The organism is Hydrogenophaga sp. OTU3427, assembly GCF_038440225.1.
Classification (GTDB): Bacteria; Pseudomonadota; Gammaproteobacteria; order Burkholderiales; family Burkholderiaceae_C; genus Hydrogenophaga.
Genome location: NZ_JASATI010000020.1, coordinates 1 through 55,838, shown reverse-complemented (window position 1 = coordinate 55,838; position 55,838 = coordinate 1). Strand labels below are relative to the sequence as shown.

General features: G+C 67.6%; 51 protein-coding genes and 2 pseudogenes (1 of these 53 running past the window's edge). 34 read left to right on the top strand and 19 right to left on the bottom strand.

Annotation, left to right across the window (positions count from 1 at the left end):
* Positions 1–1,302: the 3' portion of a four-carbon acid sugar kinase family protein gene (locus tag AAHB17_RS13260; RefSeq protein WP_342131073.1), read on the top strand. Its footprint begins 3 nt before the window's first position; 1,302 of the gene's 1,305 nt are visible here — the last part of the coding sequence; its start codon lies beyond the left edge, outside the window; the stop codon is at positions 1,300–1,302.
* 228 nt (positions 1,303–1,530) lie between these two features.
* On the opposite strand, the gene AAHB17_RS13255 is transcribed toward AAHB17_RS13260, so the two are convergent.
* Entirely contained in the window at positions 1,531–2,436 is a 906-nt protein-coding gene (locus AAHB17_RS13255) for a LysR substrate-binding domain-containing protein (protein ID WP_342131072.1), read from the bottom strand.
* A 126-nt stretch (positions 2,437–2,562) separates the two neighbouring features.
* Here AAHB17_RS13255 and AAHB17_RS13250 point away from each other — a divergent pair, with 126 nt between their 5' ends.
* From AAHB17_RS13250 to AAHB17_RS13230, 5 genes are all read left to right on the top strand, one after another.
* A complete protein-coding gene (locus AAHB17_RS13250; RefSeq protein WP_342131071.1) occupies positions 2,563–3,504 on the top strand; it encodes a hydroxymethylglutaryl-CoA lyase in 942 nt (313 codons plus the stop codon).
* 20 nt (positions 3,505–3,524) lie between these two features.
* Positions 3,525–4,670: a CaiB/BaiF CoA transferase family protein gene (locus AAHB17_RS13245; RefSeq protein ID WP_342131070.1), complete on the top strand. Its 1,146-nt coding sequence runs from the start codon at positions 3,525–3,527 to the stop codon at positions 4,668–4,670.
* Positions 4,671–4,705: 35 nt separating this feature from the next.
* Complete coding sequence (locus AAHB17_RS13240) at positions 4,706–5,683, top strand: Bug family tripartite tricarboxylate transporter substrate binding protein (RefSeq protein ID WP_342131069.1); 978 nt, start codon at positions 4,706–4,708, stop codon at positions 5,681–5,683.
* 50 nt (positions 5,684–5,733) lie between these two features.
* Positions 5,734–6,276, top strand: coding sequence for a gamma carbonic anhydrase family protein (locus AAHB17_RS13235; RefSeq protein WP_342131068.1), 543 nt, complete (start codon positions 5,734–5,736; stop codon positions 6,274–6,276).
* 120 nt (positions 6,277–6,396) lie between these two features.
* Entirely contained in the window at positions 6,397–7,716 is a 1,320-nt protein-coding gene (locus AAHB17_RS13230; protein WP_342131067.1) for a tetratricopeptide repeat protein, read from the top strand.
* A gap of 131 nt (positions 7,717–7,847) precedes the next feature.
* Here the strand turns inward: AAHB17_RS13230 and AAHB17_RS13225 are convergent, their stop codons facing one another.
* Positions 7,848–8,756, bottom strand: coding sequence for a phosphate/phosphite/phosphonate ABC transporter substrate-binding protein (locus AAHB17_RS13225; protein ID WP_342131066.1), 909 nt, complete (start codon positions 8,754–8,756; stop codon positions 7,848–7,850).
* The gene (locus tag AAHB17_RS13220) at positions 8,753–11,110 is read right to left on the bottom strand and encodes a putative bifunctional diguanylate cyclase/phosphodiesterase (RefSeq protein ID WP_342131065.1); all 2,358 of its coding nucleotides are present in this window, start codon (positions 11,108–11,110) and stop codon (positions 8,753–8,755) included. The genes AAHB17_RS13225 and AAHB17_RS13220 overlap by 4 nt, the downstream gene beginning before the upstream one ends.
* A gap of 160 nt (positions 11,111–11,270) precedes the next feature.
* Here AAHB17_RS13220 and AAHB17_RS13215 point away from each other — a divergent pair, with 160 nt between their 5' ends.
* Together AAHB17_RS13215 and AAHB17_RS13210 are read left to right on the top strand one after the other, a co-directional pair.
* Positions 11,271–11,462 carry a hypothetical protein gene (locus AAHB17_RS13215; RefSeq protein ID WP_342131064.1) on the top strand — a complete coding sequence of 64 codons (192 nt, stop codon included), beginning with the start codon at positions 11,271–11,273 and terminating at the stop codon, positions 11,460–11,462.
* Entirely contained in the window at positions 11,459–11,935 is a 477-nt protein-coding gene (locus tag AAHB17_RS13210; RefSeq protein WP_342131063.1) for a hypothetical protein, read from the top strand. Before AAHB17_RS13215 ends, AAHB17_RS13210 begins: the two co-directional genes overlap by 4 nt.
* Before the next feature lie 27 nt (positions 11,936–11,962).
* On the opposite strand, the gene AAHB17_RS13205 is transcribed toward AAHB17_RS13210, so the two are convergent.
* The 3 genes from AAHB17_RS13205 to AAHB17_RS13195 form a co-directional block, all read right to left on the bottom strand.
* Positions 11,963–13,402 (bottom strand): NAD-dependent succinate-semialdehyde dehydrogenase, encoded by a 1,440-nt coding sequence (locus tag AAHB17_RS13205; RefSeq protein WP_342131062.1) that lies wholly within the window; start codon positions 13,400–13,402, stop codon positions 11,963–11,965.
* Positions 13,403–13,533: 131 nt separating this feature from the next.
* Positions 13,534–15,066 (bottom strand): amidase, encoded by a 1,533-nt coding sequence (locus AAHB17_RS13200; protein WP_342131061.1) that lies wholly within the window; start codon positions 15,064–15,066, stop codon positions 13,534–13,536.
* 151 nt (positions 15,067–15,217) lie between these two features.
* Positions 15,218–16,222 (bottom strand): Bug family tripartite tricarboxylate transporter substrate binding protein, encoded by a 1,005-nt coding sequence (locus tag AAHB17_RS13195; RefSeq protein ID WP_342131060.1) that lies wholly within the window; start codon positions 16,220–16,222, stop codon positions 15,218–15,220.
* Between the two features lie 192 nt (positions 16,223–16,414).
* Between AAHB17_RS13195 and AAHB17_RS13190 the strand changes: the two genes are divergently transcribed.
* From AAHB17_RS13190 to AAHB17_RS13180, 3 genes are all read left to right on the top strand, one after another.
* Complete coding sequence (locus AAHB17_RS13190; protein ID WP_342131113.1) at positions 16,415–17,326, top strand: LysR family transcriptional regulator; 912 nt, start codon at positions 16,415–16,417, stop codon at positions 17,324–17,326.
* Positions 17,327–17,426: 100 nt separating this feature from the next.
* On the top strand, positions 17,427–17,780 hold the full coding sequence (locus tag AAHB17_RS13185; RefSeq protein WP_342131059.1) for a RidA family protein: 354 nt from the start codon (positions 17,427–17,429) through the stop codon (positions 17,778–17,780).
* Complete coding sequence (locus AAHB17_RS13180) at positions 17,777–19,015, top strand: FAD-dependent oxidoreductase (RefSeq protein WP_342131058.1); 1,239 nt, start codon at positions 17,777–17,779, stop codon at positions 19,013–19,015. Before AAHB17_RS13185 ends, AAHB17_RS13180 begins: the two co-directional genes overlap by 4 nt.
* A 5-nt stretch (positions 19,016–19,020) precedes the next feature.
* On the opposite strand, the gene AAHB17_RS13175 is transcribed toward AAHB17_RS13180, so the two are convergent.
* From AAHB17_RS13175 to AAHB17_RS13160, 4 genes are read right to left on the bottom strand one after another with little or no spacing between them, the layout of a single operon-like run.
* Complete coding sequence (locus AAHB17_RS13175; protein ID WP_342131057.1) at positions 19,021–19,986, bottom strand: Bug family tripartite tricarboxylate transporter substrate binding protein; 966 nt, start codon at positions 19,984–19,986, stop codon at positions 19,021–19,023.
* 33 nt (positions 19,987–20,019) lie between these two features.
* Positions 20,020–20,883 carry a fumarylacetoacetate hydrolase family protein gene (locus AAHB17_RS13170; RefSeq protein ID WP_342131056.1) on the bottom strand — a complete coding sequence of 288 codons (864 nt, stop codon included), beginning with the start codon at positions 20,881–20,883 and terminating at the stop codon, positions 20,020–20,022.
* Between the two features lie 35 nt (positions 20,884–20,918).
* Entirely contained in the window at positions 20,919–21,887 is a 969-nt protein-coding gene (locus AAHB17_RS13165; RefSeq protein WP_342131055.1) for a VOC family protein, read from the bottom strand.
* A gap of 29 nt (positions 21,888–21,916) precedes the next feature.
* Entirely contained in the window at positions 21,917–23,569 is a 1,653-nt protein-coding gene (locus AAHB17_RS13160; RefSeq protein ID WP_342131054.1) for an FAD-dependent monooxygenase, read from the bottom strand.
* A gap of 167 nt (positions 23,570–23,736) precedes the next feature.
* Between AAHB17_RS13160 and AAHB17_RS13155 the strand changes: the two genes are divergently transcribed.
* From AAHB17_RS13155 to AAHB17_RS13140, 4 genes are all read left to right on the top strand, one after another.
* Complete coding sequence (locus tag AAHB17_RS13155) at positions 23,737–24,642, top strand: LysR family transcriptional regulator (RefSeq protein ID WP_342131052.1); 906 nt, start codon at positions 23,737–23,739, stop codon at positions 24,640–24,642.
* A gap of 131 nt (positions 24,643–24,773) precedes the next feature.
* On the top strand, positions 24,774–25,304 hold the full coding sequence (locus AAHB17_RS13150) for a prolyl-tRNA synthetase associated domain-containing protein (RefSeq protein WP_342131051.1): 531 nt from the start codon (positions 24,774–24,776) through the stop codon (positions 25,302–25,304).
* Between the two features lie 142 nt (positions 25,305–25,446).
* Positions 25,447–26,448, top strand: a complete 1,002-nt coding sequence (locus AAHB17_RS13145; RefSeq protein WP_342131050.1) for a tripartite tricarboxylate transporter substrate binding protein — start codon at positions 25,447–25,449, stop codon at positions 26,446–26,448.
* Positions 26,449–26,525: 77 nt separating this feature from the next.
* Positions 26,526–27,935, top strand: coding sequence for an aspartate ammonia-lyase (locus tag AAHB17_RS13140; protein WP_342131049.1), 1,410 nt, complete (start codon positions 26,526–26,528; stop codon positions 27,933–27,935).
* Between the two features lie 19 nt (positions 27,936–27,954).
* On the opposite strand, the gene AAHB17_RS13135 is transcribed toward AAHB17_RS13140, so the two are convergent.
* Positions 27,955–28,932: a LysR family transcriptional regulator gene (locus AAHB17_RS13135; protein WP_342131048.1), complete on the bottom strand. Its 978-nt coding sequence runs from the start codon at positions 28,930–28,932 to the stop codon at positions 27,955–27,957.
* Between the two features lie 64 nt (positions 28,933–28,996).
* On the bottom strand, positions 28,997–29,908 hold the full coding sequence (locus AAHB17_RS13130; RefSeq protein ID WP_342131047.1) for a LysR substrate-binding domain-containing protein: 912 nt from the start codon (positions 29,906–29,908) through the stop codon (positions 28,997–28,999).
* Between the two features lie 116 nt (positions 29,909–30,024).
* Here AAHB17_RS13130 and AAHB17_RS13125 point away from each other — a divergent pair, with 116 nt between their 5' ends.
* Genes AAHB17_RS13125 through AAHB17_RS13110 form a run of 4 tightly spaced genes read left to right on the top strand, consistent with a single transcriptional unit; the run spans position 30,025 to position 34,052 of the window.
* Positions 30,025–31,086: an aromatic ring-hydroxylating dioxygenase subunit alpha gene (locus AAHB17_RS13125; protein ID WP_342131046.1), complete on the top strand. Its 1,062-nt coding sequence runs from the start codon at positions 30,025–30,027 to the stop codon at positions 31,084–31,086.
* A gap of 19 nt (positions 31,087–31,105) precedes the next feature.
* Positions 31,106–32,074, top strand: coding sequence for an amidohydrolase family protein (locus tag AAHB17_RS13120; protein ID WP_342131045.1), 969 nt, complete (start codon positions 31,106–31,108; stop codon positions 32,072–32,074).
* Positions 32,075–32,097: 23 nt separating this feature from the next.
* Positions 32,098–33,072 (top strand): Bug family tripartite tricarboxylate transporter substrate binding protein, encoded by a 975-nt coding sequence (locus AAHB17_RS13115; RefSeq protein WP_342131044.1) that lies wholly within the window; start codon positions 32,098–32,100, stop codon positions 33,070–33,072.
* Positions 33,073–33,086: 14 nt separating this feature from the next.
* Positions 33,087–34,052: a PDR/VanB family oxidoreductase gene (locus AAHB17_RS13110; protein WP_342131112.1), complete on the top strand. Its 966-nt coding sequence runs from the start codon at positions 33,087–33,089 to the stop codon at positions 34,050–34,052.
* Here AAHB17_RS13110 and mdeB read toward each other — a convergent pair.
* Positions 34,026–36,590 carry an alpha-ketoglutarate dehydrogenase gene (gene mdeB, locus AAHB17_RS13105; protein ID WP_342131043.1) on the bottom strand — a complete coding sequence of 855 codons (2,565 nt, stop codon included), beginning with the start codon at positions 36,588–36,590 and terminating at the stop codon, positions 34,026–34,028. The two genes, AAHB17_RS13110 and mdeB, sit on opposite strands and share 27 nt — an antisense overlap.
* Positions 36,591–36,793: 203 nt before the next feature.
* Here mdeB and AAHB17_RS13100 point away from each other — a divergent pair, with 203 nt between their 5' ends.
* The 4 genes from AAHB17_RS13100 to leuB all read left to right on the top strand — a co-directional run bounded on the left by AAHB17_RS13100 (position 36,794) and on the right by leuB (position 41,868).
* The gene (locus AAHB17_RS13100; protein ID WP_342131111.1) at positions 36,794–37,675 is read left to right on the top strand and encodes a LysR family transcriptional regulator; all 882 of its coding nucleotides are present in this window, start codon (positions 36,794–36,796) and stop codon (positions 37,673–37,675) included.
* Between the two features lie 108 nt (positions 37,676–37,783).
* Positions 37,784–39,751, top strand: a complete 1,968-nt coding sequence (locus AAHB17_RS13095) for an aconitase family protein (RefSeq protein WP_342131041.1) — start codon at positions 37,784–37,786, stop codon at positions 39,749–39,751.
* 31 nt (positions 39,752–39,782) lie between these two features.
* Positions 39,783–40,760 (top strand): Bug family tripartite tricarboxylate transporter substrate binding protein, encoded by a 978-nt coding sequence (locus AAHB17_RS13090; protein ID WP_342131040.1) that lies wholly within the window; start codon positions 39,783–39,785, stop codon positions 40,758–40,760.
* A 7-nt stretch (positions 40,761–40,767) separates the two neighbouring features.
* Positions 40,768–41,868 (top strand): 3-isopropylmalate dehydrogenase, encoded by a 1,101-nt coding sequence (gene leuB, locus AAHB17_RS13085; RefSeq protein ID WP_342131039.1) that lies wholly within the window; start codon positions 40,768–40,770, stop codon positions 41,866–41,868.
* A gap of 46 nt (positions 41,869–41,914) precedes the next feature.
* On the opposite strand, the gene AAHB17_RS13080 is transcribed toward leuB, so the two are convergent.
* Positions 41,915–43,435 (bottom strand): amidohydrolase family protein, encoded by a 1,521-nt coding sequence (locus AAHB17_RS13080; RefSeq protein ID WP_342131038.1) that lies wholly within the window; start codon positions 43,433–43,435, stop codon positions 41,915–41,917.
* 270 nt (positions 43,436–43,705) lie between these two features.
* Here AAHB17_RS13080 and AAHB17_RS13075 point away from each other — a divergent pair, with 270 nt between their 5' ends.
* On the top strand, positions 43,706–44,173 hold the full coding sequence (locus tag AAHB17_RS13075) for an Lrp/AsnC family transcriptional regulator (RefSeq protein WP_342131037.1): 468 nt from the start codon (positions 43,706–43,708) through the stop codon (positions 44,171–44,173).
* A 15-nt stretch (positions 44,174–44,188) separates the two neighbouring features.
* Here the strand turns inward: AAHB17_RS13075 and AAHB17_RS13070 are convergent, their stop codons facing one another.
* Entirely contained in the window at positions 44,189–45,097 is a 909-nt protein-coding gene (locus AAHB17_RS13070; RefSeq protein ID WP_342131036.1) for a LysR family transcriptional regulator, read from the bottom strand.
* Between the two features lie 82 nt (positions 45,098–45,179).
* Here AAHB17_RS13070 and AAHB17_RS13065 point away from each other — a divergent pair, with 82 nt between their 5' ends.
* The 7 genes from AAHB17_RS13065 (at position 45,180) to AAHB17_RS13035 (ending at position 52,516) form a co-directional block, all read left to right on the top strand.
* Complete coding sequence (locus AAHB17_RS13065; protein WP_342131035.1) at positions 45,180–46,820, top strand: FAD-dependent monooxygenase; 1,641 nt, start codon at positions 45,180–45,182, stop codon at positions 46,818–46,820.
* A 33-nt stretch (positions 46,821–46,853) separates the two neighbouring features.
* Positions 46,854–47,843, top strand: coding sequence for a Bug family tripartite tricarboxylate transporter substrate binding protein (locus tag AAHB17_RS13060; RefSeq protein WP_342131034.1), 990 nt, complete (start codon positions 46,854–46,856; stop codon positions 47,841–47,843).
* A 9-nt stretch (positions 47,844–47,852) separates the two neighbouring features.
* Positions 47,853–48,782: a VOC family protein gene (locus tag AAHB17_RS13055; protein WP_342131033.1), complete on the top strand. Its 930-nt coding sequence runs from the start codon at positions 47,853–47,855 to the stop codon at positions 48,780–48,782.
* A gap of 38 nt (positions 48,783–48,820) precedes the next feature.
* Complete coding sequence (locus AAHB17_RS13050; RefSeq protein WP_342131032.1) at positions 48,821–49,705, top strand: fumarylacetoacetate hydrolase family protein; 885 nt, start codon at positions 48,821–48,823, stop codon at positions 49,703–49,705.
* 29 nt (positions 49,706–49,734) lie between these two features.
* The gene (locus AAHB17_RS13045) at positions 49,735–50,664 is read left to right on the top strand and encodes a 3-keto-5-aminohexanoate cleavage protein (protein ID WP_342131031.1); all 930 of its coding nucleotides are present in this window, start codon (positions 49,735–49,737) and stop codon (positions 50,662–50,664) included.
* Between the two features lie 158 nt (positions 50,665–50,822).
* Positions 50,823–51,398, top strand: coding sequence for a DUF4337 domain-containing protein (locus AAHB17_RS13040; RefSeq protein ID WP_342131030.1), 576 nt, complete (start codon positions 50,823–50,825; stop codon positions 51,396–51,398).
* Entirely contained in the window at positions 51,398–52,516 is a 1,119-nt protein-coding gene (locus AAHB17_RS13035) for a hypothetical protein (RefSeq protein WP_342131029.1), read from the top strand. The genes AAHB17_RS13040 and AAHB17_RS13035 overlap by 1 nt, the downstream gene beginning before the upstream one ends.
* A gap of 73 nt (positions 52,517–52,589) precedes the next feature.
* On the opposite strand, the pseudogene AAHB17_RS24750 reads toward AAHB17_RS13035, so the two are convergent.
* Positions 52,590–52,715, bottom strand: a pseudogene (locus AAHB17_RS24750) (LysR family transcriptional regulator); the annotation flags it as partial.
* Between AAHB17_RS24750 and AAHB17_RS13030 the strand changes: the two are divergent.
* Positions 52,706–53,095 (top strand): annotated as a pseudogene (locus AAHB17_RS13030) (isocitrate/isopropylmalate family dehydrogenase); the annotation flags it as partial. The pseudogenes AAHB17_RS24750 and AAHB17_RS13030 overlap by 10 nt on opposite strands.
* On the opposite strand, the gene AAHB17_RS13025 reads toward AAHB17_RS13030, so the two are convergent.
* A complete protein-coding gene (locus tag AAHB17_RS13025; RefSeq protein ID WP_342131028.1) occupies positions 53,083–54,021 on the bottom strand; it encodes a LysR family transcriptional regulator in 939 nt (312 codons plus the stop codon). The pseudogene AAHB17_RS13030 and the gene AAHB17_RS13025 sit on opposite strands and share 13 nt — an antisense overlap.
* Before the next feature lie 102 nt (positions 54,022–54,123).
* On the opposite strand from AAHB17_RS13025, the gene AAHB17_RS13020 reads away from it, so the two are divergent.
* Complete coding sequence (locus tag AAHB17_RS13020) at positions 54,124–54,450, top strand: nuclear transport factor 2 family protein (protein WP_342131027.1); 327 nt, start codon at positions 54,124–54,126, stop codon at positions 54,448–54,450.
* On the top strand, positions 54,447–55,229 hold the full coding sequence (locus tag AAHB17_RS13015) for an SDR family oxidoreductase (protein ID WP_342131026.1): 783 nt from the start codon (positions 54,447–54,449) through the stop codon (positions 55,227–55,229). The genes AAHB17_RS13020 and AAHB17_RS13015 overlap by 4 nt, the downstream gene beginning before the upstream one ends.
* 85 nt (positions 55,230–55,314) lie before the next feature.
* Here AAHB17_RS13015 and AAHB17_RS13010 read toward each other — a convergent pair whose 3' ends face one another.
* Entirely contained in the window at positions 55,315–55,578 is a 264-nt protein-coding gene (locus tag AAHB17_RS13010; protein WP_342131025.1) for a hypothetical protein, read from the bottom strand.
* On the bottom strand, positions 55,575–55,838 hold a 264-nt coding region (locus tag AAHB17_RS13005), incomplete at its 5' end, for a DUF3489 domain-containing protein (protein WP_342131024.1). The genes AAHB17_RS13005 and AAHB17_RS13010, both read right to left, overlap by 4 nt.

Below are 55,838 nucleotides of genomic sequence, written 5' to 3'. Positions count from 1 at the left end.
CTGCGGCTGGCCTGGTACGGTGACGATTTCACCGGCGCTTCGGACACCTTGGCCACGTTGTCGGCCGCCGGCCTGCGGGCCGCCCTGTTCCCGCAGGTTCCCACCGTCGATCAGTTGGATCGCATGGGCCCGTTGGACGCTCTCGGCGTGGCCGGCACCGCACGCGCATTGGCACCGGCGGCCATGCGCGAGGAACTGGCTGGCGTGCGCGCCCTGTTCACGCGGCTGCGCCCCACCGTCACACACTACAAGTGCTGCTCGACCTTCGACAGCGCCCCCCACGTGGGCAACCTGGCCGTGGGCCTCCAGGCCCTGCGCTTCGATGGCCAGCACCGCTGGGTTCCCATCGTTGGCGGTCAACCCAGCCTGGGGCGCTTTTGCGCCTTTGGCCAGCTGTACGCCACGGCCTCGGCGGGTGGCGAGGTCTTCCGCATCGACCACCACCCGACCATGAGCCACCACCCGGTCACCCCCATGGGAGAAGCCGATCTGCGCGTGCACCTGGCGGCACAGGGCCTGACGCGCACCGGCGCCATCGACCTGCGCGCGCTCGACTCCGCCTGCGACGAGGTGCTGGACCAGGCGCTCGATGCGCAGCTGGCCAAGGCACCCGACGCGGTGCTGTTCGACGCCACCCACGAGACCCACCTCGAACGCATCGGCCGTCTGCTGTGGCAACGTGCCGCACAGCACCCCCTGCTGGCACTGGGCGCCAGCAGCGTCGCGCAGGCCCTGATCGCCTGCTGGCCACGCGACGCCGCGGCCCATCCCCCCCCAGCATCGATCGTCGCGCCAGCCTCCACCCCGGTGTTCCTGATGGTCGGCAGCCTCTCGCCCGTGACGGCCGCGCAGGTGCAGGCCAGCGCCGGTGACTACACGGCGGTCACCATTCCCACCTCACCCAGCGATTTGGGCAGCACGGCCATCGACAGCCTCGCCGCGCACTGTGTGGCCCTGCTCAACCAAGGCCATTCGGTGATGGCGCGCACGGCCGCGCCTCGCCCAGACAGCGCCGCGCCAGCCGACGTCGCTGCCTTCTGTGGCCGGCTGCTGCAAGGTGTGCTGCAAGGCGCGCCCCAGGTGCGCCGCGTGGGCGTGGCCGGTGGCGACACCTCCAGCTTCGCGCTGCGCCACCTGGCGCCCTGGGCTTTGCGCTGGGCCGGGTCACTGGCGCCCGGTGTGCCACTGCTGCGCGTCCACGCCGACCAGCCCGGACTCGACGGCGTGGAGCTCATGCTCAAGGGCGGCCAGATGGGGCCGCCGGATGTGTTCGGGCGCTTGTTGCGGGGCACGGGCCATTGATGGGCCTGCCCGCCCACGCCATGGCGGCTGGGCCGGACCGCTCACTCCGCCTTGATCGCCAGCGGCTTCACCTGGCGCGCGCCAACCAGCTCCTTGAGGCCTGATGTCGTATTGATCGCGGCGCTTCGCTTCGTCAGGTGGTGAGCCGCTCGGGACGGCTGTCCAGAACCGGGCGCGTTGGCGCGGCTGCGGCCAGAGAGCGGCCGGGGATGCCCCGCCGCATCCACGTCAACCGTTCACGGCCTGCTGGGACAGGTAATCAAGCAGGCGCTCGGCTGCGGGCGTCAGGTCGCCCTGGCGGCGGTAGCAGATGGCGAAGCGGCGCTGCGCCCAGTCGTTGAGCAAAGGCACCAGCCGCACCTGGCCGGCCGAGACATAAATGCCGGCCACCTCGCGCGGCACCACGCTGATGCCCAGGCCGGCGCCCACCACACGGAAGGCGGCGTCGAAGTTGGACACCACCACCCGATAGCTCAGACCCCGCCCCACCTTGGTCGCTGCGCGGTGCAGCATGGTGTAGACGGCGGTGCTGGGCGGCAGGCCCACATGGTCGAAGTCCAGCGTTTCCTCGAAATGCACCGCCTCGCGCCTGGCCAGCGGGTGGTCGACTGGCACCGCGAGCGACAGCTCGTCACGGCGGTAGGGCCGCGACTCCAGACCTCGGAAGTCGGCGTTTTCCCAGCACACGCCCAGCGACACCACGCCGTCGCGCACCATGGCCACCACGTCCTTGGAGAAGCGCTCCTCGATGTCGACCTTGATGTCGGCGTGATCGGGCTCGCGCATGAAGTGCGCCAAGTCGTCGAGCAGCGATTCGGCGATGGCCGAAGCACTCGCCACCACCCGCACCTGGCCCTTGATGCCGCCCTTGAAGGCGGCCATGTCGGCCTCGATGCGTTCCAGGGTGAACAGCAGGGTGCGCGCGTGCTCCAGCAGCGCCATCCCAGCCGGCGTGGGCGCGGCGCCCTTGCGCCCGCGCACCAGCACCGGCGTGCCCAGCGCGTCCTCCAACTGGGCGATGCGTTTGCTGATGGCCGAGGGTTCGATGTGCTCCGCCGCTGCGGCGTCCTTCATGTTGCCGGCGTCCACCACCGCCACCAGCAGGCGCAGTGTCTTGAGGTCCAGATCTCTCATGGGGTTAACCCGTATTTCATTTTCCGAAATGGAATTCGAACGCTTCCAAACCATCACTGGATGTTTTGCATGGAAATCATAGACTCATAGCCACCCCCTGAACACCCTCACCCAACGCACCACTCCATGGCCTCCCTCCCCTCTCAAGCTGTGATCCGCGAAGTCGGCCTGCGCGACGGCCTGCAAAGCATCCAGACCGTGCTGCCCACCGCGCGCAAATGCGATTGGATAGACGCCGCCTTTGCCGCCGGCCAGCGCGAGATCGAGGTCGGCTCCTTCGTGCCGGCCCGCCTGCTGCCGCAACTGGCCGACACCGCAGAGGTGCTGGCCCATGCCAAGACCTTGCCGGGCCTGGTCGCCAGCGTGCTGGTGCCCAACCTCAAGGGCGCCGAACGGGCCCTGGAATGTGGCGCCGACCTCATGCTGCTGCCCCTGTCGGCCAGCCACGCCCACAGCCTGGCCAACCTGCGCAAGACACCCGACGAGGTGGTGGCCGAGATGGGCCGCATGCGCGCCGCCCGCGACGCCTCGGGCAGCAAGACCTTGATCGAAGGTGGCGTGGGCACGGCCTTTGGCTGCACCCTGCAAGGCGAGGTTCAACCCGCCGAGGTGCTGCGCCTGATGATGGCCTTGCTGGACGCCGGCGCCGACCGCGTGAGCCTGGCCGACACCGTGGGTTATGCCCACCCACGCGCGGTGGCCGAGCTGTTCGAGCAGGCCATGAAGCTCGCGGGCGACCGCTTCTGCTGCGGCCACTTCCACGACACGCGTGGCCTGGCGCTGGCCAACGTGTACGCCGCGCTGCAGGTGGGCGTGACCCGCTTCGACGCCTCGCTGGCCGGCATCGGTGGGTGCCCGCACGCGCCCGGCGCCAGCGGCAACGCCGCCACCGAGGACCTGGCCTTCATGCTGTCCGCCTGTGGTGTCGACACCGGCATCGACACCCAGGCCCTGCTGGACCTGCGCGCCAAGGTGGCTGGCTGGCTGCAAGGCGAACCCACCCACGGCGCGCTGTGGCGTGCCGGCCTGCCCAGGACCGGACAAAACGCCGCACAAGCGGCCATCTGAATTTCTTGACTGGACACCCCATGAACCCCACCTCCACCGGCCTGCCCCTCGAAGGCGTGCGCGTCGTCGAATTCACCCACATGGTCATGGGCCCGACCTGCGGCATGATCCTGGCCGACCTCGGCGCCGAGGTCATCAAGATCGAACCACCGGGCGGCGACAAGACGCGCAACCTGCCCGGCCTGGGCATCGGTTTCTTCCGCAGCTTCAACCGCAACAAGAAGAGCGTGGTGCTCGACATCCACACCGACGAAGGCCTGGCCGCCGCCAAGGAGCTGATTGGCCAGAGCGACGTGCTGCTGGAGAACTTCCGCCCCGGCCTGATGGACAAGCTGGGCCTGGGCTTTGACGCGCTCAAGGCCCTGTTCCCGCAACTCATCTACGTGTCGCACAAAGGCTTTTTGCCCGGCCCGTACGAGAACCGCCTGGCATTGGACGAGGTGGTGCAGAACATGGCGGGCCTGACCTACATGACCGGCCCGGTGGGCCGCCCGCTGCGCGCCGGCACCTCGGTCAACGACATCATGGGCGGCATGTTCGGCGCCATCGGTGTGCTGGCCGCGCTGCGCGAGCGCGAGCGCACCGGGCAAGGCCAGGAGATCCAGAGCGCCCTGTTCGAGAACTGCGCCCTGTTGGCGTCCCAGCACATGCAGCAGTTCCAGATGACGGGCGAGGTGCCACCGCCGTTTCCCTCGCGCGTCTCGGCCTGGAGCGTGTACGACACCTTCAGCGTGGCCGGTGGCGAACAGCTGTTCATCGGCGCCGTGAGCGACAAGCAGTTCCTGGTGTTGTGCGAGGTGCTGCAACGCTCCGACCTCGCCACGGACCCGGCCCTGGCCACCAACGCCCAGCGCGTGGCGGTGCGCCCGGCCCTGCTGCAACAGCTGGGCGAGACGCTGCGGCACCACGAACTGGACACCCTGTGTGGCCAGCTGCAGGCCGCTGGCCTGCCCTACGCCAAGGTGGTGCGCCCCGACCAACTGGTGCAGGACGAGCACCTCATTGCCAGCGGTGGCCTGGTACCCATGGAAACCGACACCGGCGGCACCACCCAGGTGGTCCTGTTGCCCCTGCTCATGGGCGGACGCCGCCCCGGCGTGCGCCACCCGCTGGCCAAGGTGGGCGAACACACCGACGAGGTGCTGGGCGCGCTGAACGTGGCCTGACCCGCATCGCTTCCTCACAAACAACGGAGACACACATGAATACCCTCACCCGCCGCACCGCCTTGACCCTTGCCGCCGCCGCGTTGTTGGGCGCGGCCACCGCCCACGCCCAGGCGCCCGCCACCCCGCTGCGCGTGATCCTGCCCGTGGGCGCGGGGTCGGGCGTGGACACCATCGTGCGCGCCGCGCAGATCGCCTTGTCCAAGGCCCTGGGCGGGCAGCCTGTGGTGATCGAGAACCTGCCCGGCGCCGGCGGCATCACCGGCACCCAGGCGCTGGTGAAGGCCGCGCCCGACGGCAACACCGTGGCCTTCATCTCCAACAACCACTCGGTCAACCCGAGCGTGTTCAAGAGCCTGCCCTACGACAGCCTGAACGACATCACACCCATCACCGTGGTGGGCGGATCGCCCTTCGTGCTGGTGGTGAACCCGGCCAAGGTGCCGGTCAAGAGCGCCAAGGAGTTGCAGGTCCTCATCAAGGCCAAACCGGGCCAGTTCAACATGGCCTCGTCGGGCAACGGCACCATCATCCACCTGGCCGGCGAGATGTTTGTCGACGCGCTGGACGTGCAGGTGCAGCACATCCCCTACAAAGGCATGGGCCCCATGCTGACCGACATCATGTCGGGCCAGGTCGAGTTCGGTGTCGCCGCCGTGGCCGCCGCCCAGGGCCACCTCGCCTCGGGCCGGCTCAAGGCCATCGGCGTCATGGGCAAACAGCGCGTGCCTTCCCTGCCCGACGTGCCCACCGTCGCCGAACAGGGCTTCCCCGACGTGGACGTGGCCGGCTGGTTCGCCATGATCGGCCCCAAGGGCCTGCCCGCCGCCCAGGTCAAGCGCCTGCACGACGCCGTGGTGGCCGCCTTCAACGACGCGGATGTGAAAGCCAGCATGGCCAAACAGGACAACGTCATCAACCCGACCACTCCGGACGCCGCCGCCAACTTCCTCAAGACGGAGCAAGCCCGCTACGCACGCCTGGTCACCAAGGCCAACATCAAGATCGACTGACCCAGGCGGCCAGCAGCCCATCCGTCCACCTGACAAGAAAGGCCACCGCCATGGCGCTGTATGAAATCGACGGGCACGCCCCCCAATGTGGCGCCGATGTCTGGGTGGCCGACTCCGCCCAGGTCATGGGACAGGTGCAACTGGGTGACCAGGCCAGCGTGTGGTTTGGCGCGGTCATCCGGGCCGACAACGAACCCATGACCATTGGCGCCGGCAGCAACATCCAGGACGCCTCGGTGCTGCACTCAGACGCCGGCTCGCCGCTGGCCATTGGCGAGAACGTGACCGTGGGCCACAAGGTGGTGCTGCACGGATGCCACATTGGCGATGGGTCGCTGATCGGGATTGGCGCGGTGGTGCTCAACGGCGCCAGGATCGGCAAGAACTGCCTGGTGGGTGCCGGCGCACTGGTGACAGAAGGCAAGGTTTTCCCCGACGGCAGCCTGATCGTGGGCAGTCCCGCCGTGGTCAAGCGCGAGCTGAGCGCGGCGCAGATCCAGGGCCTGCACGACAGCGCCGCCCACTACAGGGCCAATGCGCGGCGCTTCGCCCAGTGTTTGAAGCCCGTTGCACCTCCTGCCACACCACGCTGAACGCAACAGCGGCACGGCGCTGAGTGCGCGCGGGGGTCAAGCGCTTGGCAAGCCCACGCACCTCGGCGTACAGTCCGCGTTCCAGGCCTTTTTTTGCTGTCCAGCCTCAGGAGGTCGGCCATGCGAGACAAGCGGGACAACCCGGTGTCATACCCCCATCGGCCAGCGGTCGACGCGCTGGATCAGGCGTTTGACCTGCTGCACGCTTACCAGGCGGACCCGTTGGTCGCCGTCGATGCGGTCATCGCCGAACACCCGGGCTTCGCGATGGCGCACGCCTTTCGCGCAGGCCTGCTGGCCACCGCCACCGACCGCGCCTTCGAACCCGAACTGATCCGCAGTGTCGTGGCCGCCGAGGCCTTGGCACCACAGGCCAACGACCGGGAACGCGGGCACATCGCGGCCGTACGGGCCTGGCTCGATGGCGACTGGGAACGGGCGACCGAAGCTTGGGGCCGGGTGTCGATGGCCTGCCCCCGCGACCTGTTGGCGCTTCAGTTCGCGCACCTCGGGGACTTCTACCTCGGCTCATCCTGCATGCTGCGCGACCGGGTCGGCCGGGTCCTGCCGCGCTGGGACCGCGGTGTGCCGGGCTACGGTTTTGTGCTGGGCATGCACGCCTTTGGCCTGGAGGAAGCCGGCGAGTACGCCCGGGCCGAGGCGCGTGGCCTGGAGGCGGTGGCCCTGAACCCGCAGGACGCCTGGGCGGTCCATGCCGTCACCCACGTCATGGAAATGGAGGGCCGGCCCCAGGAAGGTGTCAACTTCCTCGCGCGAAGCGCCGACGACTGGGCCCCCACCAGCCTGTTCGCGTTTCACCTGTGGTGGCACCAGGCGCTGTTCTACCTCGATGCCGGCGACGCTGACGCGGCGCTGGCCCTCTTCGACACCCAGATCGGCGCCGGCGGATTCGGGCAAGCACTGGAACTGATCGATGGCTCGGCCCTGCTGTGGCGGCTGTTCCTGCTGGGCCACGATGTGGGCGACCGGTGGCTTGAGCTGCGCGAGAAGTGGCTCACGCGCGTGGACGATGCGTGTTATGCCTTCAATGACGCCAACGCGATGATGGCCTTCGTGGGCGCGGCCGACGGCGAGGCGCAGGCGCGCCTGCTGGCGGCGGTCAGGCGTGCCGCGTCGGGCACGGGCAGCAACGCGATGATGAGCCGCGAAATCGGCGTGCCGGCCTGTGAAGGTTTCGCGGCCTTCGGACGCGGTGACCACGCGGGCGCGATCGACCGGCTGCTGCCGCTGCGCGCCAAGGCCAACCGCTTTGGCGGCAGCCACGCGCAACGCGATGTGCTGTCCTGGACCTTGACCGAAGCCGCGATCCGCCTGGGCGACCGGTCGCTGGCGGAGGCCTTTGTCGCGGAGCGGCAGGTCTGGAAGCCGCTGAGCCCGGTCAACAGCGCGTGGGCGACACGCGCGTCGGCGCTGCACTGAGCAGAAGCGCCCCAAGCTTGTGATGCCTGTTTTTCAGGCATGTCCCGCCACGCCAGCAACGGCGCGGCCTGGCGGACTTGTGCCCACGCTTGTCCACAGCTTTGGGCACCTCAACGGGGGACAAGCGCCCATCACTGGCGGGGCGCGTCCTTGTCCCTGGCGAGCAGGTTCCGAACCCCTTGGTAGTCGAGGTCGCTCACCGCCACGAACGGGCCGGCATCCAGGCCCTGGAACATCGCGGCATAGCCCGGTTGGGGATTCAGGAACACCTCGCGAATGGCCGCCGCGACGCCGGGACACAGGCGGTTGCGAAGGACAAAAGGGTCGGTCGGCACCGGGGGCGAACGCCAGACCACGGTGATGTCGTCGCCATCGAGCACGCCCTTGCGCACCGCGTCGTCGAGCCGGTTGGTGGAGACGAATGCGGCGTCGACCCGCCCGGAGTGGAGCGCGAGAATCGCCCGGTCGTGCGAGCCGGCGTAACTGACCCGCGAGAAGTAGGCGTCCAGCGGCAAGCCGGTCAGCTGGCGCATGCCCGAACGCGGCAGCAGCGCGCCTGAGGTGCTGGCCGGGTCCGTGAGGGCGACGCTCCGGCCCTTCAGCTGGCGCAGCGTGGCCAGGCCGGAGCGCTTGCGTGTGATGAGCACCGAATGGTAGGCCCCCACCTTGCCCGGCTCGGTGGCGTCGCGGCCGGACAGCGCGGCGAACGGTGCCACCGCTGACGCCTCGCGGTCCATCAGCAACGCATACGAGGCGGGCCCCAGCTCGGCCACGTCGACGGCGTCGCTCAGCAAGCCTTCGATGACGGCGCCGTAGGACGGAAACAGACCCACCTCGACCCGCCGTTGCAGCGCGAGTTCGAGTGCACGCAACAAAGGCACGAGGGCGATCCGCTGCTGCTGGACGTTGGACTTGGGGATCAGCGCCATGCGCAGCGGCCGCGGGTCCTCGCAGGCCGACGCCCAGCCCCACACCGGAACCAATGCCAAGCACAAGGCCCCCACCATGCGTGTCCATTGCCGGTGCCAGCGGTGACTCATTGGGGGTGGACGTGTCCGTGTTGCAACAGGCGTGCTGTGTCGTCCGCACCCACGGGCCGGCTGAGAAAATAGCCCTGCACCTCATCGCAATTGGCGGTCTTCAGGTACAGGAGTTGGTCCATCAACTCCACCCCCTCGGCCACCACGCGCATGCCCAGGTTGTGCGCCAGCGTGATGATGGAGGTGACGATCACACCCACGTCGTTGCTGCTGCGCAGGTCGTTGACGAAGGAGCGGTCGATCTTGAGCTTATGAATGGGCAGGTGGCGCACCTGGCTCAGGCTGGAGAAGCCACTGCCAAAGTCGTCGAGCCCGATGCGCAGCCCCATGGCTTCCAGCCGGCCCAGCACCCGGACCGCCACGTCGATGGGCTCGACCAGGCAGCTCTCGGTGATTTCGATCTCGATGTCCTGCGCCGTCAGGCCGTGCTGGTCCAGCAGCGAAGCGATGCGCTGCACCACCTGCTCGTCGCGCAACTGGTGGGGCGAGACATTGAAGGCGACCGGCACGGTCGGCAGCCCTTGCGACTTCCAGGCCGCCAGCTGCGAGCAGCACGCCGCCATGACCCAGTCGCCCAGCTCGGCGATCAACCCGGACGCCTCGGCCAGCGCGATGAACTCGCCCGGGTACACCAGCCCGAATTCGGGGTGTCGCCAGCGGACCAATGCCTCCAGCCCGACGATGCGCATGTCGCTGAGCTGGACCTTGGGCTGGAAGTGCAGCACCAGTTCGCCATCGGCGATGGCGCGCGGCAGCTGGCGCTCCAGCGTCAGGCTGCGCGAGCCCGACGGATTCATCGCCGCGTCGTAGTAGGTGTAGCGGCCGCGCCCCGCCCGCTTGGACTGGTACATCGCCGCGTCGGCGTTGCGGCACAAGACCGTGATGTCGTGGCCATCGCGCGGAAAGAAGGCGATGCCGATGCTGGGCGTCACATGCACCTCATGGCCATCGAGGGCCGGGTAGGGCCGGCTGATCTCGGCCACCAGCTTGGCGGCGATCACGTCGATGTCGGCCACGTTCTCGACCCCGGTGATCAGCACCGCGAACTCGTCCCCGCCCATGCGGCCGACGATGTCGCTGCTGCGCACGTTCTCGCGCAGGCGATCGGCCACCGCCTGCAGCAGCAGGTCACCCACGTGGTGCCCCAGGGAGTCGTTGATCAGCTTGAAGCGGTCGAGGTCGAAGTACAGCAGCGCGTAGTGCTTCTTGCTGCGCCGCGCCGCGGCCAGGTGGCTCGCCGCCAGCTCGTTGAACATGCGGCGGTTGTTCAGCCCTGTCAGATGATCGAAGGACGCGAGCGTCAGCGCGCGCGATTTTTCGTCCTCCAACAGCACGATCAGGCCGTGTTTTTCGTGGTCCGAACGGCTCAGGGCGTTGATCAGCGACTGTTGTCGCCGCAGGCTGCGCAACCACACCCAGGCGACCAGCACCAGCACCGCCGTGAGCGCGCACAGCGTGATCCAGACACCCAGGCTGAAGCGCGTGTGGGCGCCCAGGATGTCGTCGCGGCCACGGCTCACGACCACGGTGAACGGTGTTCGGTCCGAGCGCCGGAACACCGAGAGCTGTGTATCACCGTCGCCGCGCATGTCCAGCGTCAGGTGGCCATCGACGGACGGGCTGGCGGCGATATCGGCCATCTGGCGCAGCTTGCGCGGGCCCGACAAACCCTCCGGGCGCGCTTCCGCCACGGCGGTGCCATCGCGCGCCAGCACATGGATGGAGCCCGACGGTCCGAGCTCGACGTCGCGGTACAGGCTCAACAGGTAGCCCAGGTCCAGGCTGAGCAGAAGGTAGCCGCGCACGGCGCCACCCGGCTCGAAGACCGGCAGCACCAGCGGCACGTCCCAACGATCGGACCGGCGTGTCGGGTCGCCCACGAATTCGACCGACGAACCGCCAGGGGTGTGAAGGCGGCCCACCGCCTGCCGCAGCTGCTGCATGAAATCGGCGCCCTCGAACAGGGGTGACGACTGGAAGCGCGGCTTGAGCGCCGCGTCGTAAAGCACACCGCGCAGAAAGGCCTGGTCGGCGGCCAGCATGCCCCCCAGGCGATGGATGGCGTCCGGTTGCGGGTCCTCGAACCAGGCCGATGCCGCGATGGCGATCAATCGGCCGCGGTCCACCACCTGGGTGAGGTTCTCCGACAAGATCACGGCCACGCCGCGCTGCTGGGCCAGTGCGTTGGCTTCGAGCGCCTGCCGCTCGGACTGCGTGCGGTGCCAGACGCCGGCCCAGATCACGGTCAGCGCGGCCACCGCCAGCACCAGGCTGATCCTGATCAGCGAGGGCCGCCAGGGCGGCTGGAACAGTTCGGCACGAAGTGGACCACTGTCTGATGCGTTCTTAGTCACACGTCGCGATAAGTAAAAACCCTATTCTTTTCCTTTCGCGTGTCATTTCGATGACAACGGTGTGAACGCGCAAGGCCTGCCTCGTGGACACGGAGGCCCCGCCGTGCCGCGTGTCGCGCATCGTGTACGCTGGCCCCGCTCACACCCAAAGGGACCTCACATGCAGCGCGCCGATGACCACCAGTTTCAGTACGTTGAAGGTCAGGGCCGCGCGGGTTGCGCGACGCTGCTGGCGCAATACCAGCAGGACAGCGACGCCGTGGCGCGACAAGCCCACGCGGCGCTCGACCGGCCTTATGGTCCCCACCCCCGGCAGGTCTTCGATTTTTTTGCGGCGGCTGTCCGGACGTGACCCTGAACCAGCTGGTGGACGCCGTGGCCGGCCATTCGGCGGGCGCACACCGGGCCAGCGGCCTGGGCCTGCGCAACGCCGCGCTGGCCACGACCGACCCCGCCCGCGTCGATGGCGTGTGGGCCATCAGCGGCATCTACGACCTGGCCCCCTTGCTCGACACCACGCTGAACCAGCGTCTCCGGCTGGATACCGGGTCCGCGCGCGCCCAATCCACGCTATCGCAGGTGGGCGCGACGGGTGTGCCGGCGGTGTGGCGGGTGGGGGGCGCCGAAACGCCGGCCTTTCTGGCGCAGAACACGCGGATGCACCAGCGCTGGCAGGCGCAGGGGCACTGGAGCCAATGCATCGAGGTGCCCCAGGCCGACCACTTCACCGTGCTGCAGGACTGGGCCGCGCTGCGCGGCCCGCTGGCCGATGGCTTCGAGCGCTGGTGGGCCCAGGTGGCGGCCCGCCACGCCGCCGCGGGCTGACCGCGCGGACGTGGTGCGCGGCGATGCTCAGACGTTGGTGATCGACACCGCGCGGGCGTTCAGGTAGGCGTCCACCGCCTCCGGGCCGCCTTCGGAGCCGTAGCCCGAATCCTTGATGCCGCCGAAGGGCAGTTCGGCCGAGGGTGTGGCCGGCTGGTTGATCCAGAGCATGCCCACCTCCACCTTGCGCGCCAGCAGATCGGCGTTCTTGAGCGAGCGGGTGAAGGCATAGCCGGCCAGGCCGAAGTCGAGCCGGTTGGCTTCCTTGATCGCGTCGTCCAGGGTGTTGAACGGGCGGATCGCGGCCATGGGCCCGAAAGGCTCGTCGTTGAACACGCGGGCGTCCAGTGGCACGTCGGCCAGCACGGTGGGCTGCCAGAAGTTGCCGGCGTCGCCGATGCGCGAACCGCCCGACACCAGGGTGGCGCCACGCTCGACCGCGTCCTTCGTGAACTCGGCCATGGCCGTCAGGCGGCGCGGGTTGGCCAGCGGACCCATCTGCGTGCCCTCGGCGAGGCCGTCGCCCACCTTCAGGCCGGTGGCGTGCTGCGCCAGCGCGCTGGCGAAGTCGCGGGCAATGCTTTCGTGCACCAGGAAGCGGGTGGGCGAGATGCAGACCTGGCCGGCGTTGCGGAACTTGGCCGCGCCCGCGGCCTTGACGGCCAGGGCGATGTCGGCGTCCTCGCAGACGATCACCGGCGCGTGGCCGCCGAGCTCCATGGTCACGCGCTTCATGTGCTGGCCGGCCAGAGCCGCCAGCTGCTTGCCCACCGGGGTGGAGCCGGTGAAGGTGATCTTGCGGATGACGGGGTGCGGGATCAGGTAGCTGGAGATCTCGGCCGGGTTGCCATAGACCAGGCCCAGCACGCCGCCGGGCAGGCCGGCGTCATGGAAGGCCTGGATCAGCGCGGCCGGGCCGGCCGGGGTTTCCTCGGGCGCCTTCACCAGCATCGAGCAGCCAGCGCACAGCGCCGCCGCCACCTTGCGCACCACCTGGTTGATGGGGAAGTTCCAGGGCGTGAAGGCCGCCACCGGGCCCACTGGATCCTTCAGCACCATCTGGCGCACGTGCAGGCCGCCGCGCGCGGGCACGATGCGGCCGTAGATGCGGAAGCTCTCCTCGGCGAACCATTCGATGATGTCCGCAGCGGCCAGCGCCTCGCCCTTGCCTTCGGCCAGGGGCTTGCCCTGTTCCTGCGTGATCAGGCGGCCGATGGCTTCGGCGCGTTCGCGCATCAGGCCAGCAGCGCGGCGCATGAGCTTGCTGCGCTCGGCCGCGGTCATGTCGCGCCAGGTTTCGAAGCCCTTCTGGGCGGCGGCCAGGGCACGGTCCAGGTCGGCCTTGCTGGCGTGGGCCACACGACCGATTTCCTGGCCGGTGGCGGGGTTGAAGACGGCGAGCGTGCGGCCGCCTTCGGCGTCCTGCCACTGCCCGTCAATGAACAGCTGGGTGTTGGGGTAGGTCATGGAAGAGGTCTTTCTGACGGGGTCCTGGGGATGTCGGCGAGAAAACGGCCGACTGTACTACCAGCTGGCCCCCTGCACCGGTGTGTGGCTATGACCGCCCGCGTCCGACAGGCGTCGATACCCAGGATCCGTCAGACGACCGAACTGCCCTCGGCCGCGCCAGCCCTGCCCTGCAGCAGCGGCGGCGCGGTGACGATGCTGTCCAGCGCCGGATCGGGCCGGCGCAGCGCCGCCAGGTCGGGGCGCGGGCGCCGCAGCACCGGGTCGTCGGCAAAGGCCTTTTCCAGCGCGAGCGAGGCCGACAGCACCTGTACATCGCCCCGAAATGGCCCCACCACCTGCAGCCCGAAGGGCATGCCCCGCTGGTCGGTGCCGCAGGGCAGGCTGATCGCCGGGTGGGTGGTCAGGGTGACCACATAGGTCAGCGCCAGCCAGCGGTAGTAGTTGGCCTGCGGCTGGCCGCCCACCACGCGGGCATGGGGTTCGGTCCAGGGGAAGGGCGACACCGGCGTGGTCGGCGACAGCACCAGGTCGTAGTCGGCGAAGGTGGACTGGAAGCGCTGCAGGATGCGGGTCTGCTCGGCCTGCGCCCAGGCGCTGTCGAGCAGGCTCATCTTCATGCCGATCTCGTAGTTCGCGCGTGGGTTCACGCCCAGGCTGTCCGGGTCCTTTTCGTAGGCCTCGCGCGCGCCGGCCACGAAGGCCTCGGCGCGCAGCACGTCGAAGCAGCGGTGCACATCGCCCAGGTCGAAGCGCACCTCGTCGCAGCGCGCGAACAGGTGCTTCATCGCGGCGATCTTGGCCGCGAAGGTGGCGCGGATGTCCGGGTCCACGTCGCAGACACCGAAGTCGGTGGTCCAGGCCACGCGCAGGCGGCCCAGGTCGGCGGCGGCCGGCCGCAGGAAGACCGACGGGTCCAGCGGGTAGCTCAAGGGGTCGCCGGCGTGCATGCCGGCACTGGCCGCGAGCTGCAGGCAGGCATCTTCCACCGTGCGCCCCATCGGGCCGACCACCGAAATCGGCGTCCAGCCCAGCAGCTTGCGCACGCTGGGCACCACGCCAGGCGATGGCCGGAAACCCACCACGCCACACTTGGCCGCCGGGATGCGCAGCGAGCCCCCGGTGTCCGAGCCGGTGCACACGGGCAACATGTCGCAGGCCAGGGCCGCGGCCGAACCGCCGGACGAGCCGCCCGCGTTCAGGTTGGGATTGAAGGGGTTGCCGGTGGCGCCCCAGACCGGGTTGCGCGAATTGGCGCCCGCGCCCATCTCGGGCACATTGGTCTTGCCCGCCACGATGGCGCCAGCGCGCCGCAGCCGCGCCACCAGTTCGATGTCGTGTTCGGGCACGTGGCCACGGAAGGCGGGCGAGCCAAAGGTGGTCAGCAGGCCGGCGGTGGGCTCCAGGTCCTTCACGCCCATCGGCAGGCCGTGCAGCAGGCCCAGCGTGTCACCGCGCATCACGGCCTGCTCGGCGGCGCGGGCCTCCACCCGGGCGCGCTCGAAACAGGTGGCGGTCACCGCATTGACGAAGGGGTTGACGCGCTCGATGCGCTCGATGCAGGCATCGAGCAGTTCGACCGGCGAGAGCTGGCGCGCGCCGATCAGGCGACGCAGCTCGACGGCGGAGGTTTCGACGAGGGAGTTGGGTGACAGAGCAGCCATGGCAGAAGAAAAAATCAATGGAGGTCAAGGCAGACCGCCCAACCTCCCCACCGGGGGACACCGCCGGGCCGGCTTCGCCGGACGGCTGGTGTCGCCCCCTTGAGGGGGGATGCGGCCACACGCAGTGGGCAAGCGACGGGGGTGTTCCCGTTCAATCTGCCTGGATGTTGGCGCGGCGGGCCACGGCGCGCATCAGCGGCAGCTCCTTGTCGATCTGTTCGACCGATGCCTTGGCGTTGCCGTAGATCGGCTCCACGCCCTGCGCCTGCAGGGCGGTCTTGGTGGCGGGATCGGTGACGATGCCGGCCAGGGTCTTTTCCAGCTTGGCGCGCACCGCGTCGGGCGTGCCCTTGGGCGCAACCATCATGATCCAGGTGTCGGCGTTGACATCGGGGTAGCCGGCCTCGGCAAAGGTGGGCACATCGGGCAGCTGCGAGGACCGTTTGGCGGTCGTCACCGCGATGGCCTTGATCTTGCCGGCCTTGAGTTGTGGCAGGGCCGCGGTCACGGTGTCCACCGAAAACGCCACCTGGCCACCGATCAGGTCGGTCATGGCGGGCGCGCTGCCTTTGTAGGGCACGTGCAGCATCTTGCCGCCCACCGCCTGCAGCACGATCTCGGCCGTGAAATGCGAGGTGGTGCCGCTGCCAAATGATGCGTAGGTCAGGGCGCCGGGCGCGGCCTTGATGGCGGCCACGAACTCCTTGACGTTGCTCGCTGGCACGCTCTTGTTGGCCAGCACGATGAGCGGGATGCGGCCGACGATGCCGATGGGATCGAAGCTCTTGACCGCGTCGTAGGGCAGGTTGGGGCGCAACGCCGGGTTCACGGTGAAGGTGGAGCCCGAGCTGACGAACAGCGTGTAGCCGTCGGCCGGCGCCTTGGCCGCGAAACCCGCGCCGACGGCCGTGCCGGCGCCCGGGCGGTTGTCGATGACCACCGACTGGCCCAGCACATCCGACATGCGTTTGCCCACCAGGCGGCTCACGGTGTCAGCGCTGCCCCCTGGCGGAAACGGAACGACGATGGTGATGGGCCGGGCCGGGTAGGCCTCCTGGGCCAGGACCGGCCCCATGCCGGCGGACAAGGCGGCAAGGGCACAGGCCGCCGACACGAAGGCGCGGCGCGAGGAGAGCGTGGGCAGATGGATGTGCATGGCAGGGACTGGGTGGAGGAAGGGGCGGTGGGTGGGTCCATGCTAAAAAGCTACGGCCAATGCAGCAACGTCAACACCATGAACGTTGCGTTGCGCCTGACGCAATCCATGGCTAAGCTTCCAACCCCTATGAGCACCCGTTCCCGACCCGATTCGACGCGCCGCATCACCCACAGTGCCGTGGCCAGGCAGATCAACCAGCGCGTCTTGCAGGAAATGGCCCTGCGCTATTTCATGGAGGTAGTGCACGCCGGCTCGGTGACCGAGGCCGCCGCCCGCCTGGACGTGGCGCCCTCGGCCGTGAGCCGCCAGATCGCCCGCCTGGAGCGCGAACTCGACACCCTGCTGTTCGACCGCCGCGCACGTGGCATGGTGCTCAATTCGGCGGGCGAACTGCTGGCCGCCCACGCCCGGCGCACCTGGCTGGACATCGAGCGCGTGACCGAGGACATCCTGGCTCTGCGCGGGCTGCGCGTCGGGCAGGTGCGCATCGCCGCCACCGAGGGATTTGCCTACGAGTTCCTGCCCACGCTGATCGCCCAGTTCCAGACCCAGCGCCCGGGCATCGTGTTCCTGCTCGACATGTGTGTGCAGTCCGAGGTGGTGCGCCGCGTGCGCGAGGGCGAGGCCGACATCGGCGTCACCGTGAGCCTCTCCTCCGAACGTGGGCTGGAGGTCGAACTGCGCCACCCCGCGCCGGTGCTGGCGGTCATGGCCGCGAAACACCCGCTGGCCCTCAAGCGCCAGCTCTCGCTGACCCAGGTGCTGGCCTACCCGCTGGCCCTGCCGGCGCCGGCCTCCACCCTGCGCCAGTTGCTGGACATCAGCTGCAGCCGGCAGGGCCTGCACCTGGAGCCGGTGGTCACCAGCACCCACCTCTACCCCCTGGTCAACTACGTGATCGGCACCCAGGCCATCACCTTCTGCGGTGAAACGGCGCTGCGCCAGCACCTGGCCAGCGGCGCCCTGCGCGCCGTGCCGCTGCGGGACCGCGAGATGAACGAGCGGCACTTCGAGGTGCAGTCCCTGGCCGGGCGCCACCTGCCCGACGCCGCGCGCGCCTTCATCAACCACCTGCGCGATGCCCTGGCGCGCGAGGGCTGAAGGCGGATGCGTTGCTTTCATCGCAACGCAGTTTTCATTTTTTACCCGTAGGACGCCACGCTCGACCGGGAAATAATCAGGCCTCATCCAAGGACCCACCATGACACAGACCCCCACGCTTCCGTTCTCCAAGGTCCGCGCCAGCGGCGAGCTCGTGTTTCTCGCCGGCGAACTGCCGCTCGGCGCCGACGGCGCCATCCCGGAAGGCATCGAAGCACAGACCACATTGACGCTGGACCGCATCGCGGCCACGCTGGACGCCCAGGGCCTGGGGCTGAACGACATCGTCTCGGTCACCGCCTACCTCACCCACGCCGAGGACTTCGCCGCCTTCAACCGCGTCTACGCCAGCCGCTTCACGGCGCCCTACCCGGTGCGGACCACGGTGCGCGCCGACCTCATGTTGCCCGTCGCGCGCCTGGAGCTGACCGTGGTGGCGCGCGCCCGCGCATGAAGCGCCAGGTGCTGGTCCTCGGTGCCGGCATGATCGGCACCTGCACGGCCCTGCAGCTGGCGCTGCGCGGCCATGCCGTCACCCTGGTCGACCGCCGCGAGCCCGGGCGCGAAACCTCCTACGGCAACGCCGGCCTGATCCAGCGCGAGGCGGTGGAGCCCTACCCGTTTCCGCGCGATGCCACCACGCTGGCGCGCGCGGCCTTCAAGCGCGGCGTCGACGTCAACTACCACCTGGGCGCCCTGCCCGGCGTGGCCGGCCCGCTGGCCCGCTACTTCGCCAACTCCCAGCCCGCACGGCACGCGGTGATCGCCCAGGCCCACGCCCGCCTGATCGAACACTGCACCGCCGAACACGCGCCCCTGATCGAGCGCGCCGGCGCTTCCGACCTGGTGCGGCACGACGGCTTTCTGTTTGTGTACCGCGAGGCGGCGTCCTATGTGCAAGGCGTTGAACGCGCGCGCGCCCTGGCGCAGTCGCACGGGCTGCAACACGCCGAACTGGACCCGGACGCCCTGGCGGCGGCCGAACCGGCGCTGCGCCGGCGGCTGGCGGGCGCCGTCCACTGGAAGGACAGCTGGGCCGTGAGCAACCCGGGCGAACTGGTGAGCCGCTATGCGGCCTTGTTCACCCGCGAAGGTGGGCACATCGTGCGCGGCGACGCTGGCAGCCTGCGCGCCAGCGCCAGCGGCTGGCAGGTGGACACCGAACAGGGTGCGATCGACGCCGAACACGCGGTGGTGGCGCTGGGACCCTGGTCGGACCCGCTGGTGCGCTCGCTGGGCTACCGCTATCCGCTGTTCGTCAAGCGCGGCTACCACCGGCACTACCGGGGCGGCGAGGCGCCGCACCTGGCCATGCTGGACGCCGACCGCGGGCTGGTTATCGTGCCCATGCAGCAGGGCGTGCGCATCACCACCGGCGCCGAGTTCGCGCGACTGGACGCGCCCCCCACGCCGGTGCAGCTGGAGCGCGCGCACGCGCTGGCAAGCGAACTGGTCGACCTGCCCGAGCCGGTGGAAGACACGCCCTGGCTGGGCGCGCGCCCCTGCACGGCCGACATGCTGCCCGTGATGGGTGCAGCGCCGCGCCACCGGGGCCTGTGGTTCAACTTCGGCCATGCCCATCAGGGCTTCACCCTCGGGCCGGTGTGTGGCCGCCTGCTGGCCGACCTGATCGAAGGCGCCACGCCGGTGGTCGATCCCCTGCCCTACGCGCCGACGCGGTTTGGCTGAGCGTTTCAATCGATGCTCACCTTGACCCGCTTGAGCACATCGGCGTAGTTCGCCCGATCGGCGCTCATGAGGTCGGCGACCTGCTGCGCCGGGCCGGTGCTGATGGCGAAGCCGAAGCTGGCCATCTTCTCCTTCACGTCGTTCTGGGACAAGGCGTCGTTGACGGCCTTGTTGATGTCGGCCACCACGTGCGCGGGCGTGCCCTTGGGCGCCATGAGGGCGACCCAGGTCAGGGCGTCCAGTCCCTTGGGGCCACCGGCCTCTTCCAGCGTCGGCACCTCGGGCATGGCGGGCGAGCGCCGGGTGTCGGCCACCGCCAGGAAACGCAGGCGGTTGCCTCGCACCAGGCCGCCGGCCGTGGCCACGCTGCCGTAGGCCCAGTGGATCTCGCCCGTGGCCACGGCGGCGTAGAGCTGTGAGGTCTCCCTGTAGGGCACGTGCAGCATCTCGGTGCCCATGGCGGTTTCCAGTCGGGCCGAACCCAGGTGGATGGGACCACCCACGGCGTTGGAACCGTAGCGCAGCGGCGCGTTCTTGTGCGCGGCGGCGGCCATCAGGTCCTTGTAGGTCTTGAACGGGCTGTCGGCGGCCACGGCCACGAAAAACGCGGTCTTGTACAACAAGGCCACGGGCACCAGGTCGGCCTGGGGGTCGTAGGACAGCTTCTTGAAAATCAGGGGGTTGATGGACAGGTTGCCCACGTCCACCACCACCAGGTCGTTGCCCGTGGGGGCCGCGCCCTTCATGCCGTTGATGGCCACGGCGCCGGCGCCACCGGGCTTGGCGTCCACGATCACCGGCTGGCCCCAGCGGCCCTGCAGCTTCTCGGCCACCACGCGCGCCACCACGTCGGGCCCGCTGCCGGTGGGGAACACGCTGCTGATCTTGACCGCCGAGCTGGGCGCGAACTGGGCCATGGCGCCAGTGCTGGCCACCAGGGCCAGGGCGGCGAGGTATTGGATGGTCTTCATGTGTTTGTCTCCGTGTTGTGGGGTGAGATGGAATCAGCGTTCGTCGACCACGGTGTTGCGCAGGATGCCCACACCCTCGACCTCGACCTCGCAGACATCGCCCGGCTTCATGAACACCTGCGGCGAACGGGCCAGGCCGATACCGGCCGGGGTGCCGGTGATGATGATGTCGCCCGGCAGCAGGGCCATGGCTTCGGAGCAGGCGGCCACCAGGGTGGCGATGTCGAAGATCATGTCGCGGGTGTTGGCGTTCTGCAGCACCTCGCCGTTGAGCCGGCACTGCAGTTGCAGGCCCACCGCGCCGACGGGCAGTTCGTCGGCGCTGACGAACTCGGGGCCGAAGCTGCCGCTGTCGTCGAAGTTCTTGCCCATCATCCACTGGTTGGAGCGGAACTGGTGGTCGCGGACCGAGCCGTCGTTGAACAGGCTGTAGCCGGCCACGTGCTCCAGCGCCTTCTCTTTGCTGATGTAGCGGCCGCCCTTGCCGATCACCGCCACCAGCTCGGCTTCGTAGTCGAACTGGTTCGAGATGTGCGGGCGCACCAGCGCCTGGTCGTGGGCCACCCACGACGACGGGTAGCGGTGGAAGATCACGGGGAACTTGGGCGCCTCGAACTTGCTTTCGGTGGCGTGGTCGACGTAGTTCAGGCCGATGGCAAAGGCCTTGGTGGGATTGAGCACCGGCGGCAGGTAGGTGATGCCGGCCAACGGACGGCGCTGCGCCGGACCGGCGCTGGCAATGGCGGCACGCGCGGCGGACAAGCCGGCATCCCCCTGGCGCAGCAGTTCGTCCAGCGAGGCCGGCAGGCCCAGTGCGGTCAGGTCGATCAGCTCATCGCCCACGCGGGCGCCCAGTGCGGGTTGGCCGCGGGTGTTCTTGAAGGCAATCAGTCTCATGGTGTGTCTCTTTCGGTGGTGCGTTTGAAATCCGGTCAAGCAGCAGGCTGCTCGTGGTTGGTGATGAAGTCGTCGGGCACGGCGGGCCCCCAGACGTAGAGCGCGTCCTGCGGCGCGTGGTCGGCGGCGGGCCAGTCCAGATCGGCGGGCACGAAGTCGATGTCGCACGAGTACTCGCAGAAACTGCCCCAGGGGTCGCGCACGTAGTTGAAGTAGTTGGACCCCAGCACGTGGCGTCCCACGCCCCAGCCCTGGCCCCAGCCGGCGTCGCGCATCTGCTCGGCGCCCAGGCCCACCTCGTTGACGCTGCCCACGTCCCAGCTGCTGTGGTGCAGGCCGGGGGCGTGCGATTTGGCGAAGGCCACCAGGTGGTGGTCGCTGCCGTGGGGGGTGTAGGTGAAGGCGATCACCTCGCCCGAGCGGTCGGCCAGGCGCAGGCCCAGCACCTCGTGCCCAAAGGCCACCAGACGGGGCACGTCGGGCGTGAAACGCAGGATGTGTGACAGGTAGCGCGGGCGCACCTGGGCCACGCGGCCGCGGCTGGGCGCCGCACCCGCGCCGGCCGGCACCGCGGCCACCGGGCTGGGCTGGGTCTTGGCCGAGGGCGAGACCTTGGGCGCCACCACCAGCTGGGTGGCGATGCCGTCGGGATCGCGCAACCACAGGCTGTCACCGCGCTCCAGCCCCGCCGCGAGTGGGTGCGGTTCGACCGCAAGGCCCAAGGACTGAATGCGCGCCTTGAACACCGGCAGGTCATCGGCAAAGATGCCGTAGCTCAGGTACCGCAATTGCTTGCGATCACCGGCCTCGAAGACGGAGGCCCAGCAATGCGGGTGGCCGAAGGCGTGGAGGTCCAGGCGCTGGCCGTGCTGGCGCACGTCCAGTCCGAAGGCCTCGTAAAAACGCCGGGCCACGGCCAGGTCGGGCACGGTGAACACAAAGCGGTCCACCGAATGCACGGCGACCACGCCAGGGCGGCGGCTGGGGAAAATGCTGGGGGCCATGTCCATGTCTCCTGGGATTGACGTCGGCCTCAAGCCGCGACCGCCACCGGCACGAAGGCATTGGCACGGCCCGACACCTGCTCGAACAGCGCCACCGTGGCGTGGGGCCAGGCGTCGCCGCGCCAGGCCACGTGCTGATCGGGACGCACCAGGGTGAAGCGGCGCGGGTACAGCTCCGCCACACCGGCCTCGTTGGGCTGGATCACGGTCAGCGGCACGCCGGCGTTGTGGGCCTGCAGGCGGACCTGCTCCACGGCGGCCGAGGGCGCGTCCTTGGAAGCGATCAGCGTGAAGCCGGGACCGAAGTGGTCGTAGAGCGAACTGCCGTCGTGCATCCACACATGTGGGGCGATGCCGCCAGGACGCGACGAAGGCACGTAGTTGAGAAAGTCGTGGCCCGGCGCCGGACTGCCATCGGGCACGATCACCGGCGAATCCTCGTAGCGGTAGCCCTTGACCACCCCCAGGGTGGCGAACTCCCGGATCTTGGCCGTCTGGATGCGCGCGCCGGCCTCGCGGCGCAGGGCGGCGCCCGCGTCGCTGTCGGCGTCCAGCCCGGCTTGCCACAGCTGGTTGCTCAGCATCGAGTGGTTCATCACCGCCTCGTCCAGCACCATGTCGTGGACCCGGCGGCGCTCGCGCTCGTAGCTGTCGAGCAGCCGCGATCCGCCCCAGCCCTGCAGCACGGCGGCCAGCTTCCAGCCCAGGTCCACGCCATCGGCCACGCCCATGTTCATGCCATAGCCCCCAAACGGCGGGTGCAGGTGGCAGGCGTCGCCGGCCAGGAAGACGCGGCGGTCGCGGTACTTGTCCCCCAGGAAGCGGCTGGCCACCCACTCGTCGGTGGACAAGACCTCGTAGGGCAGGTCGATGCCGGTGGCCTGGCGGATCAGTGCCGGCGCGTCGGCGGGGTCCAGCTTGTAGCCTTCACGGATGCCGGTGGGCATGAAGAACCACTTGTCGCCACGGTCCATGGGCCCGATCAGGCTGGGGGCGTCACCATTGACCTGCCAGTACATGATGGCCGGGCCATGGGCGTGGGCCTGAGCCAGCCCGGGCGCGCGGAACACCACGTTGTAGTTGCGGGACAGACCGTAGGTGCCCTCGAGCTTGGCGCCGATGAGTTCGCGCACCAGGCTGCGGGCGCCATCGGCCCCGACCAGGTAGTCGGCTTCGACGTCGAAGTCGCGCCCACGCTCCAGATCGCGCACCACGGCGCGCACACGCTGGCCGTCCTGCTCGAAGGTCTTGAGCTCGTGGCGGAAGCGGATTTCCACCCCGGCCAAGGTCTCGGCGTGGGCACGCATGACCTCCTCCACCGTGTACTGGGGCACCCACTGCGAGTGCTCCGAATACAGCGGGTTGCGGCCCGGCGCACAGTAGAAGGCGTTCTCGAAACGGGTGATCTCGGGGCCCGCCAGCCGGGTGCAGAAGACCACGTTGGACGGGTAGTCCGTGCCCAGGGGCGAGGCCGCCTTGAGCGTGTCGGCAATGCCCCAGCGGCGGAAGTGCTCGCGGGTGCGCACGTTGGTGGTCTTGGCGCGGGGCGCGTAGCCCACGCGGTCGTTGCGCTCGATCAACAGGCACGAAATGCCGCGGTGGCCCAGCTCGATCGCCAGCGCCAGGCCCACCGGGCCGGCCCCCACGATCAGCACATTCCTGCCCAACAAGGTGGTGTTCATTGGCTTGTCTCCTGTCGCGATGACGCGGTGCCGAAGGGCTTTGCGTCGAACTGGTGCTGATCGTAAAAACACCCTGGCTATGCAGGAAGATGACAATTTCCCGAATGTGATGTGAAAATGCGATCAATCAATCGACGCCATCCACCCGGGCGAGCACAGGAGACACGATGAAACTCAACGCCATCCGCGACTTCCTGGCCGTGGCCGAGCGCGGCAGCCTGCGTGCCGCGGCGCGGCAGACCGGTGGCTCGCAGCCGGCCATGACCCGCAGCATCCAGGAGCTGGAACGCGAACTCGGCGTGGTGCTGTTCGAGCGCACCGGCACCGGCGTGCAGCTCACCCCCATGGGCCAGGTCTTCCTGCGCCGCGCCAGCAGCGTGCAGAACGAGCTGCGCCGGGCCCAGGAAGAGCTGGACCAGCTGCGCGGCGAGACCCACGGCCGCCTGACGGTGGCACTGTCCAGCGTGCCCCACCTGGCCCTGCTGCCCAACGCGCTTCGGCCCTTCCGCCAGCGCTACCCGAATGTGACCATGGACATCATCGATGCGGTCTTCCCCACCATCGAACTGGATCTCAGGGAGAGCCGGGTCGACTGCTACATCGGACCGGCGCCGGCCGACGTGGGCGCCGACCTGCTGGTGGAAAAGCTGTTCGACAACACCCGCGTGATCGTGGGCCGCAAGGGCCACCCGCTGGGGCAGGCGCGGTCGCTGAAAGACCTGATCGAGGCCGAGTGGATCTCCACCTCCATCACCCACATCGCCGAGGACGAACTGGGCCCGCTGTTCGCCAAACACGGCCTGCCCGCCCCCCGGCTCAAGATGCAACTGCACTCGACGCTGAGCTTCCTGGTGGGCATGGTCTATTCCGACCTGCTGATGATGGCGCCAGTGCAGTGGATCATGTCGCCCCTGCTGCGCGACAAGGTGGCGCCCATCCACGTGCGCGAGCTGCTGCCCGCGCCACCGGTGTGCCTGATCAGGCGCGCCGGCCTGCCACTCACGCCCGCCGCCGAGTACTTCTGCGACATGATGCGGCGCGCCGTGCTGCACATGGACAGCGTGGGCGGGTGAGGCGAAGCCACGGAGTTGCATGGGTCAGCCATCAAAATGACTAATACCTGATCGCCATTCATAGACGGTACTTTCCCTTCTGCCTACGATTCGTCTCCACATGGCCCAGATGGTGCCTGAGGAGATAAATATTGAATACATGGAATCGGGAAAAGCTTCTTGAATACCTGGCCGAACTTCGCATTGAATTCCAGGAAATCATTCACAAAGCGGTTTTCACCCTCGTGCAATCCGCCATGCTCGGCGCCACCCTTTCAGGCAGCCGGTGCAAGAATCTCCTGGTGCAAGACAAAAAGGGCAACCAGCGCTTTCTTGTTGTCACCGGGCCGGACACGGGCATCGATCTGGGCGCGCTGGGACGTGCCCTGGGCACGGGCCGGTTGTCGATGTGCCCGGCCGAGGCAATGCGGGACATCCTGCATGTGAAGCCCGGTGCCCTGAGCCCGCTGGCCCTGGTGGCCGACACGGGGCCGGAGAAAGTGCGGCTGCTCATGGACCGCAGCCTGCGCAACAACCAGACTTTCCTATTTCATCCGCTGGCCAATACGTCGACCATTTCCATCCGTGGCGATGATCTGGAGACATTCCTTCTCTCAACCGGTCACATGGCGGAATATGTGGATATGCCCATGCGTCTTCCGACCGTGCGCTCTTCTGCATAAGCCATATTGTCGCCAACAATCAATCTGACTTATGGTGCGGTCGGAACCATTCATACATACAAGCAGCCCACCTAAACTTTCATCGGCCCTTTGAAAACGACTTTGTGCCGAACTGACCTTCCCTCAATTCCGGAGACATTTCATGAACACGTTGAATATCGCCCATCCCTATCGCCGACAAGTTCTCGCCATCGCCGCGCTGGCCCTGCTGGCCGGCACCCAGGTGGTCCATGCACAGGCATCCGGTCCCTACCCCAACCGGCCCATCCGCCTGGTGGTGGGCTTTCCACCTGGCGGATCGTCGGATGCCACGGCACGCCTGCTGGGCGCGTCGCTGAGCACGAAGCTGGGCCAGCCGGTCATCGTGGACAACAAGCCGGGCGCCAACACGGTGATCGCCGCCCAGTACGTCAAGAGCCAGCCGGCCGATGGCTACACGCTGCTCGCGGCGCAGTCGTCCTTCGCGATCAATCCCTCGCTGCAAAAGCTGAACTACAACATCACCACGGACTTTGCCCCCGTGGCCCTGCTGGGCATCATCCCGCTGGTCATGGTGACGCCCAACCAGGTGCCGGCCAAGACGGTGTCCGACGTGGCCGCCCTGGCCAAGGCGCAACCGGGCACGCTGTCCTATGCGAGCTACGGCGCGGGCAGCGCGGGCCACATCGCCTCCGAGCTGATCCTGTCGATGGCCGGCGTCGACATGGTCCACGTGCCATACAAGGGCTCTGGCCCCGCGCTGGTGGACGTGATGGGCAACCAGGTGTCCATGATGCTGGCCACGGTCACTGCCGCGCTCGGTGTCGCCAAGGAAAACAAGGTGCGCGCCATCGCCGTGACCAGCGGCAAGCGGGTGGCGGCCTTTCCCCATGTTCCGACCGTCGCGGAGTCGGGCCTGGCCAACTACGAGCTGGTGGAGTGGGAAGCCATCCAGGCCGCTGCCGGTACGCCCAAGGACGTGATCGACACCTTGAACAAGGCCTTGCGGGAAGTGGTGTCCTCGCCCGAGGTGCGTGAGAAGTTGGCGAACCTCGGCATCGAGGCCGATGCCACCAAATCGCCCGCCGAAGTCGGTGTCTTCATCCAGAAAGAGCGCGATAAGTTCGCCAAGATCGTCCAGGACCGCGGCATCAAGACCCAATAAGCCGATGGGCCGCAACACGCGCATGTGCTGCGGCCATGGGCATTCGATTGACCATCATGAACATACAAGGAACGGCCATGGACACGTCTTCTGGCGTTGCATCTTCACGGACCGAAAAGGACTACGTTGGCGAGGTCACCATCCCTCGGGACAAGCTCTACGGTGTGAACAGTGTGAGAGGACGGGACAACCTGTCGGTGTCCACCCAGACCGTGGGCCACCATGCCGAATTCGTCAAGGCTTTCGCCCATGTGAAATGGGCCGCCGCGCTGGCGAACCGGGATCGCGGCGTGATCGGGGCCCCCGTGTGCGACGCGATCGCGCAGGCCTGCAAGGACCTGGTCGATGGCCGGTTCAGGGACTCGCTCATTGTCGACCTGATGGAAGGCTCGGGCGGCACCTCCACCAACATGAACTTCAACGAGGTGATCGCCAACCGGGCGCAGGAGATCCTGGGCAGTCCGGCCGGCTCTTACGACGTGGTGCACCCCAACGACCACGTGAACCGGTCGCAGTCCACCAACGACGCCTACCCCTCGGCGCAAAAAATCGCGATCTATGAAATGCTCGCGCCACTGATCGAAGCCCTCGGCGAACTGGCCAGCACCTTCGATGCGAAGGCGAAAGCCTTCTTCGACATCCTTCACCTGGGCCGGACCTGCTTGCAAGACGCACAACCGATGCGCCTGGGCCATGTGTTCGAGGGCTATGCCGCCCTGACCCATCGGCTGAAAGCCGAGCTGGTGGCGGTGCGCAACAAGCTGCTGACCCTGCCCTTGGGTGGCACCGCGATTGGCACGGGCTTTGGCGCGCCCGAGGGCTATCGGGCGGCGGTGTACGCGCACTTGGCCGAGCTGACGGGCGTTCACTACGTGGCGCCGGACAACCCGTTCGACGCGATGCAGAACATGGACACGTTCTCCCGGGTGTCGGCGGAACTGCGTACCTGCGCGACCGCCCTGGCCAAGATCGCGGCCGACCTGACGGTGCTGTCGTCTGGCCCCGTGGGTGGCCTCGGAGAGCTGCGGCTCCCCGAAGCGCAGGCGGGCTCGTCCATCATGCCCGGCAAGGTCAACCCGGTCCTGCCCATGGCCATGATCCAGCTGAGCTTCGCGGTGGTGGGCAACGACGTGACCGTTGCGCAGGCGGTTCAATACGGCGAACTGGAAATCAACCACTTCGAGCCCGTGGTGGCATCGCGGGTTTTCGACAGCATCCACCTGTTGACCCAAGGCATCCAGCGCTTCAACACCAAGTGCGTGGCGGGCATCACGGCGGATCGTGAGCGCAACGAAAGCCACCTGCTGGCGTCCATGGCGGTCGCCACGGCGCTGGTGCCCCGCCTCGGCTACGCGAAGGTCAGCCAGCTCGCCCGACAGTCCGTGGCCGAGCAGCGATCGCTCGTGGAGATCCTGGGCGAGTCCGGGATCCTGAGCAGGGAAGACACCCTGGCGGCCATCCAAAAGTCCTCCGTGCCCGCGTTCTGAAGTAGGCGCCCTGGACTTCTCAGGGCGTCTCGGTCCAGGGGTGCAGCTGGATCAGGCCAGGCAAGGACGGGTTGATCGCCTTCAATTCGTTTCGGACATGCCCGTCCAGCAGGGAACCCGCCAGCTCAAAGGTTTCCTTGCCCAGCTCGTCATATTCGCCTTGGCGCACGTGCAGATAGACCTTGCGTTCCGCATTGAGATCAGGCACGAAGTCCAGGCGCACAGCCGCCGCTGACCGGGCGCCCTGGAGAAGACACAAAGGGGTCGTGATCGCCCACCCGATCCCGCCGGCCACCATCGAGGTGAGCGTGTCAGCGGTTTCCACTTCCAGGCGCCGCGCGGGGTTGATGCCCACCCGGCGCAGCGCCCGCTCCACCTGCTCCCCCAGGTGCGACTGGACGTTGAAGCGGACGATGGGCAGTTGCTTCGACAGGTTCACGAGGTCGGCCACGCTTCGGCACGGCGCCTGTCCCTTGGGCGCGATGACCAAGAACCGCTCAGACAGGAGCAGGTGGTTCGCCATGCCATCGATGTCCAGGCTGCGCGTGGAAATCACCAGATCGAGTTCGCGCCGGGCAAGCGCCTCGGCCAAGTTGGGTGTCAATCCCGTGCGCACCGACAGTTGGGCGGTGCCGCGCAGCAGCAGCTGCACCAGCGGTGTGCCGCAGGTGGCGGCGAACGAATCCACCAAGCCCACGCGCAGATTCGGCTTGATGCCTTTGCTGGCCTCGATCACGGCCCCTCGCAGGTTCATGGCCTGATCGAGCAGGGTGGCGCCCCGATTCACCAAGGCCAGGCCGGCGGCCGTGAGCGTCAATGGCCTGGCCGAGCGGTTGAGCAGCGGGGTGCCAAAGTTGTCTTCCAGCAAGCGCACCGATTGGGAAACGGCGGACTGCGTGATGCCCAGCCGCTCAGCGGCCTTGGACATGTTGCAGTCCTGCGCGGTCGCCAGGAAGATCCGAAGCGCTTGCATGTCGATGGGTCGGATGTCGGACATAGGGCAGTCTCGTGTGGGTGGAATCGCAGTGTGGGTTGTGCGGCGCCGGCCGCGAGGGACCGACTCAACCAGGCACCGAACGCGCGTAAGCCGCCGCCGCGCGGCGGAACATGTCGGCCAGGTACTCGGCCGCCGGTGTCAGCGGCAGCGCCGTGCGCCGGATGATGACCACCCGCGGCGCCGGCAGCGGCTCCTTCACCTCGATCACTTGCAGCGCGCTGCGGGTCAGCGGAAATTCGTTGTACTGGCGCAGCGAGATGGCCAGCGCGTCGGACGACATCACCATCATCAGCATGGACAACATGGTCTCGGCCTGCGCCACCACGCGCGGCGCGGGCAGGCCGTGTTGGGCAAAGACCTCGGCGAACTTGGCCTCGGCGTTGTCGGTGGCGCCGGTGGTGACCCAGCGCGCCTCGGTCAGCTCGGACAGCGAGCGCGCACCAGCCAACGGGTGGCCACGCCGGGCATACACCGCCCGCGTGTTGTCGAACAGCTGCTCCAGCACGAACTCGCGTGACAGGTTCTCATCGGGCGCGGGGCCGATGAAAAAATCCACGCTGCCGTCGCGCAGCCGCGCCTCCACCGCGGGGAACGAGCCCTCGATGACCCGCAGCCGCACGTGGGGGAAACGCCGTTCGAACAGGGGCAAGGCGGTGGGCAGCAGCACCAGGTGCGCGACGATGGACAGGCAGACCACCACCTCGCCGTGGTCGCTGCCGAGGAACTGGGCCACCTCCTCGCGCGCGCGGCGCGACTCGCTGGCGATCACCTTGGCCCGGCGCAGGAACAGCTCGCCCACCGGCGTGGGGGTCATGCCGTGTGACCGCCGCTCGAACAGGGCGGCGCCCAGTTCGCGCTCCAGCTCGCCGATGTTGTGGGTGAGCGCCGGCTGCGACATGCCCAGCTCGCGGGCGGCCGCACGCAGGCTGCCTTTCTCGGCCACGGTCAGCGCGGCATGCAACTGGTGGAGTTTCATGGCGATAACTTTATTCGATTGCCAAAACTTTTTTGACATCTTTTGCTTTTCATGTCACCTGCCTAGACTGGCCCCACAGACACAGCCAGGGGCCCTTCCCCTGAAGGAGACACACCATGAACTACCTGCGCAACTGCTGGTACGCGGCCATCTGGTCCGACGACCTCCAGCCCGGCCACATCACCGCCCGCACCCTGCTGGACGAGCCCCTGGTCTTCTACCGCGACGCCCAAGGCGCCCCCGTGGCCATGGAAGACATGTGCCCGCACCGCCTGGCGCCGCTGCGCCTGGGCAAGCTGCTGCCCAATGGCCACCTGCAATGTGGCTACCACGGGCTGGAATTCGAAGCGTCCGGCCAGTGCGTGAAGAACCCGCACGGCCAGGGCCGCATACCGGCCAAGTGCCGGGTCAAGACCTACACCCTGGTCGAGAAGCACACCATGGTCTGGATCTGGATGGGCACGGCCACGCCGGATGAAAGCCTGATCCCCGAATTCAGCTACCTGGACGCGGCGTCCGGCCACGACGTGGGTCGGCGCGACACCCTGGCGATGGACGCCAACTACCGCGGCATCGTCGACAACCTGATGGACCTCAGCCACGCCGCCTACCTGCACGACGGCCTGCTGGGCAACGAAGACACCGCCTGGGCCGAGATCGAGGTGCGGCAGGACGGCCCCTACGTCTATGTGCAGCGCGACATGCACAACGTGCGCCCGCCCAAGCTGCGCGACCTGCTGTTCAAGCGCGACGGCGCGCCCGTGAACATGTGGCAGACCATACGCTGGAGCGCGCCCGGCGCGGTGCTCAACGACGTCGGCACCTACGCGGTGGGCAGCGACCGCTCGAACTTTTCGGGCCAGCTGGGCTGCCACATCCTGACCCCCGAGACCGCCACCACCACCCACTACTTCACCGCCGCCGCCCGCCAGGGCCCCATCGGCGCTGCGCCCGAGGAGGGCGACGAAGCCTTCAAGGCCCAGATCGCCGAGATGCGCCGCTACGCCTTCAAGGAGCAGGACGACCCCATGCTCAAGGCGCAACAGGACAACATCCAACGCCACCCCCACGTGCGGCCGGTGCTGCTGGACATCGACGTCGGTCCGGTGCGCTGCCAACGCATCCTGGATGGCCTGCTGGCCGAGGAAGCCGCTGCCGCCGGCACCGAAACCCACTGAACCGCACCCGGACATCGCAATGAACTACCACCGCCCACCCAAGCTGAAACTCATCGCGCTCGAAGAGCACTTCCTGCATGCCGAAGTGGCCGCGCAACTCGACGCCGTGGACCAGGCCCTGCTGTCGCCCACCCGCGTGCCCGGCCTGGACGAACTGGGCGACGCCCGGATACAGGTCATGGACGACGCCGGCATCGCGGTGCAGGTGCTCTCGCACACCAAGCCCGGCGTGCAGGAAATCGAAGATACGGCGCTGGCCGTGAAGTTGGCGGCAGGTGCCAACGACTACCTGGCCGAAGCCGTGGCCGCCCACCCCACCCGCTTCGCCGGCTTCGCCACCCTGGCCACCGCCGCCCCGGAAGCCGCCGCCCGCGAACTGGAGCGCGCCGTGACCGAATACGGCTTCAAGGGCGCCATGGTCAATGGCCACACGCGCGGCGCCTACCTGGACCAGCAGCGCTTCTGGCCCATTTTCGAAGCCGCCGAAGCGCTGGACGTGCCCATCTACCTGCACCCGGCCAACCCCCACCCCGCCGTGCTGGAGGCCTACTACAAGGACTACCCGGTGCTGGGCTACGCGCCCTGGGGTTATGCGGTGGAAACCGGCACCCATGTGCTGCGCCTCATCCTGAGCGGCGTGTTCGACCGCTTCCCCGGCCTGAAGATGGTGATCGGCCACATGGGCGAGTTGCTGCCCTTTGCGCTGTGGCGCGCCGACGGGCGCCTCACCCCCAAGTACCCGCAGCTCAAGAAGTCGGTGCGCAACACCTTCCTCGACCACTTCAGCCTGACCACGGCCGGCGTGTTCTCCACGCCCGAGCTGATGTGCACCGCCAGCGTGGTGGGCTTCGACAACATGCTGTTCTCGGTCGACTACCCCTTCGAGTCCAACGTCGAGGCCGTGCGCTGGTTCGAATCGCTGCCCATCGCCGACAGCGACCGCGCCAAGCTGGCCCACCTCAATGCCGAACGCCTGCTGAAACTTTGACCCAAAAACACGGAGACCTCCCCATGCAACGACGCAACTTCGCGCTGGCCGCCGCGGCCGCCTGCCTGGCCACGCCTGTGCTGGCCCAGAGCCCCGCGCCCTTCCCGTCCAAGACCATCACCCTGGTCGTGCCCTTCACGCCCAGCAGCGGCAGCGACATCATCGCCCGCATCATCGCGCCCAGGCTGTCGGCACGCTGGGGCCAGCCGGTGATCGTGGACAACAAGCCGGGCGCCAGCGGGAACCTGGGGGCGCAGGCGGTGGCCACCGCGGCACCCGATGGCCACACGCTGCTGATGGCGATCAACTCCTTCACCATGACGCCATCGATCTACAAGAGCGTGCCCTTTGACGCGGTGACCGACTTCGCGCCCGTGGCCAAGCTGGCCGAGGCCGGCTACGCCTTCGTGGTCCACCCGGCCGTGCCCGCCAAGGACATGAAGCAGCTCATCGAGCTGGTGAAGAAGAGCGGCGGCAACATCAACTACGGCACGCCCGGCAACGGCACGCCGCAGCACCTGGCCATGGAGTTGTTCAAGTCGGCCCACCACCTGGACGCCATGCACGTGCCCTACAAGGGCATACAGGGTGCGTTGACCGACCTCATGGGTGGCCAGGTGCAGATGATGTTCGCCACCGTGCACTCCACCCGCCCGCTGGAGCAGGCCGGCAAGATGCGCTTCATCGCGGTCACGGGCGAGCAGCGCAACCCCATCGCACCCGACATCCCCACCTTCAGGGAACAGGGCATCACCGTGATGGACGGCATCGACGCGTGGTACGGCGTGTTCGCGCCGGGCCGCACGCCGGCCGACACCGTGGCCCGCATCAACCGCGACTTCGTCGAGGTCATGAACATGCCCGACATCAAGGCCGAACTGGCGCAGAAGGGCTTGAGCGTGAAGACCTCGACCCCGGCCCAGTTCGCGCAGGTGGTCAAGAGCGACCTCGCGCGCTGGAAGAAGGTCGTCGTCGACGCGCGCATCACGGCGGACTGAACATGAACACGAGCATGAACACGCCGCCCCTCGCCGTGCGGGTGCAGCGCAAGCGGCTGGAAGCGCTGGACATCTGCAGCTTCGAGCTCGTGGGTATAGACGCCCCCGTGCTGCCCGCCTTCGCCGCCGGGTCACACATCGATGTGTTCCTGCCCAACGGACTGACGCGCCAGTACTCGCTGTGCAACCCGGCCGAGGAACGGCACCGCTACGTCATCGGCGTGCTCAAGGACCCGGCCTCGCGGGGTGGCTCGCGCGCCATGCACGAGACCGTGCACGAAGGTGACGTGTTGCGGGTGGGCCCACCACGCAACCAGTTCGCGCTGCACGAGCAGGCCACGCGCAGCCTGCTGCTGGCCGGCGGCATCGGCATCACGCCCATCCTCTGCATGGCCGAGCGCCTGTCGCGCCTGGACGCCGATTTCGAGATGCACTACAGCGCCCGCTCCCGCGAGCGCATGGCCTTCGACGGGCGCATCGCCCAATCGGGTTTTGCCGACCGGGTGCACCGCCACTTCGACGACGGCGCGCCCGCAGAAAAGCTGGATCTGCCGGCCTTGTTATCCGACCCGGACGCCGGCACCCACCTCTACGTCTGCGGCCCCAAAGGTTTCATCGACGCCGTCCTGCGCACCGCGCGCGAGGCCGGCTGGCCGGAGGCGCGGTTGCACCACGAATTCTTTGCCGCCGAGCCCACCACGCTGGCGGGCGACACCGCGTTCGAGCTGAGGCTGGCCCGCAGCAAGCGCTGGATCATGGTGGCGCCCGACCAGACCGCGACCGCCGCCCTGGCCGCGGCGGGTGTGCCCGTGCCGACCTCGTGCGAGCAAGGCATCTGTGGCACCTGTGTCACGCCCGTCCTGCAGGGCACACCCGACCACCGCGACCAGTTTCTGACGGCAGCCGAACAGGCACACAACGACCGGTTCACGCCCTGCTGCTCGCGGGCCAAGTCAGCGTTTCTCGTGCTGGATCTCTGAGCCCGCGTGAACGGCCTGCACGATGCTGGCCGCATCCACCTTGAAGAAGGCGCGCAATGCGGCCCGCGTGTCGCTGCGCCCGAATCCGTCGGTGCCCAGGGTCTTGTAGCGCCGGCCTGCGGGCAGGTAAGCCCGCACGCTCTCGGGCACGGCGCGCACGTAGTCGGTGGCGGCCACGATGGGACCACCGCTGCGCTCCAGCAACCGGGCGATGTAGGCGCTGGGTTGGGCGTTCTGGCTGGCCTCGCCATCACGCGCCAGTTCACTCCAGCTCGTGATGCTGAACACGTCCACGCCCACACCTTGCTCAGCCAATTGCCGAGCGGCCTGGATCACCTCGGTGAGGATGGCACCCGAGCCCAGCAGCGTGACGCGCTGGCCGTGGTCCGGCCCGTAGCTGCCGAAGTGGTAGCCCCCCTTGAGCACGCCCTCGTCCGCCCCTTCGGGAAGGTCGGGGTTGGCGTAGTTCTCGTTCATGAGCGTGACGTAATAGAACACGTCCTTCTGCTCCACCAGCATCTCGCGCATGCCGGCGTCGATGATCACCGCCAGTTCGCCCGCGAAGGCGGGGTCGTAGGCCTTGCAGTTGGGAATGGTGGCCGCCACCAGGTGGCTGCTGCCGTCCTGGTGCTGCAGGCCTTCGCCGCCCAGCGTGGTGCGCCCCGAGGTGGCGCCCAGCAGGAAGCCGCGCGCGCGTTGGTCGGCGGCGGCCCAGATGGCGTCGCCCACACGCTGGAAGCCGAACATGGAGTAGTAGATGTAGAAGGGCAGCATGGCCAGGCCGTGCACGCTGTAGCTGGTGGCCGCCGCCGTCCAGCTGGCGATGGCCCCCGCCTCGCTGATGCCTTCCTCCAGGATCTGGCCCTCGAGGGCCTCGCGGTAGCTCAGCACCGAGCCGATGTCCTCGGGCGCGTAGCGCTGGCCCACGCTGCTGTAGATGCCGACCTGCTTGAACAGGTTGGCCATGCCAAAGGTGCGCGCCTCGTCGGCCACGATGGGCACGATGCGCGGCCCCAGTTCTTTGTCCTTGAGCAAGCCGCCCAACATGCGCACAAAGGCCATGGTGGTGCTCATCTCCTTGCCGTCGGCCTTCAGCGCGAACTGGCCGTAGCCCGCGAGTGGCGGCACCGGCACCACGTCGCACGCGGTCTCGCGCTTGGGCAGGCTGCCGCCCAGGCGCTCGCGGTGTTCGCGCAGGTAGCGCATCTCCGCGCTGTCCTCGGCGGGTTTGAAGAAGGCCAGGCCGGTGGCCTGCGCATCGGTCAGCGGCAGGTTGAAGCGGTTGCGGAATTCGATCAGGTCGCTCTCGTCCAGCTTCTTCTGGCTGTGGGTGGTCATCTTGCCCTGGCCGGCCGTGCCCATGCCGTAGCCCTTCTTGGTCTGCGCCAGGATGACGGTGGGCTGGCCGGTGTGGGCGGCAGCGGCCGCGTAGGCCGCGTGGATCTTGACCAGGTCGTGGCCGCCGCGCTTGAGGCGGTCGATCTGCTCGTCGGTCATGCCCTGGGCCAGGGCGGCCAGCTCCGGGTTCTGGCCGAAGAAGTTGTCGCGGTTGAAGCGTCCGTCCTTGGCGGCGAAGGTCTGCATCTGCCCGTCCACGGTGTTGGCGAAGGCACGCACCAAGGCACCCTGGGTGTCGCGTGCGAACAGGCCATCCCAGTCGCTGCCCCAGACCAGTTTGATGACGTTCCAGCCGGCACCGGCAAAGAGTTTTTCCAGCTCGTCGATGATGCGGCCGTTGCCACGCACCGGGCCGTCCAGGCGCTGCAGGTTGCAGTTGACCACCCAGACCAGGTTGTCCAGCTTCTCGCGGGCGGCAAGGGTCAGCGCGCTCATGCTCTCGGGTTCGTCCATCTCGCCATCGCCGAACACGCCCCAGACCTTGCGTGTACCGCAGTCCAGCAACTGGCGGTGGGTGAGGTAGCGCATGAAGCGCGCGTGGTAGATGCTGCTGATGGGCCCCAGGCCCATGGAGCCGGTGGGGAACTGCCAGAAGTCGGGCATCAGCCACGGATGGGGGTAGCTGGAGAGGCCACGCGCGCCGGTGGCCGGTGCCACGATTTCCTGGCGGTAGTGCATCAGATCCTGCTCGCTCAGGCGGCCTTCGAGGAAGGCGCGGGCGTACACGCCCGGCGCGCTGTGCGGCTGGAAGAACACCAGATCGCTCTGGCGTCCGGCCTTGAAGAAGTGGTTGAAGCCGGTCTCGAACAGGTCGGCCGCGCTGGCGTAGCTGGCGATGTGGCCACCCAATTCACCGTAGGCCTGGTTGGCCCGCACCACCATGGCCAGGGCGTTCCAGCGCATCAAGGACGCCAGACGCTCCTCCACGGCCAGGTCACCCGGAAACACCGGCTGCTGTTCGACGGCAATGGTGTTGACGTAAGGTGTGTTGAGCTCGGGCGTCCAGCCCACGCGCTGGCTGCGCGCCAGACGGGCGAGTTCGTCGAGGATCTCGCGGGCGCGGGCCGGGCCGGACTGGGCCGCCAGCGAAAGGAAGGCGTCGCGCCACTCCTGGGTTTCGGTCGGATCGGTATCGGTCATCGGGGTCTCCTGATGCACCACTGTAGGCACAATGTGCTGGCAGGTGCCACCTAAAAACCACGCCATCAGCCACCACGGCAGCACATTCTGCGGCACGATACCGCCACGGCAGCAAGATCCACCTCTTCGCCACCGCCTTGTGCATGCCTGGGCAGTGGCCATGCTTCAATCCCGGACCCATAGCCCTTCTGATATCCAACATGCTGCGCATCGACCCCTTCAGCCTGCAGCTTTTTGTGGCCGTCGCCCGGGAGGGCTCGATTTCGCGAGCTGCGGCCAAGGAGCACATCGCACCATCGGCGCTCAGCCGCAGAATCGCGGACCTTGAACATGTGTTGGGTTCGCCCCTGCTGGTGCGGTCCGCTCTGGGCGTCGAACTCACCGACGCGGGGCAGGTGGTGCTGGCCAGGGCACACGACCTGGACCATCTGCTGCTCGCTCTGACGCAGGATGTGCAGGCGCTCAAGGGCGCGGTTTCAGGGCGCGTCCGTCTGTTCGCCAATTCATCGGCGGTCATTGGCTTTCTGCCTGAACGGCTCAAACAATTCGCGCTCGATTTCCCCGGCGTCACGGTTGAATTGCAGGAACGCCTGAGTGGTGAGGTGTTGCGTGCCTGCCTGGACGACGTGGCCGACATTGGCGTGGCGGCCGAGGACAACATTCCCCGAGGCCTGGACGCGTGGCGCTTTGCCAAGGACCCCTTGTTTGTCATCGTTCCGCGGGGACACCCTTTGTCGGCGGTCGAGTCCACCACGTTCAAGGAATTGCTCACGTTTGCACTGGTGTGCATTCAGCCTGGCGGTGCGCTCGACAGCTTGTTGCGGGAACGGGCCGCCGCGGCCCATCTGCCACTGAAGGTGGCGGTCACGGTCAACAGCTTCGACGCCGTCTGCCGGATGGTGGAAGCGGGCATGGGCATTGCCGTTGTGCCCCGCAGCGCGGCGACCGCCTACGCCGGCTCGGGCCAGTTTGAATTGCGGCCACTGACCGACCCGTGGGCCGAACGCGAACTGACGCTCGTCGCCATGCGGAAATCGCCACGCCGTGCCGCCGTCCAGGCGCTGCTCGACGCCTTGCGTGGCTGACCCGCCGAGGGTTAACCCGGACCACCCATTTGGCGTGGTCCCCTCTGCCCAAACAGCACAAGCCCATCTGAGGCAAGCCCGATACATTGGCGGCCACTGAGGTTGCCCATGACATCGCTGAGATTTTCCGGTCGAGTTCTTTTTCTGTCGAGCGACCCCGAACGGGTGGCGGCGCAACTGGCTGGCCGCGACCTGGGGCTGCCTGACGCCGGCGCGCTGAGGGACGACGTCTCCACAGACGAGATCACGCCCGTCCCCATCCTGACCCACTACGACGATGCGCTGGGGCGCTTCCCCTACACCGGGTTCAAGTCGGGCAACACACGCCCCTTCGGCGTCAACAGCGTGCGGCAGGGCGGCTTCAGCGTCACCGTCGCGGGCAAGCGCTACGGCAAAGGGTCATCTCGGGAACACAGCCCGACGGCGGAAAAATACGCGGGCATCCAGCTGGTGATTGCCGAGAGCTTCGAGCGCATCTACCGCCAGAACGCCGACAACATCGGACTGTTTACCTCGACCGATTTCGGGCTGATCGAGCGCATCCGATCCGGCGAAGCGATTGACGTTGAAGAGCTGGTGCGCGACCGCGACCCGTTGGCGGCCCACATCCTGAAAGCGGGTGGTCTGCTGGCCTATGGGCAAGGCTTCATGAAAGACGTGTTGCCAGGCGACAGCGCGCAGGCAGGGCAGCCCCAGACCTTGTTCGAGAAAATCCTGGCCCGTCACGCTCTGCGGACCGAACAGACCTGCGCGGCCCCCAAGCCTGGCGAAGGCTGCTTCGTGCGGGCCGATTGGCGCTTCATCCACGAGTACTACACAGGCATGTGTGCGCACATGCTGCACACCACCTTCGGCCAGCCGCTGACGCTCCAGCATCCCGAATCCATCGTGGTGTTCGAGGACCACACCTCCTACGTCCAGCAAAGCCCCACCCACGTGGCCCAGGGCCTGGTCTCCAACGTCGCCGCCATGTGCAGGGCCCAGCGGGATTTTGTCGATGCCTACGGACTGCGTTGCCACCGGACCTTGACGGACGACGAAGCACAACAGGACGATGGCAGCAACGTGGCCGGCATCTCGCATGCGATGGTGGCCGAACACTACGCGCTGCCGGGCCAGGTGGTGGTGGGAACGGATTCGCATACGCCACACAGCGGCGCCCTCGGCTGTGTGGCCTTTGGCGTGGGCACCACCGACATGGCCAACGCCTTCATGACCGGCGCGGTTCGCCTGACGGTCCCCAGGGTGCTGCGTGTGGAACTCGACGGCCGATTGCAGGAAGGTGTCGCGGCCAAGGATGTCGTGCTGCATCTGCTGGCCCAAGCCTTTGTTCGGGACGGCGGCGGCGTCGGCCGGGTTTTCGAATTCACGGGTTCCACCGTGAAGGCCATGAGCACCGATGAACGCGCCACGTTGACCAACATGACGGCCGAGCTGGGTGGCTTGACCGGCCTGGTCGAGCCCGACCAGGAGACACAGCGCTTTCTCAAGGAGCGCCGTGGCATCACCTTTGAACTCGAGGACTGGATGTTCAGCGATCCGGGTGCCCACTACGAACACACCCTGCGCGTGGATTGCTCGACGCTCACGCCCATGGTGGCCCTGCCAGGGGACCCGGGCAATGGGGTACCCATCGCCAGCGTGCACAAGCGCCCCAAGGTCGACATCGCGTACGGCGGCTCCTGCACGGCGGGCAAACGGGAAGACTTCGACGAATACTTCAAGGTGATGTCCTGGGCGGTCTCCCAGGATTTGCGCGTGGCGCCAGGCGTGGCGCTGTACCTGCAGTTCGGCACGACGGCGGTGCGCGACTACTGCAAGGCGCGCGGCTACACCCCGATCTTCGAGCAGGCAGGGGCCGTGTTTCTTCAGCCCTCTTGTGGGGCATGCGCCAACTGCGGTCCGGGTTCGTCCACCCAGGCGGACCAGGTCACCGTCAGTGCCATCAACCGCAATTTTCCAGGGCGCTCCGGCCCCGGCCAGGTCTGGTTGACCAACCCAGCCACCGTGATCGCCAGCGCCATCGCGGGCGAGCTGTGTTCATTTGAAGAACTCAGGGCCAGGCACGCCCATTGACCGATCACCGACACACAAGAATGGAGACAGAATGACCAACCACACCGCCCCCCGCCGCCTGTGCCTGATGGGCGCCGGCATCCTCCTGATGGCCACCAGCTCGCTGGTCTGGGCCCAATCGGACAAGCCCCTGCGCCTGATCGTCCCGCTCACCACCGGCTCCACCGTGGACACCGTGGCGCGCAGCCTGAGCAACCCGCTGGCCCAGGCCTCCGGCCACCCCGTTGTGGTGGAGAACCTGCCCGGCGCCGGTGGCATGACCGGCACCGCCCAGATGGTCAGGGCGCCCAAGGACGGTTTGACCCTGGCACTGACCTCGTCCAATCACGTCATCAACCCAGGCATCTACAAGAAGCCATTGTTCGATGCCCTCAAGGACATCACACCCATCACCGTGGTCGGCACGGTGCCGCTGGTGCTGGTGGTGTCGCCGTCGGTTCCGGCCAAGAATGCGCAGGAGCTCATTGCATTGCTCAAGGCGCGCAAGGGCGAGATGAACATCGGCTCGGCTGGCAACGGCAGCGTGCTGCACCTGGCGGCCGAGCTGTTTGCCTCGGAAGCCGGCGTGGACATCACCCACGTGCCCTACAAAGGCACCGGGCCGCTGGTCACCGACCTGCTGGGCGGCCAGGTGCAGGCAGGCTTCGTGTCGGTGACGGCAGCGGCACCCCACATCAAGGCCGGCAAGCTGCGGGCCATCGGCACGTCGACCAAACAACGCTCCGCGGTTTTGCCCGACGTGCCTACCCTGGCCGAATCCGGCTTGCCCAACTACGCCTTTGACGCCTGGCTCGCCGTCATCGGACCGGCGGATTTGCCCAAGGCCACCGTCGACAAGCTCTTTCAGGACGTGAAAAAGGCTGTGTCGTCCACCGAAGTTCAGCAGGCTTTTGCGGCACAGGGCATCGCCACCATCGTGAGCACCCCCGAGCAAACGGTGGGGTTCTTCAAGGCCGAACTCGACAAACACCTCGCGCTGGTCAAGAAGTCTGGCGCCACCGCCGACTGAGCGCCCGATGTCGCCTTCCACCTCGCGGCGCCATGCCATCGCCGTCTTGCCGGGTGACGGCATCGGACCCGAAGTCATCCGCCAGGCCGTCAAGGTGCTGGATGCGCTCAGGAGCCCGGCGTTTGATGTCGAGCTTCGGTATGCGCCCGTCGGCGGAGCAGGCCTGGAAGCCGTGGGCCACCCACTGCCCCAGGCCACGCTGGACCTGGCCCTGGCGTCCAACGCCGTGCTGTTTGGCGCCGTAGGGGACCCCCGCCACGACAGCCTGGCACCCGAACTGCGGCCGGAGAAAGCCATCCTCGGCCTGCGCCGCTCGCTCGGCCTGTTCGCCTGCCTGAAGGCCATCACCATTCCCCCCGACCTGGCGCACCTGTCCCCCCTGAAATCGGAGCGCGCCGCCGGGGTGGACCTGCTGGTGGTGCGCGAACTCGATGGCGACGCCTACACGGGACAACCCAAAGGAGAGCGCACGGCCACGTCCGGGCCCTTCGCCGGGCAGCGCGAGGGTCATGACAGCATGGCCTACGCCGAGGGCGAAGTCCTGCGGGTGGCACACATCGCCTTCCAGGCCGCCCGACAACGGCGCCAACGGCTGTGCAGCGTGGACAAGGCCAGCGTGCTGGCTTCCTCCCGGCTGTGGCGCGAGGTGGTCACGGGGGTGTCGGCCGGCTACCCCGACGTGGCGCTCACACATGCCTACGCCGACAACGCCGCCATGCAGCTGGTCGCCAACCCGGCTGCTTTTGACGTGCTACTGACGGGCAACCTCTTCGGCGACATCCTCGGCGACGTGGCCTCGGTGCTGACCGGCTCCATCGGCCTGCCCGCCTCTGCCCTGGTGGGCTCGGCCCGACGGGGCATGTTCGAGGCGGGCCATGGCACGGCCCTGGACATCGCCGGCAAGAACCTGGCCAACCCAATGGCCTGCATCCGGGCGGCGGCCCTCATGCTCCGACATTCGCTGGGCCGGCCAGACCTGGCCACGCGCATCGACAACGCGGTGGTGCAGGTGCTTCGTGCCGGCCACAGGACACGGGAATTGCCAGGCGCGGGGGCCGCCATGGGTACCGAAGCGATCGGTGATGCGGTGGTTGCGGCGCTGAGTTGACAGCAGAACCGCGCCTCCCCGGATCGCTCCCTTCTTGCGATTCGACTCAATGCACGTGGCTGGTGTCGATGGCGGTGCTGGCCGGCAACAGAGGTGCCGCTTCGTACGCGGCAGCCACATCGGCCTTCATCTTCTCCAGTGCCACGCTGTCCAGGTGACGGCCGCGCAGGAACACCGAGGCGATCGTGCCGAGATGGGACACGTCCTGCAGGGGGTTGGCACGCAACAGCACCAGATCCGCCCGCTTGCCCTCCTCCACCGTGCCCATGCGTGCCTCTCGCCCCAGGAAGCGGGCAGGGTTGATGGTGGCCATCTGCAACACGGTGGTCGGCGACAGGCCGGCCGCCGCCAGTTGCTTGAATTCCTCGTGCAGGCCAAAACCTGGGATGACCCAGATGCCCCCCACGTCCGAGCCCGTCATCATCTGCACACCCTGCTCTTGCAGGATCTTCAACACCGCTTTGTAGGTGCCGTAGTAGTCGCGAAAACTCTGCGCGGCATCGGCCGGCACGGTGGCGGTGAACTGGGCTGCCAACTGGAGCCACAGCGCACGCGTGGCCTTGTCCACGTACTTGAGATGGGGGTCTTGCGCGTAGAGTGCGTCGTCGCTGAAGTCCATCCCGCGCAGGCGAACCAGCGTGGGCACATGCCAGGTGCCGAGCGCGGCCTGCTTGCGTGCGATGGCCGCACATTTGCTGGCGTCGAAGGTCTGCGTGACCCGACGGTAGAAAGGCGCATCCAAGGCGCGAAAGATCATGGGGCTGAGAATGGCCAGCGGCGAATTCACAGGCGCCGCGCCCTGCCCGCCCAGCAGGGCCTGGCGCACCGCGGTCTCATCGCTCGAACAGTCCAGCCCCATGCCCAGGCCAGCGCCCACGTGTTCTATCGAGCCCCAGCCGGCTTCGGCCGCGTCGTCAAAACGCATCGCGAGCGGAATGTGCCCCGCCACGCGCAGGCCCTGTGCCTTGCCCTCGGCCAACACCGCAAGCACGGCATCGCGGCTGCCACTGACCACCTTGAGGAAGGACGCACCCTGCTGCTTTTGCGCCAGCACCTGGGCCTTGGCCTGGTCCGGCGTGTAGGGGCCGGTGAAGATGTCCCCGGGCGTCTGCAGGATCTCGGGGGCGGTCAGCTGTCCGGCGGCAGCGGCCGCATTGACCTCCTGTGCCAGTGACAGCAAGCCGGTCGATCCGGCCATCTGTCGCACGCCGGTCACGCCGTTGGCCACGTGCAGGCGCCAGTGGGCGGAGGCATTGGCACCGGCCGCCAAAGAATGGACGTGCATGTCGAGCAGGCCGGGGATCAGGTAGCGGTCGCTTCCATCGATCACCGTCACGCCGCTGGCCACGCGCACGTCGGCGTCGTGCACCACCTTGCGTATGGTGTCTCCCTCCAGCGCCACCGCCATCGCGGGCCGCACCGTGCCCGAGCGGGTGTCAACCACGTTGACGTTGCGAATCACCGTGCCGCTGGTGACATCGACAGGGTCACCACCACCACATGCGATGAGCACGGCGGTCAGTGTGGACAGCGCGATGCCCGCCATGAGAATACGTTTGCTTGTCATTTGAATCTCTGACTTTCCTTGTCTCGTCGAAAGTGCGCGCCGCTGTGGACAACGGCTGCGCCCGCCAGACCCATCCCTCCGTCAACGGGTGAAGGACGGGGCCTGGGGCGCGAATGTAGAAGCCCCCACCCCGGATCGAAAGATGCCAATTTCAAGAGCCTGATCAGGAAAAGGCATCGCCATGCGCACCCCAGAGGCCACCGTCGAATGCGACGAGAAAATCCGCCTTTCCCCGCATAATCTTTCGAACATCAGCCCCACAGAAGCAGAATGAACCTCGACGCCACCGATCTGCGCATCCTTGAAGCCTTGCAAGGTGATGCCAGCCTGTCCAATGTGGAGCTGGCCAAGCGCGTGCACCTGTCCCCGTCCCCCTGCCTGGCGCGGGTGCGGGCGCTGGAGGCCAGCGGCCTGATCCGACAGTACGTGGCCCTGCTGGACGCCAAACAGCTCGGGCTGCACCTGAATGTGTTCATCTCCATCAGCCTGAAACAGCAGAACCGGCAGGCGCTGGAGGAGTTCGAGCAGCGCATCGCCATGCGCGACGAGGTCATGGAGTGCTACCTGATGACGGGCGACGCCGACTACCTGATCCGGGTTGCCGTGCCCGACATGCCGGCGCTGGAGAGCTTCATCCTGGAGCAGCTCTCACCCATCGCGCAGGTCGAAAAGATCCGCTCCAGCTTCGCGCTCAAGCAGGTGCGCTACAAGACCGCCCTGCCCTTGGGCCACGCCTGAACACCAATGGACGCACTACGGGTGCGCCACCTCAAACACCAGGTCCCTGAAGAACTTGTGTCCCGGATCGCCATTCAGGCGGGGATGCCAGTATTGGTGAATTTCGATCGTGGGCAGCTTCACGGGAATGGTCACGCACTTGATGTCGGCGATGGACTGGAACAACTCGAACACCTCGCGCGGCACGAACGCGATCAGATCGCTCTCGGCCACGAGGAAGGGCATCGCCGCCACGTGGTGGGTCAACATGAGCGGCGCCATGGGATGCCCCTGCCCCGCGATCAGATCGCGTATCCAGTCGTTCACCCGGGCGATGCCCGGGTTCTGAAGGTGGACTTCCGTTCGCAACTGCTTCCAGCCCATGGACGCACGTATGCGTGGGTGGCGCGCTGAGGCGATGCACACGTAGTCGCGGCGGTACAGCAGGCGGCCCACGAGGCCATGGTTCACCGTGTCGATGTAGCCCGCGGCCAGGTCCAGCGCGCCGCTCTCCAGGTCGGCGCTCAGGCTTTGTGGGTCCATCTGTTTCTGGGTCAGGCGGGTGTGGGGCGCCACCACCGCCAACCGGCGCAGCAGCCTGGGGACCAGGGCGATGGCGCCGATCTCGTTGACGCTGATCTTGAACACCCGTTCGCTGGATGCCGGTTCGAAGGCCGTTTGGCCCTTGATCTCGGTATCCACGATGCGCAGCACCTGTGCCGCCGGCAACAGCAGGTTTTCCACCCGGGGCGTGGGTGCCATGCGGTTGCCCACGCGAACGAACAAGGGATCACCGAACTGCCGGCGCATGCGTTCGAGCTGGTAGCTCAGGGCCGACTGGCTCATGCCCAAGACCTCGGAGGCCTTGGTCACCGTGCCTGCCGCCACCAGCGCCAGCAGCGCACGCAAATCACCCAGCTGCAGATCGCCATCGAATTTTTTCATGACCTGAATCAAATCCATCTGGTTTTCAAATGATTATGGCCTGACTAAGCTCCGCCCCACATCAAGTCAAGGAGCGATCACGATGCCCATTCAGACCGAAGTCCCCACCGAGACCGAGGTGCTCATCATTGGCGCCGGACCGGTGGGCCTGGCGCTGGCCCTGGAGCTGGGGCAACAGGGCCAGGCGTGTCTGCTGGTCGAATGCCAGTCGCGCGCCGGCCTGGCGCCACGTGCCAAGACCACCAACGTGCGCACCCGCGAGCTGCTGCGCCGCTGGGGCATCGCCGGCCACCTGGCCGATGCCTCGCCCTTCGGGGTCGACTACCCGTCCAACGTGGTGTTTGCCACCCGCATGGACGGCCACGAACTCACCCGCTTCGAGAACGCCTTCTACTGCGCCCCCGAGCGCGATGACCGCTTCTCCGAACACGCGCAGTGGATACCCCAGTACAAGGTGGAGCAGGTGCTCAGGGAGCATGCATTGGCCTGTGGCGGCGTGGCGCTGCGCGAGGGCCTGCGCCTGTGTGCGCTGCGCCAGGACCAGGACCGGGTGGAGGCCACGCTGGAAGACGTGGCCTCCGGCCAGCGCTCCACCGTGCGGGCGCGTTACCTGGTGGGCGCCGATGGCGCGCGCAGCACGGTGCGGGACCAGCTGGGCATCAAGATGGCCGGCGTCTCGCCGCTGTCCATGCACCGCAACCACGTGTTCAGGGCGCCCCGGCTGGCCAGCCAGCACCACTTCGGTCCCGCGGTGATGTACTGGCTGATCAACCCCGACATGCCCTCGGTGCTGGCGCCCCTGGATGACGGTGACCTCTGGACGTTCGGCCACGCCCGGCCCGCGGACGCCGACAACGATGCCCCACCCGAGGCGCTGATCACCCGCGCTCTGGGTTTTGCCACCGACATCGAGGTGCTGGGCAGCGACGACTGGACCGCCCACCAGCTGGTGGCCGATCGCTACCGCGACCGCCGGGTGTTCCTCGCGGGTGACGCCTGCCACCTGCACCCGCCTTTCGGCGGTCACGGCATGAACATGGGCATTGGCGATGCGGTCGACTTGGGCTGGAAGCTGGCGGCCGTGCTGTCGGGCTGGGGCGGGCCCGCGCTGCTGGACAGCTACGAGATCGAACGCCGCCAGGTGCACCAGCGGGTGATCGGCGAATCGGTGCTCAACCACAGCTACCGCTCCGAGGCCTTGTTGCGCCCCGACCTGGAACAGGCGGGTCCGGCCGGCGACCAGGCCCGCGCCGACGTGGCCACGCTGATCCAGACGGTGAAGCAGCCCGAGTTCGACTCGCTGGGCGTGGTGCTTGGCGCGCACTATGAAACGTCACCGGTGCTGGCGCGGGAGCCACAGGACAGCGCACCGTGGGTGCCCGGACCACGCTACGAGGCCCATGCGAGGCCAGGCTGCCGCGCACCCCATGTCTGGCTCGACGCAGGCCGCGCCCACGGCGCATCCCTGTTCGACCACTTCGCATCTGGCAGCCTCACCTTGTTGTCCACGCGGCCATACGCACACCGACATGCGCAGCCCGTGCTGGACGCTGCCCACGCCACGGGCCTGCCGCTCAAGCACCTGCCCCTGGACACCGCCGAACTGCGCGACCGCTACGGCGCCGATCTGGTGCTGGTGCGCCCAGACCACCACGTGGCCTGGCGCGGCAACAGCGCCACGGCGGCCATTGCCGCGCTGGCCGTGGCGCGCGGCGCCGCCTGAATTCCCGAACTCAAACAACACCTGGAGACTCCCATGACAACACGACGTCGACACACCCTGGGCCTGCTGGCAGCCGCCTTGTGCGCCGCCCATGGCGCCACCGCCTGGGCCCAGTCGCCCGGCTGGCCCCAGCGGGCCGTGCGTGTGGTGGTGCCTGCCGCCGCCGGCACCGCGCCCGACATCATGGCGCGCCTGCTCGGCGAGCGCCTGTCGCGCATCTGGTCGCAACCCGTGGTGGTGGACAACCGGCCCGGCGCTGGCGGCCTGGTCGGCATGGCGGCGGCCCGCAACGCGCCACGCGATGACCACATCCTCGTGTTCTCCCCGGCCTCGGTGCTGACCCTGTCGCCCTACATGTACAAGACCACCCAGGTCGACATCGTGAAAGACTTCACGGCGGTGGCGCTGGTGGGCATCAGCCCCATGGTGGCGGCCGTGAGCGCGGGCTCCAGCGCGACCTCGCTGGCCGACGTGATCCGCGCGGCCAAGGCCCAGCCGGACCGCTTCGTGATCTCGACCACGTTCCAGTATTCCGTACCCCACCTGGCCGTCGATATGTTGTCCAAGGCCGCGGGCGTGCCATTGCGCGCCGTGCCCTACAGCAACAGCGGACAAAGCATCGCGGCGGTCATCAGCGGTGACGCGCAGATGCTGATCGATGGCGTGCCCCCCATCGACCCCATGGTCAAGGGCGGACGGCTCAAGCCGGTGGCCATCTTCTCGGAAGAACGTCTGCCCAACCGCGGGCAGCTGCCCACCGCCAGCGAGACCTATCCGTCGCTGGTGATCAATGGCTGGTTCGGTTTCCTGGCGCCGACGGGGGCCAGCGCACAGGCCATGGCGCGGGTCAACAGCGACCTGAACGCCGTGGTGGCGCAACCCGACATCGTCGAACGCATGGACGCCATGGGTGTCTATCCGCGCCCCTTGAGTCAGGCCCAGTTCGCCGACTTCCTGGCCAAGGACCGCAGCCGCTGGGAACAGGTGCTGCGCGACGTTGGCGCCCAACCCGTTGCTCAATGAGGTGCCACCATGTGGGGTGAAATGGAACTGGCCTACATCGGCCTGGAAAGCAAGGACCTCGCCGGCCTTGCCAACTACCTTGAACAGCACATCGGGCTGGTGCCCGGACAGCCCACGCCGCAGGGGCGCATGAGCTGGCGCCTGGATGGCAAATGCCACCGCCTGTGGGCCCAGGCAGGTGCACGCAGCGATGCGATCTGCCTCGGCTTTGAGGTGGCCAACGGGCGCGCCTGGACGGACGCCCTGGCCCGCCTGCAGGCCTTGGGCTGTGCCCCGATCGAGGCCAGCGCCGCCGAGTGCCAGGAACGCCGCGTGCAGCACATGGTCCATGTGAGCGCCCCCTGGGGCGTGCGGGTGGAACTGGTGCGTGGCCTGGCCGAGGCGGACACACCGTTCCAGAGCCCACGTTACCCCGGTGGCTTCGTGACCCAGGGCCAGGGTTTTGGGCATGCGGTGTTCCAGCTGCCACACGCGCAGGCCTACGCAGCGGCCCGGCGGTTTGCCATCGAAGGGCTGGGCATGGCCTTGTCGGACTGGCTGCGCCTGCCCACGCCGGGCGGTGACCTGCAGGTCAGTTTCCTGCACTGCAACCCGAGGCACCACACGCTGGCGCTGGCCTGCGTCCCCGAGGGCACCCCTCCGCCCGCCGCGCCGGTGCCGACCTTGCACCACATCAACTTTGAAGTGGCGTCCGTCTCCACCGTCGGCCAGGCCTATGAACACGCCTTGTGTGCCCGGGTGCCCATGGCCAACACGCTGGGCCAGCACGCCAACGACGAAATGGTCAGCTTCTACACCGTCAGTCCCGACGGCTGGTGCGTCGAGATCGGCGCCACCGGCCGCGTGGTCGGCCCCGACTGGGACGACCGCCGCGAGTACGACCGCATCAGCCAGTGGGGCCACCAGCCCCCCGACGCGCTGCGCGCCCTGCTCGGCTGACCCCGAACTTCCACGCCACCCATTGCACGCCCACACACATGAAACTCGTCACATTCTCCTGCCGCGGCCGTCACTCGATTGGCAAGATCGATGGCGCCTGGGTGATCGACCTGCCCGCCACCGACCCGGCGTTCCCGCTCACCATGCGCGAGTTCCTGGCCATGCCTTCGCTGATGGCGCGGGCCCAGACCCTGCGCGCCAGCCACGCATCCTGTTATGCCCTGGCCGAGGTGCGGCTGGAGGCCCCGGTGCCCAACCCCGGCAAGTACCTCGCCATCGGCATGAACTACCACGCCCACGCCGAGGAAGCCCGGCGCGCCGGCGTGGCCGTGCCCGATACCCAGGTGTGGTTCAACAAGCAGGTGAGCTGCGTGAACGGCCCCTACGACCCGGTGCACATGCCCCGCGTGTCCGACAAGCTCGACTACGAGGCCGAGCTGGGGGTTGTGATCGGCCGCCGCTGCCGGCACGTGCCGCCCGAGCGGGCCCACGAGGTCATCGCCGGCTACCTCGTCTGCAACGACGTGTCGGTGCGCGACTGGCAAAAACGCTCCGCCACCATGACGCTGGGCAAGTCCTTCAACACCACCGGTCCGGTGGGGCCCTGGATCGTGACCCGCGACGAAGTCCCCGACGCCCAGGACCTGCGGGTGCGCCTGTGGGTCAACGGGGAGCTGCGCCAGGACATCAACACCCGCGAAATGATCCACCACATCAAGGATCAGATCGCCTACCTCTCGACCGTGATGACCCTGGAGCCCGGCGACCTGATCGCCACCGGCACACCCGCCGGCGTGGGCGTGGCCATGGACCCGCCGCGCTTCCTGTCCATCGGCGACGTGGTGCGGGTCGACATCGACGGCATCGGCCACATCCAGAACGCCGTGATCGCCGAACCCGAGAGCCCGAGCTTCATCGACTGACCGCCCCCACCACCCGCCCAGACACCCACATGTCCAAAGTCATCATCAGCTGTGCCATCACTGGCTCGGTCCACACCCCCACCATGTCGCCCCACCTGCCGGTCACGCCGCAGGAGATCGCCGAGCAAAGCATCGCCGCCGCGCAGGCGGGTGCCGCCATCGTGCACCTGCATGCCCGCGATCCGGCCGATGGCCGCCCCACACCCAGCGCCGACACCTACATGCGCTTCCTGCCGCAGATCGCGGCCGCGTGCGACGCGGTGGTCAACATCACCACCGGTGGCAGTGTCGGCATGACGCTGGAGGAACGCTTGCAAGGCGCAATGCGCGCGTCGCCAGAGATGGCGTCGCTGAACATGGGTTCGATCAACTTCGCCATGTTCAAGATGGCCGAGAAGCCCCGCGAGTGGAAACACGCGTGGGAACAGCCCTACCTGTTGTCCACCGAAGACGGCATCTTCCGCAACACATTCCGCGACATCCGCCACATCCTGCAGACCCTGGGAGAAGGCCATGGCACCAAGTTCGAATGCGAGTGCTACGACATCGGGCACCTCTACAACCTCGCGCATTTTGTCGACGCCGGGCTGATCAAGCCGCCCTTCCTGGTGCAGTCGATCTTCGGCGTGATGGGTGGCATGGGCGCCGACCCCGAGAACGTGCTGGTGATGAAGCAGACCGCGGACCGGCTGTTCGGTCGCGACCATGTGTGGTCCATGTTCGCCGCCGGCAAGCAGCAGATGCCCTTCGCGGTGATGGGCGCGGCCATGGGCGCCAACGTGCGCGTGGGCCTGGAGGACAGCCTGTACCTGGAACGCGGGAAACTCGCGCCCTCCAATGCGGCACAGGTGGCCAAGGTGTGCCGGCTGCTGGCCGAGCTGGGCCTGGAGGTGGCCACCCCGGACGAGGCCAGGGCCATGCTCCAGCTCAAGGGCGCGCGGCAGGTGGCGTTTGCCTGAGACGGTTCCGATACGCGATAAAATCAGACCGTATGAGGTGCGGTATGGCCGTCCGGCAGCCGCGCCCCACCTTGATTCGCCACCCTTGCGGTGGCGTTTTTGTTGCCGCCATGCCGCCTCAGTGGTGGGATGGGGCCTCTTTTGAGCAGGAGCGTTGGATGTCCGCTGGCGGTTTTCATGTGCACGGTCCCCATGACCACGAGGTCGAACACGTTGCCCAGCACGGGGGCGATGGTTTCACGTCCCGACTGGCGGTGTTGACCGCGGTCCTCTCCACGGTCGGCGCCATTTTTGGCTATATGGGCGGGCATTCGCAAAACGCCGCCCTGCTCTACAAGAACGAAGCCTCGATCCAGAAAACGGCGGCATCCAACCAGTGGAACTACTTCCAGGCCAAGAGCAGCAAGCAGAACCTGGCGGAGCTGTCCGTCACGCTGACCAGCGGCGAAACCCAGGAGAAGTTCCGCCAGGCGGTCGGGCGCTACCAGCAGGAAAAGGAAGAGATCAAGCGCGAGGCCGAGAAGCTGGAGGCGGCGGCGGAAGCCGCCAACCGGCACAGCGAGATGGAAATGCACGTGCACGAGCGCTGGGCCATGGCCACCACGCTGCTGCAGATCGGCATCGCGCTGGCGGCCATCACCCTGCTGACCCGCAGGCGCTGGATGCTCGCGGGCGTCTATGGCGCATCGGCGCTGGGCGTGCTGGCGGGCGTGGCGGGCTACCTGCACCTCTGATGCCCACCACCGTCGCCCGTCGCTCCCCATGGCAGTTGCTGCTGGGGCTGGTGCTGGGGGCGGCCAGCAGCGGTGCCCTGGCCCAGGAGTGCCGGGTGGCCTTCGACATCGGCTCCTCCGGCGTGCGCGCCGGGACCTCGGCACGTTCAGGCGGCGGCACGGCGACCGCGCGGGTCGACATCGACTACCTGGGTCCACTGGCCGCCGGCCTCGGCCTCCAGGCCAGCGAGGCGGCCACCGCCGCCGCCCTGCGCGAATTGCCCCGACAAGGCGGGTTCGATACCTCCTGCGCGCCCATGGCAGGCGGCTTCTCGGCCTGGCGCCAGGCGCTGCGGCAGGCACCCGACGCCACCGTGGCCCTGATGGCCCGCCTGCACGTCCAGACCGGCGTGCCGGTGCTGGTGGTGCCCCAGGTCATCGAGGGTGGCTACGGCCACCTCGCGGCCCAGCTGCAGCTGGGCGCGCGCCTGTCGACCAGCCACGTGCTCGACATCGGTGGCGGCAGCCTGCAGGTGGCGGGCCGGCACAGCGGCTTCGGCGCCGAGCTGGGCCAGAAGAGCTGGCACCAGACGCTCTGCCGCGCGCTGGGGCGCGACACCACCGAAGGACCTTGTGCGCTGGCCCCGCTGTCCGCGCCAGAACTGGCCAGTGCCCGGGCGCTGGCCCGCGACGCCTTGGCGACCCTGCGCCCGGAGGGTGGCCCTCCTCTGGGCCTGACGGCGGTCAGCCGCCCGGTGACCCGTGGTGTCCTGCCGGCGGTCAACACCTGGGCGGGACGCCCCCCCGGCACCCAGCCCCTGGCCTCGGAAACGCTGTCATCGGCCATCGACGCCCTGGCGCCGCTGCCCTTGGCCGCCACGATCGATCGGCTGGCCGTGGCACCCCAGCACGCCGGCTACCTGCTGTCCGACATGCTGCTCGTCGAAGGCGTGATGCGGGCGGCGGGCGCGCCGTCCCTGGCCGTGTTCGAGACCGATCTGGCCAACGTGCCCGGCCTGCTGCGCGACGAACAGGCCTACGCCTGGCGCCTGCACTACAACTGCTACCTGTCCCGGCTGGCACAGCTCGGCCCCGACGCCTACTTCACCAGCCCCGCCTCCTGCAACGCACCGCGTTGATCGCATCCGGTTTCTGCGGCCAAACGAGCGCATGGCGGCCCCACGCAGTGGGACGTCTGAAGGCGAAGCCGCCTCAGCCCCGCGCCTGTTTTGAAAACGAGAGCGACACGAAGTCCACGAAGGCCCGCACGCGGGCGGCCATCTGGTGGCGCTGCGGGTAGACCGCATGGATGCCCGCATCGGGCGTGAAGTGGCCGGGCCGTGCTGGAGGCGCTGGCCGCCTCGGACCGGGGTTTTCGCTTCGAGTTCGAGAACTTCGACTGGGGCAGCGATCACTTCCGCCAGCACGGCATGATGATGCCGGACAAGGGCCTGGACGCGCTGCGCCACAAGGACGCCATCCTGTTCGGATCGGCCGGCGACCCGCACATCCCCGACCACATCACCCTGTGGGGCCTGCGCCTGAAGATCTGTCAGGGTTTCGACCAGTACGCCAACGTGCGGCCCACGCGCATCCTGCCGGGCATCGACGCACCGCTCAAGCGCTGCAAGCCGGATGACCTGAACTGGGTCATCGTGCGTGAAAACTCAGAGGGCGATCCAAAAGCGATTGCTGTGAATGCTGGTCAAGCGGGTCCGGCGACCCGAGGCCCGCGAGGGTCTTTTGCCAAGTCCTTGTCCAGCAGGCAGTCGATGAACGCACCGAGGAGGGCTGGCCGATGCTGCCTGTTCGGGTAATAGAGGAACAGCCCTGGGCGCGAGATCGACCAGTCCGCCAGGACTTGGACCAACCTACCCTGGGCCAAGTGCTCTCCCACGCCATCTCTCTCGAAGTGATAGGCGATGCCGAGCCCATTTAGCGCGGCAGCAACGCCGATGTCAGCGTGATTGGTGACGACGGGGCCATCCACCGCCACTTCGAGCCGTTTTCCTCGTTTCTCGAATTCCCAGCGATAGTGTCTCCCGTCCATCTGGAGCCGCCAGTTGATGCATGTATGTTGATGCAATTCGGCGGGTGTCTTGGGAATACCTCGGCGCGCAAGGTAATCTGGAGACGCCACCGCGACCATGTCCAGATCAGGCGTGAGACGAACGGCAATCATGTCCTTCTCAAGACGACCACCCACACGGATGCCCGCGTCAAACCGTCCAACCACGATATCGGCCAACGCGTCATCGACCACGATGTCGAGCACCACGTCGGGGTACGCCTGATGGAAGCGTGAAAGCCTGGGTGCAATGATGGTTCTTGCTGCAATTCCCAGCGTGTTGATACGAAGCGTGCCCATGGTCTGCCCTGCAGCTTCACTGGCCTCAGCGACTGCAACCGCCATTTCTCGGAACAGCGGGGCAATGCGCCTGTAGAGCAGTTCGCCACTTGCCGATGGTGCGACGCTTCGTGTCGTGCGATTGAGAAGGCGTGCGCCGATCCTGCTTTCAAGCTGCCGAATGGTCTGGCTGAGCGCAGAAGGCGATAGGCCCAAATGCTCTGACGCCCGGGCGAAGCTCGCCCGTTCGACCACGGCCGCGAAGGCTTTCAGTTCCGCGAATTCGGATCCGCGCATTATGCACTCCTCTCTACACAACCCATGCCAATTCTAGAGCATTCACTAAATTCATCTCGGAGCGCATCCTACGGCCCTCATCAACCATATGGAGCCTTCAACATGGACATCTTGACCCTTCCCGAGCCCATTGCCGCGTACTTCGCGGCCGAACACAACCCTGAGAGCTTGGCGTACTGCTTCACGGGGCAAGCCGTCATGAAGGACGACGGCCACACCTACACGGGCGTCGAGGCCATCAAGGCCTTCATGACTGCGGCATCGGCCAAATACAGCGCAACCGCCGTGCCGTTCGCGCTGGCACGGGAGGACGGCTTCCAGGTTGTCCGCGCACAAGTTACGGGCAACTTTCCTGGCAGCCCGGTCGATCTGTCTTACCGCTTTCGGCTCGAACGCGGCCTGATCGCATCACTGGAGATCACGGCATGAGCTTCGACCTCCAACTCAAAGGACGGCGTGCCCTGGTGACGGGCGGCACAAAGGGTTTGGGCGCCGCTCTCGTCAAGAGCCTGAAGGACGCCGGAGTGGACGTGATGACAACGGCGCGCTCTGCCCCCGAGAAGCCACTGGAAGGTGTGGCCTATGTCCAGACCGACTTGACGACTGCGCAAGGCGTGACACAGCTTGCGCGCGCGGTCGCTGAGCAATGGGGCGGCGTCGACATCTTGATCAACTCGCTTGGGGGTTCGAGCGCACCGGCAGGCGGTTTCGCAGCCCTGGATGACGCGGTGTGGTTCAACGAATTGAACCTGAACCTCATGTCCGCCGTTCGTCTTGACCGTGCTCTCCTGCCCGCCATGTTGGCAAAGGGCACAGGCGTCGTTTTGCATGTGACCTCGATTCAGCGTGTGCTTCCGCTTCCAGAGTCGACCACCGCCTACGCCGCAGCGAAGGGTGCTCTCTCAACCTACAGCAAGTCCTTGTCGAAAGAGGTCACGCCTAAGGGTGTCCGCGTTCTGCGCGTCTCGCCAGGCTGGATTGAGACCGAGGCTTCGGTTGCATTCGCCGAACGAATGGCGGCCCAAGTAGGCACTGATTACGAGGGCGGCAAAAAGATGGTCATGGACTGGCTCGGTGGAATTCCGGTCGGTCGGCCTGCCAGGCCGCAGGAGGTTGCAGACCTGATCACCTTCCTCGTGTCTCCGCGCGCGGCGTCGGTGTCGGGTTCCGAACACGTGGTCGATGGCGGGACGGTTCCCACGGTCTAGACCCGCGACCTGGCGCAGTGCATGCATAGGAGGCCATTTGCACTGCCGGTCCAGACAAGACGGCGAAATTCTGGGTTTGACCTCCTCAGATCGCGGAGATCCGCCCAGTGTTGGCCATCACGGCTCTGACTTCCCGCTCAAATTGGGCGAATGAGACCGGAGGGCGCGAGCCGGGTTGGCGGCCGGCAAAGGGATCCAGGCCTGCTTGCTGCATCTGGACGTTCCAGGCCACGACACGGCGCATCAGGGCAGTGTGGATCTGGGGTGGGGGTTCGCGCTCGAAGAGGGACTCCCAGCGTTGGATCAGCAGCTCGCGGTCGGCGGTGGTGATTTCAGTCAGGGTGTTCATTTGGCGGAGCCCTCCACGATGCGGTAGACCCGGACGCCCTCCTCCACCTGAGCTTGGACATCGAGGCCCAGGCGCTTGCGCAGGGCGCCGCTGAGCATGCCGCGCACGGTGTGGGCTTGCCAGCCGGTGAGCGTCATCATCTGGGCCAGCGTCGCACCCGCTGAGGAGCCCAGAAGTGAAATGAGCTGGGATTGTTTGGTCGCCGGATTGGACGCAGCGGAAACAGGGGCTGGTTGGGGTTTGGGCGGAGATTTTGGGGT

Excerpts from the sequence above, each read along its gene's own strand:
- AAHB17_RS13255 (WP_342131072.1), bottom strand. The coding sequence starts at position 2,436 with ATGAGAGATCTGGACCTCAAGACACTGCGCCTGCTGGTGGCGGTGGTG.
- AAHB17_RS13250 (WP_342131071.1), top strand. The coding sequence starts at position 2,563 with ATGGCCTCCCTCCCCTCTCAAGCTGTGATCCGCGAAGTCGGCCTGCGC.
- AAHB17_RS13245 (WP_342131070.1), top strand. The coding sequence starts at position 3,525 with ATGAACCCCACCTCCACCGGCCTGCCCCTCGAAGGCGTGCGCGTCGTC.
- AAHB17_RS13240 (WP_342131069.1), top strand. The coding sequence starts at position 4,706 with ATGAATACCCTCACCCGCCGCACCGCCTTGACCCTTGCCGCCGCCGCG.
- AAHB17_RS13235 (WP_342131068.1), top strand. The coding sequence starts at position 5,734 with ATGGCGCTGTATGAAATCGACGGGCACGCCCCCCAATGTGGCGCCGAT.
- AAHB17_RS13230 (WP_342131067.1), top strand. The coding sequence starts at position 6,397 with ATGCGAGACAAGCGGGACAACCCGGTGTCATACCCCCATCGGCCAGCG.
- AAHB17_RS13225 (WP_342131066.1), bottom strand. The coding sequence starts at position 8,756 with ATGAGTCACCGCTGGCACCGGCAATGGACACGCATGGTGGGGGCCTTG.
- AAHB17_RS13215 (WP_342131064.1), top strand. The coding sequence starts at position 11,271 with ATGCAGCGCGCCGATGACCACCAGTTTCAGTACGTTGAAGGTCAGGGC.
- AAHB17_RS13205 (WP_342131062.1), bottom strand. The coding sequence starts at position 13,402 with ATGACCTACCCCAACACCCAGCTGTTCATTGACGGGCAGTGGCAGGAC.
- AAHB17_RS13200 (WP_342131061.1), bottom strand. The coding sequence starts at position 15,066 with ATGGCTGCTCTGTCACCCAACTCCCTCGTCGAAACCTCCGCCGTCGAG.
- AAHB17_RS13195 (WP_342131060.1), bottom strand. The coding sequence starts at position 16,222 with ATGCACATCCATCTGCCCACGCTCTCCTCGCGCCGCGCCTTCGTGTCG.
- AAHB17_RS13185 (WP_342131059.1), top strand. The coding sequence starts at position 17,427 with ATGACACAGACCCCCACGCTTCCGTTCTCCAAGGTCCGCGCCAGCGGC.
- AAHB17_RS13180 (WP_342131058.1), top strand. The coding sequence starts at position 17,777 with ATGAAGCGCCAGGTGCTGGTCCTCGGTGCCGGCATGATCGGCACCTGC.
- AAHB17_RS13175 (WP_342131057.1), bottom strand. The coding sequence starts at position 19,986 with ATGAAGACCATCCAATACCTCGCCGCCCTGGCCCTGGTGGCCAGCACT.
- AAHB17_RS13170 (WP_342131056.1), bottom strand. The coding sequence starts at position 20,883 with ATGAGACTGATTGCCTTCAAGAACACCCGCGGCCAACCCGCACTGGGC.
- AAHB17_RS13165 (WP_342131055.1), bottom strand. The coding sequence starts at position 21,887 with ATGGCCCCCAGCATTTTCCCCAGCCGCCGCCCTGGCGTGGTCGCCGTG.
- AAHB17_RS13160 (WP_342131054.1), bottom strand. The coding sequence starts at position 23,569 with ATGAACACCACCTTGTTGGGCAGGAATGTGCTGATCGTGGGGGCCGGC.
- AAHB17_RS13155 (WP_342131052.1), top strand. The coding sequence starts at position 23,737 with ATGAAACTCAACGCCATCCGCGACTTCCTGGCCGTGGCCGAGCGCGGC.
- AAHB17_RS13145 (WP_342131050.1), top strand. The coding sequence starts at position 25,447 with ATGAACACGTTGAATATCGCCCATCCCTATCGCCGACAAGTTCTCGCC.
- AAHB17_RS13140 (WP_342131049.1), top strand. The coding sequence starts at position 26,526 with ATGGACACGTCTTCTGGCGTTGCATCTTCACGGACCGAAAAGGACTAC.
- AAHB17_RS13135 (WP_342131048.1), bottom strand. The coding sequence starts at position 28,932 with ATGTCCGACATCCGACCCATCGACATGCAAGCGCTTCGGATCTTCCTG.
- AAHB17_RS13130 (WP_342131047.1), bottom strand. The coding sequence starts at position 29,908 with ATGAAACTCCACCAGTTGCATGCCGCGCTGACCGTGGCCGAGAAAGGC.
- AAHB17_RS13125 (WP_342131046.1), top strand. The coding sequence starts at position 30,025 with ATGAACTACCTGCGCAACTGCTGGTACGCGGCCATCTGGTCCGACGAC.
- AAHB17_RS13120 (WP_342131045.1), top strand. The coding sequence starts at position 31,106 with ATGAACTACCACCGCCCACCCAAGCTGAAACTCATCGCGCTCGAAGAG.
- AAHB17_RS13115 (WP_342131044.1), top strand. The coding sequence starts at position 32,098 with ATGCAACGACGCAACTTCGCGCTGGCCGCCGCGGCCGCCTGCCTGGCC.
- AAHB17_RS13110 (WP_342131112.1), top strand. The coding sequence starts at position 33,087 with ATGAACACGCCGCCCCTCGCCGTGCGGGTGCAGCGCAAGCGGCTGGAA.
- mdeB (WP_342131043.1), bottom strand. The coding sequence starts at position 36,590 with ATGACCGATACCGATCCGACCGAAACCCAGGAGTGGCGCGACGCCTTC.
- AAHB17_RS13095 (WP_342131041.1), top strand. The coding sequence starts at position 37,784 with ATGACATCGCTGAGATTTTCCGGTCGAGTTCTTTTTCTGTCGAGCGAC.
- AAHB17_RS13090 (WP_342131040.1), top strand. The coding sequence starts at position 39,783 with ATGACCAACCACACCGCCCCCCGCCGCCTGTGCCTGATGGGCGCCGGC.
- leuB (WP_342131039.1), top strand. The coding sequence starts at position 40,768 with ATGTCGCCTTCCACCTCGCGGCGCCATGCCATCGCCGTCTTGCCGGGT.
- AAHB17_RS13080 (WP_342131038.1), bottom strand. The coding sequence starts at position 43,435 with ATGACAAGCAAACGTATTCTCATGGCGGGCATCGCGCTGTCCACACTG.
- AAHB17_RS13075 (WP_342131037.1), top strand. The coding sequence starts at position 43,706 with ATGAACCTCGACGCCACCGATCTGCGCATCCTTGAAGCCTTGCAAGGT.
- AAHB17_RS13070 (WP_342131036.1), bottom strand. The coding sequence starts at position 45,097 with ATGAAAAAATTCGATGGCGATCTGCAGCTGGGTGATTTGCGTGCGCTG.
- AAHB17_RS13065 (WP_342131035.1), top strand. The coding sequence starts at position 45,180 with ATGCCCATTCAGACCGAAGTCCCCACCGAGACCGAGGTGCTCATCATT.
- AAHB17_RS13060 (WP_342131034.1), top strand. The coding sequence starts at position 46,854 with ATGACAACACGACGTCGACACACCCTGGGCCTGCTGGCAGCCGCCTTG.
- AAHB17_RS13055 (WP_342131033.1), top strand. The coding sequence starts at position 47,853 with ATGTGGGGTGAAATGGAACTGGCCTACATCGGCCTGGAAAGCAAGGAC.
- AAHB17_RS13050 (WP_342131032.1), top strand. The coding sequence starts at position 48,821 with ATGAAACTCGTCACATTCTCCTGCCGCGGCCGTCACTCGATTGGCAAG.
- AAHB17_RS13045 (WP_342131031.1), top strand. The coding sequence starts at position 49,735 with ATGTCCAAAGTCATCATCAGCTGTGCCATCACTGGCTCGGTCCACACC.
- AAHB17_RS13040 (WP_342131030.1), top strand. The coding sequence starts at position 50,823 with ATGTCCGCTGGCGGTTTTCATGTGCACGGTCCCCATGACCACGAGGTC.
- AAHB17_RS13035 (WP_342131029.1), top strand. The coding sequence starts at position 51,398 with ATGCCCACCACCGTCGCCCGTCGCTCCCCATGGCAGTTGCTGCTGGGG.
- AAHB17_RS13025 (WP_342131028.1), bottom strand. The coding sequence starts at position 54,021 with ATGCGCGGATCCGAATTCGCGGAACTGAAAGCCTTCGCGGCCGTGGTC.
- AAHB17_RS13020 (WP_342131027.1), top strand. The coding sequence starts at position 54,124 with ATGGACATCTTGACCCTTCCCGAGCCCATTGCCGCGTACTTCGCGGCC.
- AAHB17_RS13015 (WP_342131026.1), top strand. The coding sequence starts at position 54,447 with ATGAGCTTCGACCTCCAACTCAAAGGACGGCGTGCCCTGGTGACGGGC.
- AAHB17_RS13010 (WP_342131025.1), bottom strand. The coding sequence starts at position 55,578 with ATGAACACCCTGACTGAAATCACCACCGCCGACCGCGAGCTGCTGATC.